The organism is Halorubrum tropicale (assembly GCF_001280455.1).
Classification (GTDB): Archaea; Halobacteriota; Halobacteria; order Halobacteriales; family Haloferacaceae; genus Halorubrum; species Halorubrum tropicale.
Genome location: NZ_LIST01000001.1, coordinates 834,353 through 888,977 on the forward strand (window position 1 = coordinate 834,353; position 54,625 = coordinate 888,977).

Here is a 54,625-nt window from a genome sequence, read left to right on the forward strand (position 1 = left end):
GTCATCGCCGTCGCGGTCGGTAGCGTCGGCCTCCGAACCGTCGAGACGTCGTTCACGAGCGTCGCGCTCACCGGGTGGGCGATGGGGTTCGGCGCGCTCGCCATCCACGCGCTCAGCCTCGGCATCGGGGAGAGCCAGCGGCTCCCGGCCGCCGCCCCGCCCGCGCTCCTCTCGCTGGGGTTCCTCGGGCTGCTCTCCTCCGCGGTGGCGTACACCATCTACTTCACGCTGCTCGACCGGCTCGGCCCCTTCGAGATCAACCTCGTCTCGTACGTCGTTCCGATCGTGGCCACCGTCGCGGGCGCCCTGCTGCTCGCCGAGCCGGTAACGCCGTACACGGTCGCGGGCTTCGTCGTCATCGTCCTCGGGTTCGGCCTGCTGAAGCGCCGCGAGATAGCCGACGCGGCCGCCGGGATCCGGTTCCCGGGTTGAGAGAAGGGCGTTACCACCGCAGTCCGTCGCACCGCGCCGCACCGCGCTCCGCCGGACCGGTGGCGCCGCTCTCGCGGCCGGGATTCCGGCGGTCGACGGGGTCGCTCACGCGTCGACCACCGCTATCGGGTCGCCGACGGTCCCCCCGAACAGCGAGGCGTGGGCGGCGAAGAGGTCGCGCTCGGCCGCGGCGTCGACGATCACGGTTCGCCCGTGTCGCGTGACTTCCGCGTCGGAAAGGGCGGTCTCTCCTTCGCGAGCGGCCTGCGCGACCGCCTCGGCGGTCTCCCGGTCGAGGCGTCGGGGGTCCGCCACCGCGCCGTACCGCAGCGCGACGGCCGGGTCTCCGGTCTCGTCGCCGCCCGCGTCGCCGTTCGCGTCGCTCCTCTCCGCCGGCGCTCCGCCGTCGGTCACGCGGAGCGACGCCCCGACCGCGCCGGAGGCGTCGACCGCGGTGCGGAGCGCGTCCGGCGCGTCGGCGAGCAGGTCGCGGAGGCGGCCGCGGGCGTCCGGTCCGAGGTCGACGCACACCGTCGCGTCGCCCCCGAGCAGCGAGGGGAGCGGGCCGTAGTTCGCGGTCGCTCCCGCCCGTCGTCCGGCGCCGCCGCCGACGCTCCCGCCGATTCCGGCGTCGCGGTGCGCCGCCGCGACGGCGGCGGTCGGGCCGTAGGCGGCCACGACCTCACCGGGGGTCACGGCGACGGCCGACCCGAGGTCTCCCGCCCGGAACCGGGCGAACCCGGAGCCGACGTCCGGCTCGCGGGTCACCGCTGGGTCGGCGTCGAGCTCGGCGGCGAGCGCGGTCGCGTCGACGTCGCCGACCGCCGCGGCGCACCCCTCCGGGCCGTCCGCGGTGAGGGCGGCGCCGCCGGTCGCCTGCCGCACGTCGGCGAGCGACGCGCTCTCGTACCGGCCGAGGAGCCGCCGGAGTCGACTCCCCACCCCGCTCGGGAGGCCGGTCGCCGTCAGGACCGCGGGGTCGACCCGGCCGGTCACGACGGTGTCGACGGCGCCCGACGCGGCCGCGGCCGGCTCGTAGGCGCCGGCGGCGACCGCCGATCGGGGGCCGGAGGAGCCGGCGCGGTCGCGGGCGCTCGTCGCCACGTCGTCCGCCGGATCGCCGTCGGGCGCGCCGGCTCCGGTCGCGGCCGATTCGATCGCGAGGGCCGCGTCGGCTGGGGGTTCGGTCAGGGCGTCGATCGGTCCGCCGACTCCCAGCCCGGTCGCCGCGAGCGCCGCTATGCGCTTCGCGAACGTTCGCTTGGAGGGCATCGTTTCACCTGACTCCTGACAGGCAATAATACTACCGAGTGGCGGTCGTCGGTGGATTCGTGCCGTGCCGGCCGGCGCTCAGCCGTCGAGCCCGCGGACGTCGTCGATGATCTCGACCGCGTGGTCCTCCGGGGAGACCCCCTCGTACGCGAGGACCACTGTTCCCTCGTCGTCGAGGACGTACGTGTTCCGGAACACGCCGTCGAAGGTGTTCCCGAACATCTGCTTCTCGCCGTAGGAGCCGTACGCGCTCGACACCGCGCCGTCGGGGTCAGAGAGGAGCGTGAAGGGGAGGTCGTACTTCGCGGCGAACGGTTCGAGGTCCTCGACGGGGTCGTCGCTGATCCCGACGACGGCGACGTCTTCCGCTTCGAACGCGTCCCACTCGTCGCGGAAGCCACACGCCTCGTCGGTGCAACCGGGCGTGTCGGCCCGCGGGTAGAAGTACACCACCGTGTGATCGGCCGCGGTCGGGTCGACGGTGACGGTCTCGCCGCGGTGGTCGGTGAGCGTGATCTCGGGTGCGGAGTCGCCCGGTTCGAGCATACGTATCTGCCCGTCTCGAAGGGGTTAGGCGATTCGGTCCCTTTTTACCGGATACTCGCATCCTACCGGTATCGATGGCGTGGCAACCGACGCCGTACACGGCCCCGCTGCTCCTCGCGGCCGTCGCGTCGTTCGGGTTCGCCGCCTACGGGGCCGCCAACCGGTCGCGCGGCGGGCACGCCCTCCTGTGGAGCTTCGTCGCCGTCGCGGTCGCCGCCGGCGTCTGGTCGCTGGCGTACGCGGCCCAGCTGTCGGCGACGGCGCTCGGGCCCACGCTGTTTTTCAACCGCTTCGTCTGGCTCGGCTCCGCCGGCCTGGCGGTCGCGTGGCCGGCGTTCGTCCTCTCGTACGTCGACCGGACCGCGTGGCTCGGTCGTCGCCGGTTCGCGCTCCTCTGGATCGTCCCCGTCGCGGTCGCGGTCGCCGTCTGGACGGCCGGCGTCGACCCGCTCTTCTACGCCGATCCCTCCCTCGTCGACGCCGGCGGGTACCGCGTCCTCAGCTACACGCCGACGCCGGCGCTGCTCGGGTTCGTCGGCTACACCTACGCGGTCAACCTGTTCACGTTCGCGGTCCTCGGCTACGCGACGGTCTCCCGCGACGGCGTGTTCCGCCGGCAGGCGGCCGTCCTCTTCGTCGCCGCCGTCGCGCCGATGGCGCTCAGCGCGGCCGGCATCGCGGGCGTCGTCGGTCCGGACGCCGGGTTCGTCGACTTCACCCCCATCGCCTTCAGCGGCACCTCGGCGCTCTTGGCGTGGGTCGTGTTCCGGTACCGGCTCCTCGACGTCTCGCCGATCGCCCGCGACGCGGTGTTCGCGAACCTCTCGGACGGCGTCGTCGTCTGCGACGCCGACGGCCGCGTGGTCGACACCAACGACCCGGCGGAGGCGCTGTTCCCGGACGCAGCGCTCGGCGCCCGGGCCGACGAGGCGTTCGACGATGTCCCCGCGGTCGCCGACGCGGTGACGGACTCGGCGGCCGACGACGAGTTCCGCGTGACGCTCGACGGCGACAGTGCGCCGCGGTTCCTGACGGTCGACGTCCACGACATCACCGGGCCGGGGACGACTCGCGGGGGGACCGTCCTGCTGTTCCGCGACGTCACCGAGCGGGAGACGCTCCAGCGTCGCTACCGCGCGCTCATCGAGAAGTCGCCCAACGTGATCGCGGTCTGCGGCGATGACGGCCTGCTCCGCTACGTGAGCCCGTCGATAGAGCGGCTGCTCGGCCACCGGCCGACGGAGATCGAGGGCCGACCGATCATCGACCTGGTCCACCCCGAGGACCGTCGCGAGGCGCAACAGGCCTTCGATCGCGCCTTCGACAGCGCCGAGCCGCAGTCGCTCACGCACCGGATCGCGCGCGCCGACGGGAGCTGGCGGCGGTTCGAGACCGTGATCGAGCGGCTGTTCGCCGACGCGGGCGAGGTGGTCATCACCGCGACCGACGTGACGGACGCCCGGCGGTACGAACAGCGGCTTCAGGTGTTGAACCGCGTGCTGCGACACGACCTGAAGAACGACACCAACGTCATCGGCGGCTACGCGGACCTGCTCCGCGACCACGTCGACGAGGAGGGCGACCCGTACCTCGACATCATCGACCGGAAGGTGCGGACGCTGACGCACCTCAGCGACCAGGCCCGGGAGATCGACGTCGCGCTCCACAGCGACGCGGGGCGGGCCGAGATCGACCTCTCGGAGCTGGTCGAGCGGCTCTGCGTGTCGCTGTCGTCGTCGTTCCCCGAGGCGACGGTGACGGTGTCCGTCCCCGAGTCGGCCCTCGTCTCCGCCGACGAGCTCTTGGAGTCGGCGGTGCGGAACGTGCTGGAGAACGCCGTCGTCCACAACGACGGCGACGACCCCCGCGTCGAGGCGACCGTCGTCGCCGACGGCGACCGGTTCCGGCTCGACGTGGCCGACGACGGCCCGGGGATCCCGCCGGTCGAGCGGACGGTGTTCTCCGAGGCGCGGGAGACGGCGCTCGAACACGCGAGCGGGCTCGGCCTCTGGCTCGTCCACTGGATCGTCACGGAGTCCGGCGGCGACATGGAGATCGACACGCGCGAGCCGACCGGCACGGTGGTCCGGATGTGGCTCCCCCGGGCGGCCGAGGCGAGGGAGTAGGCCCGCCCGCCACCGCGGCGTTCCCGCTCAGACGTGGCCGCGGACGACGTGGCCGCGGCAGCCGCACTGCTCGACGTACCCTATGTCGACGGCGTCGCCGAACGCCGACTCCAGCGCCCCGGAGAGGTACTTCTCCGGGTGGCCGTGGTCGCCGTGGGCGACGAGGTTGACGCGGTTGCCCGCGGCCGTGTGCTCGACCGCGTCGATCGTCTGTCGCACGAGCAGGTCGCGGTCCGCGGCGTGTTCCGGGCCTTCGAGGTTCGCGGACCAGGAGTTCTCGTGGACGCGGTCGGTCACCGGGTCGGCGCCGTGGTCGTGTTCGTCGTCGGGGTCGGACGGTGTGCTCGACATGTCTCGTCTCAAGCGCTCGAGCACCGTCCGTCTTCGAGCGAACATGTTCGAGCGGCGTCCCGGCGCTCGACGGTCCCTCCCGAACGATTTCGGGAGGAGTTACATCGCCGCGGGACCCGACGACCCAGCCGTGAGCCCCGACCCGTTCGACGACGCGGACGAGCGGCTGGACGCCCGCGAGATAGACGGCGAGCCGTTCGGCGACGTCGTGGCCGCGCTCGACGGCCTCGACGAGGGGGAGTCGCTCTGTCTGGTGAACGGCTTCGAGCCGGTGCCGCCGTACGACGTGCTGGCGGAGCGCGGGTCCGAACACGAGACGGCGAACCTCGCCGACGACGAGTGGCACGTCGAGATCACGCGCCCCTGAGCCCCGGCCGGCTGGCCGGTTCGGCTCCCGCGGCGTCGACCGCTCTCCGCAACCTCTTTGCGCGCGGTCGCCGAACCCGCGTCCATGAGTCACGGACCTCTGGACGAGGACGCGGTCGAGAGCTACCGCGAGGCCGGTGCGGTGCTGGTCGAGGCGATGAACGAGGCCCGCGAGATGGTCGAACCGGGCCGGACCCACCTCGAAGTCGCCGAGTGGACGGAGGACTTCGTCCGCGAGCAGGGGGCCGGTCTCGCCTTCCCGGTGAACATCAGCGTCGACCCCGAGGCGTCCCACGCCACTCCGAGCCGCGACGACGAGGCGGCGTTCGGCGAGGAGATGGTGTGTCTCGACGTCGGCGTCCACGTCGACGGCTACATCGCCGACGCCGCGGTGACGGTCGACCACACCGGCACTCCGGAGCTCGTCGAGGCCGCCGAGATGGCCCTGGAGGCCGCGCTCGACGAGGCCGGCCCGGGCGTCGAGGTCGGCGTCGTGGGACAGGCGATCGAGGACGTGATCCGCGGGTACGGCTACACGCCGGTCCTCAACCTCTCCGGCCACGGCGTCGAGCGGTACGACGCCCACACCGGCCCCACGGTGCCGAACCGCGGCGTCGACCGCTCGGTCGAACTGGAGCCCGGGCAGGCGGTCGCGATCGAGCCGTTCGCCACCGACGGCCGCGGGAAGGTCGGCGAGGGGACCGACGAGGAGATCTTCGAGCAGCAGGGCTCCGCGAGCGTGCGAGACCGCCGCGCCCGACAGGCCCTCCAAGAGATCGAGGGGTTCGACGACCTCCCGTTCGCGGCGCGGTGGCTGGAGACCGACCGCGCCGAGATGGCGCTGCGCCGCCTCAAGCAGGCGAACGCGATCAAGGGGTACCCCGTCCTGAAGGAGGACGACGACGCACTCGTGAGCCAGGCGGAACACACTCTCTTGATCACCGAGGACGGCGTCGAGGTGACGACCGCGGGGATCCACGGCTTCGACGACTGATGGACCGGATCTTCGCGCCGTGGCGGATCGAGTGGGTCGAGCGCGACGCTGACCCGATCGACGGCTGCCCGTTCTGCGTCCTGCCCGAGCGCGAGGACGCCCGCGAGGCGCGGATCGTCGCCCGGAGCGAGCGCAACTACGTCATCCTGAACAACGCGCCGTACAACCCCGGCCACGCGATGGTGATTCCCGACGCACACGTCGAGGACCCGACCGACCTCGACGACGCGGCCCTCCTCGATCACGCGCGGCTGAAGGCGGCGACGCTCGCCGCGCTGCGACGTGACATGGACCCCGACGGCGTCAACACCGGGCAGAACCTCGGCGGCGACGCCGCGGGCGGCTCGATCGACCACCTCCACACCCACGTCGTCCCGCGCTGGAGCGGCGACACGAACTTCATGCCCGTCACCGGCGACACGAAGGTGATCGTGGAGGCGATAGAGCGCACCTACGACCACCTCCACGACGGGTTCGCGGCCGGCGAGCACGTCGTCGATTCGGGAGACGCCGACGCGGGCGACGCGGTCGAACTCGACTTCGACATCTGAGCCGGCGGCGTCGATTACTCATAATCACCGGCGCGGTGGCGCGTGCCGATGAGCGCCCAGCGGGCGCGAATCGCACGCGCGAGGGAGTCGGACCGGCGCAGCCGCGCCGGTCCGACGAGGCTGGGGAGGCGTGAGGTGCTGTGCGGAGCGGTGCGAGGCGGGACTTTGGAATGTTGACCGCAGCGTCGTCGTTCATCTATCTCAGATCGCCGGCTTCGACTCGGGTCCCGCCTTCACTCGGGATTCATTAGTACACCAACTCGCCCGAGATGAACTTCCGGGTGCGCTCCTTCTCGGGGTCCTCGAAGATGGCTTCGGTCGGCCCCACCTCCGTGATACCGTCGTCGAGCAGCACCGCGACGCGGTCCGCGACGCGCTCGGCCTGGTGCATGTCGTGGGTCGCGAGCGCGACCCCGATCCCCCGCGACTTCGCCTCGCCGATCGCCTCCTCGATGACCGCCGTGTTCCGCGGGTCCAGGTCCGAGGTCGGCTCGTCGAGCAGCAGGACGTCGGGGTCGTACGCCAGCGCCCGGGCGAACGACACGCGCTGGGCCTCGCCGCCCGACAGCGCGTCGGCCGGCTGGTCGATCTCGTCTTCGAGCCCCACGACCGCCAAGGACTCCTCGACCGCGTCGGTGGCGTCGTTCAGGCGGAGGGCCGAAGTGAGCCGGTCGGCCCACGAGCGTCGGACGCGGAGCCCGTACTCGACGTTGCGCGCGACCGACCCGCTGAAGAGGCTCGCCTCCTGAAACACCATCCCGACGCGGCGCCGCAGCGCGAGGCGCTCCGAATCGTCGACCGCCCACGCGTCGGTCCCGTCGAGCGCGACGGTCCCCTCGTCCGGCTCCAGCGAGAACGCGAGCGTCCGGAGCAGCGTGGTCTTGCCGACGCCGGAGGGGCCGATCACCGCGACGACTTCGCCCGCGTCGACGTCGATCGTGAGGTCGCGGAACACGGGCTCGTCACCGTACGCGTGCGACACGTCGTTCGCGCGGAGCATCAGTCCGTCACCTCCCGGGGCATCAGCCCGCCACCCCCCGGTCGCCGAAGCGGACGACGATCGCGTTGACCGTCAACACGAGCGCGACGAGGACGGCGCCGAGCACCATGGCGGTCTCGTACTGCCCCTGCCGCGCCTCGAGCTGGATCGCCGTCGTCAGGGTGCGCGTCTTCGAGATGCCGTCCGCGCTCGTGATGTTCCCGCCGACGATGAGCACCGAGCCGACCTCGCTGATCGCGCGGCCGAAGCCGGCCAGCACCGCGGTCGCGATCCCGTACCGCGCCTCCTTGATCACGACGAGCGCCACGTCGACGCGCGTCCCGCCGAGGACGCGGGCCGCGTCGCGGACCCCGTCGTCGACGCCGCTCACGGCGGCGAGGCTGATCGCCGTGATCGGCGGCGTCGCGAGGACGAACTGCGACATGATCATCGCCTCGCGGGTGAAGATCAGCTCCAGCGAGCCGAGCGGCCCCTGGTTCGAGACCGCGAACAGCACGACGAGCCCCACGACCACGCTGGGGAACCCCATCCCGGTGTTGACCACCGACTTCACGAACCCCTTGCCGGGGAACTCCGTGAGCCCGATGGCGACGGCGGCCGGCACGCTGACGAGCGTGCTCAGCGCCACCGCGGTCAGGCTCACGTACAGCGAGACGGCGATGACGCTCCCGACGTACCCGTCCCTGAACGAGACGCCGAGGAGCGACGCCGCGGGCCGCGCGGCGTCGAGCAGCGCTGGGACCGACTGGACGGTCGCTTCGAACGGCACGACTACGAGTCGTCGCTCTCGCTACTCCAACCCTCCGGAACGTACTGCTGGAAGTTCGGGTCCTCGGAGACGGCCTCCGGGAAGAACAGCTGCTCGCCGTTCACCTGGTACTCCGAGATGGCCTCCTGGACGCCCGGGCTGGTGATCCAGCCGATGTACGCCATCGCGAGGTCGTAGTTGGCGTTCTCGTGGACCCCGGGGTTGACCGCCATCACCCCGTACGGGTTCGAGAGGATATCCGGCCCGCCCTCGATCGGTCCTTGTACCAGGATCGTCAGGTCGATCTCCGAGCGCTGCGAGATGAAGGTCCCGCGGTCGGAGAGCGTGTACGCGCCCTGCTGGTTGGCGATGTTCAGCGCCTCGCCCATTCCGGTGCCGGTCTCCTGGTACCAGTCGCCGCCGGGCTCCGTGCCGGCCGCCTCCCAGAGGTTCAGCTCCTTCGTGTGCGTGCCGGAGTTGTCGCCCCGCGAGACGAACTGCGCCTCCGCCTCGGCGATGGCGGTGAGCGCCGCCGTCGCCGAGTCCATCCCCTCGATCCCGGCGGGGTCGGCCTCGGGGCCGACGATCACGAAGTCGTTGAACATCAGGTCCCGCCGGTTGACCCCGTACCCGTTCCGCATGAACTCGTCTTCGAGCCCGCGGGCGTGGACCATCACGATGTCCGAGTCGCCGTTGCGGGCGGTCTCCAACGCCGCGCCGGTCCCCTGCGCGACGGCGTCGACGGTGACGCCGTACATCTCCTCGAAGTCCGTGTGGATCGCGTCGAGGAGGCCGGTGTCGTACGTGCTCGTCGTCGTCGTGAGCGTCAGCGTCTCGCCGGCGACGCCGACCGACTCGGTCGTGCTTCCGCTCCCGTCGGTCCCGTTCCCGCCGTTCCCGCCGTCGCCGCTGTCGCCGCTCGTCGACGAACAGCCCGCCGTGCTCGCGATCGCTCCGGCGACCAGCGCGGTCACGAACCGCCTCCGTTGTATCGACATAGATACAACGGTGGGTCGACGCTACATATAACTTCCGCGCCGCGGCGGGCGACGGGGCGAAAACGCCATGACGGCCCGGGGGCATCCTCCGGGCATGGGAGAGCCGACCGAAGCCGGTCCGGACGCGGCGGCGGGACGCGGGCGGGCCGCGCTCATCGAGGACGGCGTCGAGTTCGACGGCCGCGACGCGGCGCTGCTGCGCGCGGTCGACGCGGCGGGGTCCGTCGCGGGCGCGGCCGCCGACCTGGGCCGCTCGCGCGCCCGCGCACTCTCGCGGATCGAGGCCTTAGAGGAGGCCTACGGGACGCTCGTCGAGCGGCGCCGCGGCGGCGAGGGCGGCGGCGGGAGCCGGCTCGCCGCGTCCGGCCGCGCGCTCCTCGACCGCTACGACCGGCTCCAGGCCGTCCTCGCGGCGGCCGCGGCGGTCCCAGAGACGGTGCTCGAGGGAACCGTGACGGCCGTCGACGGCGAACTCGCGGTCGTCGACACCCCGGTCGGGGAACTGTCCGGGCTTCACGGGGGAACGGGAGACGACGCGGACGGCGGGAACGAGAACGGTGGCGTCGGGGACGGCGCGAGCGGAGTGAACGTCGGCGACGCGGTTCAGGTCCGGATCGGCGCCGACGCCGTCACGGTCAACGACGCGGCCGACGCGGTGGACCCCGACGCGACGAGCGCCCGGAACCGCCTCGCCGGCCGCGTCTCGCGCGTCGACTCCGGCGAGACGGTGTCGACGGTCCGGATCGCGGTCGGGGCGGCCGAGGGCTCGGCCGACGCGACCGACGTCGAGGTGGCCGCGCTGATCACCGCCGAGAGCATCGAGCGGCTGGGCCTCGCTCCCAGCGACTCGGTCTCGATCCGCTGGAAGGCGACCGCGACGCGACTGGTGGCGCACGCGGCGTGACGCTGTCCGGTGGGCTCGCCCGTCGGTGGGGTCGTCCGTTTCGGTGAGGTCGATCGCCCGCCGGGGCGTGGGAACCGCTCTCGCGCAAGCGAACGGTTTTTGCGTCGACCGACGGGAGAGGTGGTATGGACGAGGACACCCCCGAGGGGGCGACGCCGGACGGCGACGGGCGCGGGTCCGACCCCGCCCCCGGGCCGTCGGCGCCCCCTCGGACCGACGGCGGGACCGAGCGCGCGGACGAGCCGACCGAGGACGTCGCGCTCGACCCGTGGGGGTCGGCGTCGGTCGGCGACTACGCGGACCTGTTCGAGGAGTTCGGCATTGAGGCGTTCGACGAGGTCGCCGACGAGGTCCCGGACCCGCACTACCTGATGCGCCGCGGTGTCATCTTCGGCCACCGCGAGTACGACGCGGTCGCCGAGGCGATGGCGAACGACGAGCCGTTCGCGGCGCTGTCCGGGTTCATGCCCACCGGCGACCCGCACATCGGCCACAAGCTCGTGTTCGACGAGATCATCTGGCACCAGGAGATGGGCGGCGACGCGTTCGGACTGATCGCCGACCTCGAAGCCCACTCGGCGCGCGGCATGTCGTGGTCCGAGATCGACGAGCACGCGCGCAACTACCTCCTCTCGCTGCTCGCGCTCGGCTTCGACGCCGAAGAGGGCGAGATCTACCGCCAGTCGGACAACCGCGAGGTCCAGGACCTCGGCTTCGAGCTCGGCTCGAAGGCGAACTTCTCGGAGTTCGAGGCGATCTACGGCTTCGACGGCGAAACGAATATCTCGCACATGCAGAGCGTGATCACCCAGACGGCGGACATCCTCTACCCGCAGCTCGTCGACGAGCCGAAGCCCACGGTGATCCCGGTCGGCCCCGACCAGGACCCGCACGTCCGGCTCACCCGCGACCTGGCGACCCGCGTGCGCTACTTCAAGGTGACCGAGGCGTTCGCCTCCTTCGAGCTGGACGACGACGAGCGGCAGCTGGTCCGGGCCGCTTACGACGCGCTCGCGGCGGAGCGCGCCGCCGGCGACGACCCCGACGTGCGCTGTGAGGACGCCGCCGAGTGGCTCGCCGACTACGAGCCGCCGGAGTCGGACCGCGAGAGCGTTGACCTCGCGGCCGCGAAGGCGAGCGCGCTCGACAAGCTCGAAGCCGGCGGGAAGGAGCCGCTCCGCCCCCGGGTGCGCTTCTTCGACCGCAACGCGACCGACGAGGCGTTCGAGGCGCTGATCGAGTCGGTCGACGGCGAGAAGCGCGTGTTCGAAGGCCACGTCGACGCCTTCGACCTCACGCGGGAAGAGGCCGAGTCGGTCGCCCGGGAGGTCGAGATCGACCACGACGGGTTCGGCTTCCGGCAGCCCTCCTCGATCTACCACCGGTTCATGACCGGGCTCACCGGCGGGAAGATGTCCTCGTCGATCCCGGCGAGCCACATCTCGCTGCTCGACGACCCCGAGGACGGGTACGACAAGGTGAAGGCGGCGACGACCGGTGGCCGCGACACCGCCGAGGAGCAGCGCGAGCTCGGCGGCGAGGCCGACGAGTGTCCGGTGTACGAGCTGTATGCCTACCTGCTCGCGGGCGACGACGACGAGCTGACGAAGGAGGTGTACTCGGAGTGCGTCAACGGCGACCGCCTCTGTGGCGGCTGTAAGGAGCAGGCAGCCGAGCTGATGCGCGAGTTCCTCGAAGACCACCAGGAGAAGCGCGAGGAGGCCGAGGAGCTGCTTGAGAACCTCGACATCGACCTCGACTCCGACCGGCGCGGCACCGGCGGCGAGCATTGAGGCGTCTTCGCTGAGTCGCGAGCCGATTCTCACGCCGTCTCTTTATACATAGACAGTGCGGTGGTGCGTGCCGACGAGCGCCCGCAGGGTGCGAGTCGCACGCGCGAGGTCGCCGGCGCTACGCGCCGGCTGCCAGAGGGACCTCCGGTCCCTCGCTGGAGTCAAGTCGCCGGAGCGAAGCGACGGCGACTGACGAGGCTGGGGAGGCGTGAGGTGCGGTCGCTGTGCGGGGGCGGGACTCGAAGTGGCAGCCGGGAGGACAGCGCAGGCGACGCACGCACCGCAAAGAGGGAGCGAACAGAGTGAGCGACCGAGTGAGGAGCGTGGTTCGAGAGAGCGAAGCTCTCTCGTCATCTCGAAAATCTTCGATTTTCGGGCGACAGCGAGCGTGCGCTGTCCTCCCGGCTGGGGCTTCGGCGGTGTTCGTGGCCGGTCTGCCAGCAACTATTTATAAACAAACGACTGGGACTACGGTAGTGTTTATCGCCGGTCCAGATTCAACTATTTATAAATAACAGCGATCGACCTACAGCTCGTCTTTCACGTACACGCCCAGCAGTCCGCCGAGCGCGCTCAACACCACGCTGTAAGCGACGCCGCCCAACACGATGAGGGCGGCGACCAGGAAGACCCCGCCGGCCGCGAGACCCGCTTCGAGCGGGAACCCGAAGAATCCCAGAAACGGAAGGACCACCAGCGCGAGCAGCAGCAGTCCGACGATCGGGATCGACGCGATCGCGCCGGAGAGCGCGCCGACCCGAAGCCCGTCGTCGCCGTTCAGGTACCCGGCGACCGCGCCGCCGAGGAGCGGTGAGATGCCGGTGAACGAGAGGAGGGCCGACGCGATCGCGCCGACCACCGCGTTGAGGAGGGTGTTCTCGGTGTCCATGTGCGGTCGAACTCTTGGGGACGATATACGTCTTGCGGACGCCCGAAGGCGGCCCGGTCGCCGTCGGTCGGCGACGCGACCGCCGGCAGAGCGGCCCGCCCGGGCGACGAGGCGATAGTTTATGAGGCGGGCGCCACCTCTCACGGGTATGAGCGAGGAGGAGACGATCCACGTCGCGGACGTCAGCGAGGGGATCGGCGGCGACGCGACGGCGGACCCCGGCTCCCCGGTGGAGCTCCCGGTCGTCGACGTGCTCACCGGCCGGTCCTTCATCACGGGCAAATCCGGCTCCGGGAAGAGCAACACCGCGAGCGTCGTCATCGAGAACCTGCTCGACAGCGGCTTCCCGGTTCTCATCGTGGATACAGACGGTGAATATTACGGACTTAAGGAGGAATACGAGATCCTCCACGCCGGCGCCGACGAGGAGTGCGACATCGTCGTCTCCCCGGAACACGCCGAGAAGCTCGCGAACCTCGCCTTAGAGCAGAACGTCCCGATCATCTTAGACGTCTCCGGTTACCTCGAAGAGGACACCGCCAACGAGCTGCTCTTGGAGGTCGTCAAGCAGCTGTTCGCGAAGGAGAAGCGCTTGAAGAAGCCCTTCCTGCTCGTCGTCGAGGAGTGCCACGAGTACATCCCCGAGGGCGGCGGGATGGACGAGACGGGGAAGATGCTGATCAAGGTGGGCAAGCGCGGCCGGAAACACGGCCTCGGCATCGTCGGGATCAGCCAGCGCCCCGCGGACGTGAAAAAGGACTTCATCACCCAGTGCGACTGGCTCTGCTGGCACCGGCTCACGTGGGACAACGACACGAAGGTCGTCGGGCGCATCCTCGGGTCGAAGTACGCGAGCGCGGTGGAGGACTTAGGCGACGGCGAGGCCTTCCTGATGACCGACTGGGACGAGTCGATCCGCCGGATCCAGTTCCATCGTAAGGAGACGTTCGACGCGGGCGCGACCCCCGGGCTCGACGACTTCGAGCGCCCCGAGCTGAAGTCCGTCTCCAGCGACCTCGTCGGCGAGCTCCAGTCGATCTCCGACGAGAAGGAGCGCCGCGACTCCGAGATAGCCGACCTCAAACAGGAGCTAGAGAAGAAGGACCGCCGGATAGCCGACCTCGAACGCGAACTGGAGGAGGCCCGCGACCTGAGCGACATGGCCGACCAGTTCGCGCAGGCGCTCCTCGGCAAGGCCGAGGCGCCGTACCGGAGCGGCGGCGGCCGGGCCCGGGTCGGCGCCAGCCCCCCCGACGGCGACGCCGTCGCCGACGGCGCCGACGGGCAGTCCGTGCTCAAGTCGTACGACGAGGCGGTCGCCGCCACGAGGGGCGACGACGACCCCGCGAGCGAGGCGGCGCCCTCCGCCGACGGCGGCACCGAGGGGGACGCGGAGCCGGCCGCGTCCGCCGACGGCGCTTCGTCGGACCCGGACGCCGAACCCGCCGACGCTGAACCCGCGGACGCCGAACCCGCGGCCGAGTCCGACCCTGCCCCGCCGGACGACGTCGACCCGGTCACCCGCGACGACGTGGCCGAGAGCGCGCTCCGGTTCGACGACGCGATCGAGCTCGGCACCCGGGAGGCGGTGATCGAGGAGCTGCGCTCGCGGATCGAGGCGCTCCCGGAGCTCTCGCGCGGCATGCTCCGCCACTACCGCCGCGAGGGCGCCAGCGACCCCGTCGCGGCCCACATCGACGCCGGCGGCGACGGCGACTCCGGGCACGCCTACAGCCGCCACCGGCCGATCCGGCGCGCGGGGCTCATCCGCCACGCCGGTCGCGGCCACTACGCGTACGCGGTCCCGGACCTCGTCCGCGAGGCGTACGCGGACCGCCTCGACGAGGCGCAGGTCCGCGAGATCGTCCGCGCGGTCGAGACCGCCTTCGTCCCCCCCGCCGAACTGAGCTATCCGCCGGACGCCGACCCGGCCGAGGTCGGGGAGGGGGCGGCCGCCGTCCCCGACGACGGTGCGGCCGCCCGAGACGGCGCCGACGCGGCACCAGAGGAGACCGAGGGGGTCGTCACCGAAGCCGACGCGACGGACGCCGACGCAGAGGCGGCGGCCGAGGCCGGCGAGGTCGCCGAGTCGGAGCGGGCCGAGCCGCCGACCGACGGGGGCCTGAGCGACGCCGCGCGGCGGTTCGCCGAGCGGTCCGAGCGCTGAGGCCGGCCGGTCGACGCGACGGGCACGACTCAGGAGGCCGCGGTGTAGGGGCTCAGAACGGCAGCGAGAGGTACTCGCTCGGCACCGCGTTCCGCGCCGTCACCTGCGGGTCGACCACCTGACTGACCTCCAGGCCGCCGACGAGGCTGGAGAAGAGGTACGCCTCGGTGCGCGAGAACCCGTGGTGGTGCGAAAGCAGGTCCAGCATGTCGGCGTTCGCCAGCTCGACGGCCGCCTCCATCGTCTCGGCGCTCGCGACCGTCTTCACGGCGTCGCCGGTGTCGAGGAGGGGGCGGGCGGGCGAGACCGCGGGGTCCTCGATCACCGACAGCGTCGCGTCGACCTCGACCGCTATCTCGGCGCCCGTCCCGCACATCTCGCCGTCCGCCATCGCGGCCTTCGCGTCGCCCAGCGCCAGCATCGCCCCCTCCTGAAAGACGGGGAAGTAGACGGTCGTCCCGCCGGTCACGTCGGTCGTGTCGAGGTTCCCGCCGTGGTCGTCGGGCGTGAGCGTCGAGACCGTCTCGCCGTCCGTGGCGACGCCGATCGTCCCGATCACGGGCTCGATCGGCACGTCGATCCCCTCGAAGTCGACCGCCTCCGCGTCGGCGTCGACCTCGGTGATCCGCGTCGCCGGGTGGTCGATATCGGGGTCGTCCCGGAGGAGTCCGAACCCGGGGGCGGTGAGCACGCGGCCGCGGTCCTCCGCGACGCGCACGGCCTCGATCTCGACCGCGAGCACGTCGCCGGGGCTCGCGCCGGCGACCGCGATCGGTCCCGTCGCGGCGTTGACCTCCTCCGGGATCGCGCCGAGCAGGTCGTCAGCTTCCTGGATCGCGCCGTTCAGGCTGTCGACCGTCTCGATCGTCAGCGACTCGCCGTCCGCGGCCTCGTACACCGGGTCCATCTCCGGACCGAACTCGTACACGTGGCCGTCGCGGTGTGTGACCGTCTCTCGCGCCATCAGGCTCTCCTGGGCGCTCCGGGACTAAAAACTCCGGCCGCGTCAGCGCGGCGCGGCCGCCTCGGGGGGGACGAGCAAGACGTTGTTTGTCCCGCGCGCGACGATCGACTCCGCGGTGCTCCCGAGGAGGAGCCGCCGGAGTCGGCTCGTCCCGCGCGCGCCGATGAGCGTCGTCGTCGCGCCCACGCGCTCCTCTTCGGCCGTGATCTCGTCGACGGGGTTCCCGGACCTGACGTTGGTCTCGACATCGAACCCGGTCCGGTCACGGAGATCCGTCGCCAGTTCGTCCAGTCGCTCCTCGGCGGTCGCCGTCGACTCCGCGTCCCCATCGCCCACGTGGAGCAGGTACGCCCGCTCTGTCGCGCCCGTCAGCGACGGGAAGTAGTCGTAGGCGCGCGCCGCGTTCTCCGAGAAGTCGGTCGCGTACAGCACGTCCTGGAACAGGTGTTCCTTCCTGACCGCGTGCCCGCTCGCCGTCTCCTCGATCCGCTCGACGAGCAACGGCCTGACCGCCGTCCGCGCGACGTTGCGAACGGTGCCGCCGATGAGCCGATTCCGGAGCGGAGACTGTCCGCGCGACCCGACGACGATCATGTCCGCGTCGAGCCGCTCGGCCAATCCGTTTATCCGCCGGTGCGGTGTCCCGCGGGCGACGTGCGTCTCCACCTCGAATCCAGCGCGCTCGAACACGTTCCGCTGTGGGGCGAGCGCCTCCCTGGCGTCGCTGGCGGCGTCCATCCCCGGCAGCCCGCTGGACACGTTGTCCGGGACGACGGTCAACAGGTGAACCTCCCTGACGCCGATGTTGTCGAGACACTCCAGACAGGTCCGCGACTCGATCGCCGCTTCGTTCGCGTCCGAGAGGTCCGTCGCGAATACGATCTTCATACGCGACCGTTCGTGCCCCCGAGTAATATTGCTTTTGTTGTACAATATGGGGTATTCGGAGAGACGACACGGCGACCGACCGGCGTCGGCGCACCCCCGGCGGGAAGTCGCCGCCGCCGGGGCGACTCGCCTCAGACGTCCCGGTCGGGCGCGGAGGCCGGTCCGTGATCGAGGAGCGGCGAGTTCGCGTTCGCGCACCCATCTCGACCGCAGACGCCGGCGTCGTCGCCCGCCCGCTCAACGCCGGCCGAGAGCCCACCGATCTCCCAGTCGACGGCGTGGCTCGTCGCGCGCTCGTGGTCGTCGAGCGCGGTCCGCGCCCGCCGGAGCGAGTCGAACGTCTCGTCGTACGCACAGTCGGTACAGCGGACGCGAACTGTCGTCGGCATGGGTCCACGTTCGGTCTCGACCGTGGTAAGTGCCGCTATCGGCTCTTGCGCCGAGTGGTCCGGGGACAGACCGCCGCGCCTCCCGCATCCGTATTGGACTAAACACACAAGATTAAAACCGACGCGCGCAGTATTGTCTGGTGCGTACAAACAATCGATCATGAGCACCGAAATCGATATCGCGGAGACGCTGGACGTGAAAGGACTGAGCTGCCCGATGCCCATCGTGAAGACGAAGGGCGCGATCGACGACCTCGCCCCCGGTGAGGTGCTGGAGGTCGTCGCGACCGATCCCGGAAGTGTAAGCGACATCGACGGGTGGGCGACGGGCACCGACGGCGTCATGCTCCTCGAGCAGGAGGAGGGCGACGACGTGTACACCCACTACGTCCGCAAGGAGGCATGAGTATGGACGAGATCGGCATCATCGTCTCCAGCGACGACCCGAAGAACCTCGCGATGGCGACCAACCTCGGGCACGTCGCGCTGACGATGGACACGGACGTGTTCCTCTACTTCACCTTCGACGGACTGACGCACCTGTTGGAGGGCGAGAAAGACCTCTCGTCGGTCCAGCCGCTGCTCGACGAAGGGATGCCGAACCCCTACGACATGCTCGACCAGCTGATCGCCGACGGCGGAGAGGCGGTCACCTCGGTCGCGTGTACGACCACGCTGGACATGCTCCAGTGGGAGCAGGACGCCATCGACGACGACTTGACGACGCAGTTCGCCGGTGCGGTCACCTTCCTCGAGGCCGCTGAGGAGGCCGACCACGTGTTCACGTTCTGAACGCCGGCGTCGCGTCGGTCCGCTCCATTCCACCTCCCCTTTAATGCGCGTGCGCCCCGTAGCCGCATCGCCGTCCGAAACGCTCTCGGTCCTCGATCGCCGTCCGAAACGCCCTCGATCCTCGAACCCCTTCCCCTGCCGTTCGAGACTGCTCTTCATCACCGGTACGTCCGAATCGGTGTACGAGCGGGCTTAGCTCTGATCGGAGACGTACGGATCACAACCACCTTACGAAGTGCTCGAAACGCACACCTGTGCCCGCCGAAGAGGCCGTCCGGACTGCGGAGAGCCGCCAGAGGCGGTGGAGCTACAGGGGACTGACGCGCTCGGGACGCTCTCGATCGTCTTCGACGGACCGAACGACGGGCTCCTCGGCGGCCTCTGCGCCGGCGAGATCATCACGCCGGTCCCGTGCGTGCGTCCCGAGTGCCGACGGGCCCTCGTCTACGCAGTGTAGCGACCCGAGGCCTCCCGCGAAACTCCGCGGCGCCGACTCTCCCCGCGTCGAGACCATCTCGTGAGCGGCCTCTGACGAGCGACGCTCGGCTCAGCCCTCGACGACGGCGCGCTCTGGCTCGTCGTACTTCTCCTCGAACTCGCCGATGAGCTGGCCCATCTTCGCGTACCAGTCGTTGAGCATCCGCTGCATGTCGTCGGCGATCTGAGACGGGTCCGTCGGGCTGTACACGTGGTAGTAGCCGCCGTGGTCGTAGTTGATCTGCTCCTTCTGGATGAAGCCGGCCTTGAGGAGCCGCTGAACCGCGCGGTAGGCGGTGGAGCGCTCCCGGTCGACGCGTTCGGCCACCTCGTCGATCGTGAGTGCCTCGTCCGCCGAGACGAGCGCCTGGTAACAGTCCTTGTCCAACTGCTTCAGGCCGTGGAAACACTCGAGTAACCCCTCGCACTCCATGTCTCGCTGGAGCTGTTCTGACATCGAATCGGGCATTTTATGTCGTACATGAGGCGCTCCGCCGCTAAAAGTGTTGTGTGTGGGATGTACAATTCCACGCACTCCGTCGCCGAGCGCCGAACGTGAGCCGATCGGCGTGGTCGCTACTCGTCGCTTCCGGAGGCGTCGCCGCCCGCCTCGCCGTCAGCGTCCGTCTCGTCGTCGGTGTCGAGGCCGGCCGCCTCGAACGCGGTCTCGACCTCCTCGGCCGGCACCGTCCGGAAGCCGTCGGCCTCGGTCACGGTCGCGACCGCGAGGTCGGCGGGCTCGAACTCGTCGTCGTGAGCGGCCAGCGCCGCGACCGCGAGTTCGATGCCCGCCGCGAGCGAGAGGTCGTCGCGCCACTCCGACTCGAGGTGGCCCTGGATCTCCTGGCGGCCGCCGCCGATGACCGTCGCCTTCCACTCGTTGGGGGTGCCCGAGGGGTCGGCCGCGAACAGGCGCGGCTCGCCGTCGTCGATGCCGCCGATGAGGAGGGCGGCGCCGTAGGGGCGCGTGCCGCCGCGCTGGGTGTTCTCCTGGATGTGGTCGGTGACGAACTTCGTCAGCGTCTCGACGCCGACGGGCTCGCCGTAGCGCAGGCGGTTCCCCTGCGACTGGCGGCGCGCGAGGTCGATCAGCTGGCGGGCGTCGGCGACGTGGCCGGCGCTCGCGGTGCCGACGTGGTCGTCGAGCTTGTGGAGCTTCTCGATGCTCTCGGCCTCCATCAGCGACGAGGAGGGGCGGGACATCGCGACGAACACGACGCCGTCGGTCGTCCGGACGCCGACGCTCGGCGCGCCGCGCGAGACCGCCTCGCGGGCGTACTCGACCTGGTAGATGCGCCCGTCCGGCGAGAACAGCGACGTGCCGCGGTCGTACGCCTGCTGGTCGTTGTTCCCCATCATCGTCCATCACCCGCTCGCGCGGTGTCGCGTTCGCTCATTACCGCTACTTACGTCGGCCCGTTGAAAAAGCATCCGTAACCGGTACGTCTCGGAGACTGCCGAAACCCCGAGCCCGGCGGCCCCCTGCCCCCGAACGACCGCCGATGGAGTTTCCGTCGCGCCCGTCGCTGCGAGGCGGCGCGCGCGTCGCTTCCGTCGCCGACGGATATATCCACGGGTATCGCGTAAAACGTATGACCTTGACTCGTACACCATCCGCGGCCGCGCTACTGGCCGCCGTGACCATTCTCGCGACGATCGGCGGGGCCTTCGCGGCGGGCGGCGCGGCGGCGGTCCCGGACGCGCGGATCACCGTCGGCGAGGTGGGGGCCTCCCCGAGCGACCCGACCGTCGGGGAGCGGACGGCGCTGAACGTCACCGTCTCGAACTCCGGCGGCAGCGACGCGGCGGCGAACGTCACGACGGTCCGCGTCCGGAACGCCGACGGCGACGTGCTCGACAGCGTCACGGGCGTCGGCGCGCTCTCGGCGGGCGACTCGCTCGACGCGACGCTGTGGACGTCGTTCGACGAGCCGGGCGCGAAGCGGCTCACCGTCGAGGCGGTCGCGAACCAGTCGACGACCGGCGAGTTCGTGACCGTCAGCCGGGACACCGTGATCGAGGTCCGGCCGACCCAGGTCGCGCTCGACCTGCGGACCCGCGCGCTCGACCCAGAGGACCTCCAGAGCGACGAGGGAAGTGAGAGTTCGGCCGGCGACCTCAGCGTCGGCGGCATCCAGGGCATCTTCGGCGGTGGCGGCGGCCTCGACACCGGCGACGCGGACGGCCAGGGCGACGCGCCCCCGGTCGCCGACTCGCCCGTCGAGGTGACGGTGGTCAACACCGGCACGACGACCGCCGACCGGGTGAGCCTCCACGCGGTCGGGACCGCGGTCGACGGCGACGAGCGGACCGTCTCGGTCGGCCCGTTCGTCGTCGAGGACGTCGCGCCCGGCGAGGAGCGGCGGGTGATCGTCGACCTCGGCCCGCTCGACCGGCGGTCGGAGGTGACGGTCACCGCCGCCTTCCGCGCCGACACGGACCGGTTCGACGACCGGGGCGCGGACCGCAGCGCGCAGTCGACGGTGACGTACCCAGTCCGCGAGGCGGCCCCGACCGTCACCGACGCGACCGTGCGCGAGACCGCCGACGGCGTCGTCGTCGACGCGAACCTCGGCAACGCCGGCGGCGGCGAGATGACCGGCGCGGTCGTCTCTGTCGGCGACGCGCCGGGCGTCGAGCCGACCGCCGCGGGCGGCGAGTACTTCGTCGGCACCCTCGGCGCGAGCGACTTCGTCGGGTTCGACCTGACGACCGCGGTGAACGCCTCCGTCGCCGACGAGATACCGATCCGCGTCACCTACACCGAGCGGGGCGTCCGGTACACGGAGACGCTGACGGTGGCGGCGCCCGAGGCCGACGACGACGGGGAGAGCGGCGGCACGCTCGGTCGGATCGGCGTCGGCGGCGTGGGCGCCGCTGGCGCGGTCGCGAGCGGCCTCGCGCTCGTCGGCCTGGCCGGCGCGGTCGGCCTCGCGGTCAGGACCGGACGGATCGGCGGGTCGACGGGGCGGCGACGCGGCGGGTCGGCGCCGTGAGCGGGGACGCCGCGGCCGACGCGACGGGCGACGCGGTGAACGGCGACTCCGAGGTTGACGCGGTGAACGACGACTCCGGGAGCGACGCGAGGGACGACGCCGTGACCGCCGAGGGTGCGGTCGACCGAACGACGGACTCCGCAGGCGACGCCGAGTTCGGCGTCGCGCTGCGGGACGTGGTGAAGCGCTACCCGAGCGGCGGCGGCGATCCGGTCGTCGCGCTCGATCACGTCGACTTCGCGGTCCGGCCCGGCGAGTTCGTCGCGGTCGTCGGCCCCAGCGGTTCCGGGAAGTCGACGCTGCTGAACGTGCTCGGGCTGCTCGACGACCCCACCGCGGGCCGGCGCCTGCTGAACGGGACCGACGTGACGAACCTCTCCGTCGCCGAGCGGACCCGGGCGCGGAAGGAGTCGATCGGGTTCGTCTTCCAGGACTTTCACCTGCTGCCGACGCTGACGGCCGTCGAGAACGTCGCGATGCCGACCGCGTTCGACCCCGGCGACGCGAGCGGCCGGGCGGCCGACCTGCTCGCGCGGTTCGGGCTCGGCGACCGCCTCGACCACGACCCGAGCGAGCTCTCCGGCGGGCAGAAGCAGCGCGTCGCCATCGCCCGCGCGCTGATCAACGAGCCCGCCGTGCTGCTCGCTGACGAGCCGACGGGGAACCTCGACACCGAGACGGGGGAGTCGATCCTCGGCGAGTTCGAGCGCGTCAAGGCCGAGGGGGTCGCCGTCGTCGCGGTCACGCACGACCCGCTCGTTGAGGAGTACGCCGACCGCGTCGTCGACCTCACCGACGGCGTGCTGACCGGCGGGCTGCCGGACGCGGGGGACGACCGATGAGCGACGGCGACCGGACGGGCGCCGGATCCGCCGGCTGGCTCCGCGGCTGGCGGCCCGCGGTGTCGATGGCGTCGCGGAACCTGCGGCGGAACCGCGTGCGGACGGTGCTGGCGGTGCTGGGCGTCTGTATCGGCGTGCTCGCGGTCGCCGCGCTCGGCATCTTCGGGAACGTGCTGGCGCTCGGCGCCGACGACGCCATCGGCGACATCGGCACGCAGGTCGTCGTCTCGCCGAACGCCGACGCCGGCGTGGAGTCGCTGTCGGACGCGGACGTGGCCTCGATCCGGCGCGCGGTGGGCGAGCCCGCGGTCGTCCCGCTGTACTCGGACAGCGCCACGGTCGCGCGGCAGGGCGACCAGACGTTCGCGACCGTGTACGGGATCGAGGAGCCGGCGCTGGCGTACGAGGCCGCCGAGGGCCGGCTCCCCGAGCGACACCGGCAGGGGGCGATTCTCGGCGCGGGCATCGCCGCGGACCTCGACGCCGGCGCGGGCGACACCGTCGAGATCGCGGGCTCGCAGGTCCGGGTGATCGCGGTGTTAGTCGAGAGCCAGACGTTCAGCCCGGTGGCGCCCGACGACGCCGTCTTCCTCCCCGAGTCGGCCTTCTCGGCGGACGGCTACGCGCAGGCGCTCGTCATCTCCGACACCGGCGCCGAGGCGCGCGCGGCCGCAAACGCCATCCGCGAGGAGGTGAACGCCCGCGAGGAGCGCGTCGACCTGTTCGAGCTGGCCGCCCTCGTCGACGAGATCAACGAGTTCTTCGACCTGCTCTCGACGTTCCTGCTCGGGCTCGGCGCCATCTCCCTCGTGGTCGCCGGCGTCTCAATCCTCAACGTGATGTTGATGAGCACCGTCGAGCGGAGACAGGAGATCGGGGTGATGCGCGCGGTCGGCGTCGCCCGCCGCGACGTGCTCCGCGTCCTGCTCGCGGAGGCCGGCCTGATCGGCGCGGCCGGCGCCGCGGCCGGCACGCTGCTCACCGTCCTGCTCGTCGCCGGGCTCGTCCTCGCGACGCCCGCCGTCGACGCCGCGCTCGTGATCGACCCGACGAACGGGTACTACCTCCTCCTCGCGCTCGTGTTCGGCGTCGGCGTCGGGCTCGTCAGCGGCGCGTACCCCGCGTGGAAGGCGGCCAACCAGCGCCCGGTCGAGGCGCTGCGGAACTGATTCTGTGGGGTGCCCGATAATCCGAATCGTCTCGACCATTTAAACTCCGAACGGCGCGCCGGCGAGCGCCCGGAGGGCGCGAGCCGCCCGCGAGGGAGGCGGCGGCCCGGCGCGGCTCTGCCCGCGCCGGGCCGTCCGCCGAGGCTGGGGAGGCGTGAGGCTGCGGTCGCCGTGCGGGGTGGGACTCAAAGGGGCAGCCGCGAGGGGGTCGCAGACGACGTAAGCACCGCAGCGAGCGAAGCGAGCGAGGAGCGCAGCGAGTGTGCGACCCCCTCGCGGCTGGGGCTTTGGAGGAGTTCACCGCAGAGTGAGCGATCACGTATAGCCGAGCGGCTGGGGCTTTGGCGGTGTTCCCCGTCGATTCACTATCAGCTATTTATAAGAGTCGATGACTCAGGCAAAACGCCCATGTATCGCCGCGTCCCGGCCCGAGCCATGTCCCCCAAGCGACGAGCGGTCCTCCTCCTCGGCGCGGGCGCGGTCGGATTCGGTGCCATCGGGTATCGCGAACTGACGGACTGCGAGGAGCTCGCCTGTTTCGCGTTCGAGCATCAGAGGGCAGACGACGTGGCGAGCAGACTGGTGATCGAACACACCGGCGGGACCGAACGGCTCCGCGCCGGGGACGTGTTCGTCACGAATGTCAGCGTGGACTACGAGGCGGGCGAGAACGACACCGTCGCGTGGGCCGAACTGGACGACGACCTCGGACCCGACGACGCGATCAACGGGGAGACGCTGCGGATACGGATCCGGTTCCCGGACCTCGTGACGGTCCGTTGGCGTCGCGACGGCGACGAGGAGGTCTTGGGGGCGTGGGTGTACGACGACGACGTGCGGTGAGCGGCGTCCCCGGCGACTTCGTCGACCGCCCTCCCCGTGGTCCGACCGACTTCCGGCCCAAACGGCTTTTGCGCGCGGCGGGACAATCAGCGATTATGGCCCTCCGAGACGTCCGCTTGTCTCCGCATCTCATCGGCGGTTCTCCGGCGAGGACGGCGCTCCCGCTGGCGGTGGTCGGGCTCCTCCTGCTCGCCTCCGTCGGGTTCGCCGTCGGACTGAACACCGGGATCTCCCTCTGGTGGATCGCGCTTGCGCTCGGAATCGCCGTCGCGGCGGGGATCGCGGGTGCGGGCCTCGTTCCGACCGTCGGATCGCTGTGGCTCGTCGGGTTCTGGTGGTTCGCCTTCCCCCCGCTCGTCGGCTATCTCACGGGTAACTGGACGGGCGCGGGCCGGTACTCGTACCCGCGAATGGTGGGATACGGGTACCAATCCGCGCGTGCGGAACTGCTCGGCGGGATCGAAATCGGTGTCAGACTCGGGCTACAGTTCGCGGTCGTCGTCGGCCTCGTCGGGTACGCGGTCGGAGTGATCGTTAGTCGGCTGTCGACGCGAACGAGCGGGTCCAAATAAACTCGGTCGGTCGCTTATAGTTCGTTGATTGCGGATCGGTATCGAACACCTCCAAAGCCCCAGCCGCGAGGGCGGCGCACGCTCGCTGCGGTCCTCAGTCACTCGCTCCGCTCGTTCCTTGCGGTCCTTGCGTCGCCTCCGCCGCCCTCGCGACTGCCCCTTTGAGTCCCGCCCCGCACCGCTCCGCGCCGCAGCCTCACGCCTCCCCAGCCTCGTCGCCGGCGGCTGCGCCGCCGGCTGCCAGAGACGCGTCGCGCCTCGCTGCCGCTCGCTCCCTCCGGTCGCTCGCGGCGTCCCTCGCGCGTGCGGTTCACGGCCGCCGATGGCGGCCGCTCACCGGCACGCGCCACAGCAGTTGGTATATGAAAGCCGCCACCCCAATCGGAATCGGCTATTTAAACGCCGCGGCTCTGGAGCTTCTCCTCTTCTTTCATGTCCTCATTGGACTGACCCTTCATCCCCTTCCCAGTGCCGCTCGCGATCCGGGCGAGCTCGTCGGGGTCGTCCCAGTTGTTGACGGCCTCGACGACGGCGGTACCCATCGCCTCGGGGTCCTCCGCGCCGAAGATGCCGGAGCCGACGAAGATGCCGTCGCAGCCGTGGTACATCATCAGCGCGGCGTCGGCGGGCGTCGCGATACCGCCGGCCGCGAAGTTGACGACCGGGAGCCGCTCGGCCTCGGCGGTCTCGTGGACCAGGTCGCGCGGGGCGCCGTGTTCGCGGGCCCACTTCTCGCGCTCCTCGTAGTTGAGGCCGGTGAGTGTGCGGATCTGGTTCTTGATGGTGCGCTGGTGTTTGACGGCCTGGTTCACGTCGCCGGTGCCGGCCTCGCCCTTCGTCCGGATCATCGCCGCGCCCTCGCGGATGCGGCGGAGCGCCTCCGGAAGGTTCCGGGCCCCGCAGACGAACGGCGACGTGAAGTCGCGCTTGTCGGTGTGGTACTCGTCGTCGGCGGGCGTCAGCACCTCCGACTCGTCGATCATGTCGACGCCGAGGGACTCCAGGATCTCCGCCTCCTTTCGGTGGCCGATCCGGGACTTGCCCATCACCGGGATCGACACCTCGTCGATGATCTCCGGGACGCGCTCGGGGTCGGGCATCCGCGCGACGCCGCCGCGCTTGCGGATGTCCGCCGGGACGTGTTCGAGGACCATCACGGCGACCGCGCCGGCGTCCTCCGCGATGCGGGCCTGCTCGCGGTTGACGACGTCCATGATCACGCCGCCCTTCTGCATCTGCGCGAAGCCGCGCTTGACCAGCTCGGTCCCCCGCTTCAGCTCCTCCAGATCCGTTGCCTCTGGCATGGATATCGGTTGGGGCGCCGACCACTTAACGGGTCGCTTTCGGGCGGATGGAGCGTCGAGCGCGGCGTTCCCGGCCCGAACGAATTCGGGACGCTCCCGCCGGCCCGGGCGCTGCCTTCCGCCCCGCCACCGCCCCGTCCCCCGACCACCGCAACCGCGAAGTCCCCCGCCGTCCAAGCCGCGGCCGTGACCACGGGAGCCATCCTCGCCGGCGGCCGCTCGACGCGCTTCGGCGACGCCGACAAGGCCGTCGCGCCGATCGCCGGCGTGCCGATGATCCGCCGCGTCGCGGACCGGCTCGCGGGGGCCGACGACCCGGTGCCCCCCGGCGCCGACCGCGCCAGCGGCGGCGACCCGGTCGTCGACGAGTTCGTCGTCAACTGCCGCCCCGACCAGCGCGAGGCGCTCGCCGAGGCGCTGTCGGGAGTCCCGCTCCCCGTTCGCTGGGCGCTCGACGAGGAGCCCGACTTGGGCCCGCTGGCGGGGATCCGGAACGCCTGCCGCGCGGCGACCGACCCGTACGCCGCCGTCGTCGCCTGCGACATGCCGTTCGTCGACCCGTCGTTCCTCGCGGCGCTGCGCGAACTGGCCGGAGAGCCCGGCGTCGAAGCGGTACTGCCGCGGCTCGACGACCGCTGGTTCCAGACGACGCAGGCCGTCTACGCGACCGAACCGGCCGCGGAGGCCTGCGACCGCGCGCTCGACCAAGGCGAGCGGAAGGTGCTCGCGATGGTGGATCGAGTGCGTGAGGCCGTCGTCGACGACGAGGCGATCCGGTCGCTGACGACCGACCGCACCTTCGCGAACGTCAACACGCGGGCCGACCTCGACGAGGCGGAGCGGGCGGTCGCCGCCGCGAGCGACGAGGCGTGAGCCGCGGCGTCTCCGTCAGGCTCCCGGACCGTCGCGCTCTCGGGCCGCCGCGGGGCGCGCTCCGCGTCACCCCTTCAGGACTTCGTACGCCTCGTTGAGCTCCTTGAAGTCCTCCTCGTCGCCGTCCTCGCCGTCCGGATGGAGCCGCTTCGCCCGCTCGCGGTACCGCCGCCGGACCGCCTCGCTGTCGGCCGTGCGGTCGAGCCCGAGCGTCTCGTACGCCTCGCGCTCGGTCATTCGGTCGGCCGTCGGCGCGCGGTCGCGGGGGTCGCGGGCCCCGCCCGGTCCGCGAGCGCCCGCTCGCCGCCCGGTCGCGCCGCGACCGCCGTCGGTGCCGGCGGCGCGGTACGCGCGCTCCCGGTTGGCCTCGGCGCGGGCGCGCTGCCTGGCGCGCTGGCGCTCCGTCGGGCCCGCCGCCTCGGCCGACCGCCGGGCCTGGTCGTGGAGGCGCCCGGTGGCGTGGTACCAGAGGAAGTAGGAGACGGCGCCGAACGGCAGCGCCAGCGCCAGCGCGATCGGGTGGAGGACGATCCCGCCGATCACGAGCAGCGCCGTCATGCCGACGAACGCCCCGGCGAGCCCCACGACGATCGTTCGATTCGTCACGGCCGTACTCGGGGGCGGAGGACTGTAAGGCTCTCGCCGGCGGCGGGGGCTCGACCGGAGCGGTCCGCGCCGCTCCGCACCGTTTATGCCCGCGGCCGCCCGGACTCGGGGTATGGAACCGGCGGACCGAGAGACGGCCACGGGGCTGCCGCCCGGGATCGCGGCTGCCCGCGAGGAGCTCACGCCGATGCTCTCGCAGTACGCCGACCTCTGTGCCGCCCACGAGGACGCCCTGGTGCTGTTCCAGGTCGGCGACTTCTACGAGGCGTTCTGCGAGGCGGCCGAGACCGTCGCGCGCGTCTGCGAGGTGACGCTGACGGAGCGGTCCGACTCGACCGGCGACTACCCGATGGCCGGGATCCCCATCGACAACGCCGCGCCGTACCTCGAATCCCTCCTCGACGCGGGCTACCGCGTCGCGCTCGGCGACCAGGTCGAGGACGCCGAGCAGGCGTCCGGCCTCGTCGACCGCGCGGTCACCGAGGTCATCACGCCCGGCACGGTCGTCGAGGACGACCTGCTCGAATCCGGGACGACGAACTACGTCGCGGCGGTGGCGGCCGACGGGGGCGGCGGGGCCGGCGGTGGGGCCGACCCCTCCTCCGAGACCGTCGGCCTCGCTGCCGTCGACGTCTCGACCGGCGAATGCCTCGTCACCTCGGGCGACCGCGACGCGGTCGCGGGCGAGCTCGACCGGATCGCGCCGGCAGAGCTCATCGCCGGCCCGGACGCCCCCGACTTCGACCCCGCGGACGCGGAGCGCGGCTGGACGACCCACGAGTACGACGACCGCGCGTTCGACCGCCGGCGGGCGACCGAGCGCCTGGAGCCGTACCTCCCCGCGCCCGACCGTCGCTTCGACGCGGACGCGGAGCTTCGGGCGGCCGGCGCGGTGCTGGCGTACGCCGAGTACACGCAGGGCGACGACGGGCCGCTCGGGTACGTCACCCGGGTCCGGCGGTACGACCCCCGCGACCGGCTCCGGCTCGACGCGGCGGCTCAGCGAAGTCTGGAGCTGTTCGAGAACCGCGGGCTGGGCGCGAGCGACACGCTGTTCGACGCGCTCGACGAGACGAACTGCGCGCTCGGCCGGCGGTGCTTGGAGCGCTGGCTCCGGCGCCCGCTCGTCGACGCCGACGCGATCCGGAGCCGCCACGACGCGGTCGGCGAGCTCGCGGACCGGAGCCTCGCCCGCGAGGGGGTCGCCGACGCGCTCGCGACCGCCTACGACCTCGAACGACTGGCGAGCCGCGTCTCGCGGGGCCGGGCCGACGCCCGCGACCTGCGCTCGCTCCATCGGACGCTCGCGGTCGTGCTCGAGCTGAAGGCGACGCTCGCGGGGGCGGAGGGGGAGCGCGAGACGAGCGGCGAGGCGCGCGCGTCGGGCGGCGCCGACGGGGACGGCTCGACACTCCCCCGCACCGACCACCTCGGCGACCTCCGCGACCGGCTCGACGAGCTGACCGAGGTCCGCGACCTGATCGACGCGGCGATCGCGGCCGACCCGCCCCAGGAGATCACCGAGGGCGGCGTGATCCGCGAGGGGTTCGACGGCGACCTCGACGACCTGCGCGCCACCGAGCGCGAGGGCCGCGAGTGGGTCGCCGACCTGGAGGCGAGCGAGCGCGAGCGCACCGGGATCGACTCGCTGTCGGTCGGCCACAACCAGGTCCACGGCTACTACATCGAGGTGACCGACGCGAACCTCGACCGCGTCCCCGACGACTACCGGCGCCGGCAGACGCTGAAGAACAGCGAGCGCTACGTCACCCCGGAGCTGAAGGAGCGGGAAGAGGAGATCGTCGGCGCCGCGGAGCGGGCGGACGCCTTGGAGTACGAGCTGTTCGTCGACGTCCGCGAGCGCGTCGCGGCGGAGACCGAGCGGATCCAGGGGCTCGCGGACGCGCTCGCCGAGCTCGACGCCCTGACCTCGCTCGCGACGGTCGCGGTCGAGGGCGACTACGTCCGGCCCGAGCTGCGCGCGAACCCGGACGGCGGCGTCGCGATCGAGGGCGGCAGACACCCCGTCGTCGAGCGGACCGAGGACTCCTTCGTCCCCAACGACGCCGACCTCCCGCGCGGCTCGGTCGCCGTGATCACGGGGCCGAACATGAGCGGGAAGTCGACGTACATGCGGTCGGTCGCGCTCGCGATCGTGCTCGCGCAGACGGGGTCGTTCGTCCCCGCGCAGGCGGCGTCGCTCCCGGTGTTCGACCGGCTGTTCACCCGCGTCGGCGCCTCCGACGACATCGCGGGCGGCCAGTCGACGTTCATGCGCGAGATGAGCGAGCTGACGGAGATCCTCCACGACGCCGACGCCGACTCGCTCGTCCTCTTGGACGAAGTCGGCCGCGGCACCGCCACCACCGACGGGCGGGCCATCGCCCGCGCGGCCGCGGAGTTCCTCCACGACGAGCTCGGCGCGACCGCCCTCTTCGCCACTCACTACCACGGCCTCACGGACCTGGCCGAGGAGCGCGAGCGCGTCTTCAACCTCCACTTCACCGCCACCCGCGAGGACGGCGACGTGACGTTCCTCCACCGGGTCGTCCCCGGCGCCTCCTCGTCGTCGTACGGCGTCGAGGTCGCGGAGCTGGCGGGGGTCCCGGGGCCGGTCGTCGACCGCGCCCGCGACCTGGTCGCCGCGGAGGAGGCGGAGCGGGGCCGTGACCCGAGCGGACCCGAGCCCGAGGGTCCGACCGACGAAGCGGCGGCGGCCGACGAGGGCGGGCCCGACGACGGGGACCGCGACGGCGACGCGTCGCTGCGGGAGTTCCTCGCGGAGGAGGCGTCGGAGCAGCGCGACGGCGGCGGTCCAGCGGCGGGCGACTCCGCCGCCGAGACCCCCACCGAGGGCGACCGCGCACAGTCGTCGAACGAGGCCGACGGCGAGGCTGCGCCCGGCTCGTCCCCCGACCTCGCCGCGGCGCTCCGCGACCTCGACCTCGCGCGGATGACGCCGATCGAGGCGCTGAACGCCCTCCACGACCTCCAGTCGCGCGCCGACGATGACGGGTGAGCGCGACGCCGCTCGAGGCGCCGCGGGCGGCGACGGCGCCTCGGGCGCCGGCGACCCGGGCGACGAGGAGGGTCGCGTCCGCCGGCTCGACCGGGCGACCGTCGACCGGATCGCGGCCGGCGAGGTCGTCACCCGACCGGCGAGGGTCGTCGGCGAGCTCGTCGACAACGCGCTCGACGCCGGCGCCTCTCGGATCGAAATCGCGGTCGACGGCGACGGCACCGACCGGATCCGCGTCGCGGACGACGGCCGCGGGATGGCCCGCGCGGACGCGGCCCGCGCCGTCGAGCGCCACGCGACGAGCAAGCTGGCGCCCGACGGCGACCCGGTCGGGGTCGACTCGCTCGGCTTCCGCGGCGAGGCGCTCGCGGCCATCGCCGAGGCCGCCCGGCTCGAACTCGTGACGAGCCCCGGCGACGGGGTCGGCACGCGGGTCGCCGTCGACGGGACCGTCCCGGCCCCGGGCGGCGCGGAGGGGCCGGACGTGACGCCGAGCGTCGAGGTCGAACCCGCGGGCCGCGCTCGCGGGACGACGGTCGTCGTCGAGGACCTCTTCGCGACGCGGCCCGCCCGGCGGGAGTCGCTCGGGGGCGCGAGCGCGGAGTTCGCGCGGATCTCCTCGCTCGTCGCCGACTACGCGCTGGCGAACCCCCCGGTCGCCTTCTCGCTCGACCACGACGGGGCGGCGACGCTGTCGACGCCCGGTACCGACCGCACCGACGCGCTCCTCGGCGTGTACGACCGCGAGGCCGCGAGCCGGTCGACGACCGTCGACGCGAGCGCCGACGCGGAGGGGACTTCGGTCGGGGTCTCGGGCGCGCTGGCGTACCCCTCCGTCACCCGGGCGACGCGAGACCACGTCCGCGTCTCGGTGAACGGCCGCCCGGTCCGGAACGACCGGATCGCGGCCGCGGTCCGCGAGGGCTACGGCCGCCTCCTCCCGGACGGCCGCGAGCCGGTCGCCGCGGTCGACGTGTCGCTCCCGCCCGAGCGCGTCGACCCGAACGTCCACCCGGCGAAGCGGGAAGTGGGGCTGCGCGACGCCGACGCGGTCGCGGACGCGGTGGCGTCGGTCGTCGCGGACGCGCTCACCGGCGCCGACCTCCGCCGCGCCGCGGACGTCGCCACCGACCTCGACAGCGCCCTCGAACCGGTCGGCGAGGGGGACGGCTCGCGGGCCGGCGCCTTCGCCGACGCCGAGCCGATCGGCGTCTTCCGCGACCTCTACGTCCTCGTCGAGTCCGGCGACGAACTCCTCGTGATCGACGGCCACGCCGCCCACGAGCGCGTGAACTACGAGCGCCTCGCCCGCGCCTTCGACGGCGATCCGGTGCCGACCGCGACGCTCGACCCGCCCGCGACCGTCTCGCTGTCGACCGACGAGGCGGCGGCCGCGCGGGCGCACGCAGACGACCTCGCCGCGCTCGGCTTCGAGACCGAGCCGTTCGGGGGCGGCACGCGACGGCTTCGGAGCGTCCCCGCGCCGTTCGGCCGGACAGCGGACGCGGACGCCTTCCGAGACGCGCTCGCGGCGCTCTCGGCGGCCGACTCCGGGACGGCGCGGGACGCGCGCGACGACCTCCTCGCCGACCTCGCGTGTCACCCGTCGCTGAAGCGGGGCGACTTCGCCGCCCTCGGCGACGGCGACCTCCGGAATCTGCTCGACCGCCTCGGCGAGTGCGACCGGCCGTACGCCTGCCCGCACGGCCGACCGACCGTCCTCTCCGTCGACGCGGCGACGTTCGCGGCCGGGTTCGGGCGGGACCAGTAAGCCGGGAACGACGCCGCGATCGGCGACCACGAACGTACTCAGTACTTCTGTTACGAACGGATCCGGCCCGTTATTGAGCGGTATTGTCCGCTCATAGCAGCGTTCATTTAATTGCCATCTGATTCGAATCCTGTGGGGACTTCCCACGGAGCGGGCGGTCCGGAACCGCGCGGGTTCCGTGCCGAGCGCCAACGATACACCCAGACCAAAACGATGGACTTCGAACACGCGCGATCGACGGCGGCGGCGCCGCTCGGCGCGACTAGCCGACGCTCGTTCGTCGGCGGCGTCGGCGCGGCGACCGGACTGGGATCGGTCTTCGAACGAGTGGCGTCGCACCGCGGCGACTCGGGCGGCGACGGCCCGAGGAACGGCGGCCCGAACCCGTCAGGCGCCACCTACCACGTGTATCGGTCGAACGGCAAGTACCGGGTTGCGAGCGGCGGGAAGGGCGGCGTCGAGTTCACCGTCGTGGCCGACGGGAACGCCGAGCAGGCGTTCCAGTACGCCTTCGATCAGGTGCCGGCCGACGGCGGCACCGTCGTCGCCGACGCCGACGAGTTCCGGTTTGGCGGCCCGGCGGTGCTGGGGGACGGAACGCTGCTGACCGGGAGCGGCGGCACCCGCTTCGTCGCGTCCGCGACGGGATCGCGCGTCGGATTCACCGAGCGCGAACTCGACGTGGGGCACGACCTGATCCGGGTCCGCGGCGACGACGCGGCGGTGACCGGCATCGAGTTCGACGCGGACGACACCCGCCTCGACAACCACGCGGTACAGGCCGAGGACTGCGACGGACTCCTGATCGCGGACAACCGGACCGTGAACGGGTTCCAGATGGCGCTGTCGTTCGCCGGCTGCGAGAACGTCGTCGTCCGCGGCAACGAGGTGATAGATCCCAACTGGTACGGGATCACCAGCCGCGGGGCCCGCGACGACCTCGATCTTCAGCGTTCGACGGACGTGCTGGTTCAGGGGGACCGCGTCGCCGACGTCACGTTCAACAACATCGCCCCGTACAACGTCTCTAACTTCGGCGTCGTTGGGAACCTCTGCTACCGGGGCGGACACAGCCTCATCGCCTGCTCGCCGTCACAGCAGGGAACGATCGTCGGGAACGTCTGCCGCGACCTGGAGCTCGAACCGATCGCCGCCGACCCGGGCGGCGAGGCCGGACTGGAGATCGAGTACAAGGAAACGCACCTCAGCGACGCCGTGGCAGGCACGGACGACGAGACTTCCCTCGACGTCACGGTCGCGAACAACCACGTCGAGAACTGCGGCGTCGGCTTCATCTCCCGAACGGTCCCGGTCGACGAGGCCGACGAGCCGGAGTACCGACAGACGAAGCGCCCGTACAGTTTCACAGTCACCGGGAACGCGATCAACGGCTGCGACACGGGGATCCTGATCCGCTCCGGCGCCGACGGCGTCGTCGCGACGAACGCGCTCCGGGCTAACGACGCGCAGATCGACATCAGGGACTCGCCGTTCGCGGAGAACGTACAGACGGAACTGAACGTCACGCGCGACGCGTGAACCGCCCCTACTCCCGGCGAGACGGGTGAGGCCCCCGATCGATACCTATTAACACGATGGGACCGGGGGTACTCGCATGGGAGAGCGGACCGACGTGACGCGGGGGTCGCTGCCGGCGGAGCGGTCGGCGGGCCGGTTCTCGGGCCCCGGCGGCCTCCGCGACGTCGTGGAACGGATCCTCGCGTGGCTTCGGGAGCGGCGCGGATCCGGCCTGGAGCGCGTCTCGACGGCGACGACGATGCGGAACGTCGTCGACACGGACGCGCTCGCGGAGGAGACGCCACAGAAGTGGAGCGTCCGCCACGACGTGGTCACCTACGGCGCGGACTCGCTCACGGACGTACTCGTCTTCAGGCACGATCCGAGCAGACAGGACCTCGTGGTGATGCCGGAGCGGAACACCGAGCCGGAAGGCGAGGTCAGCTTCTACCACGCCGACCGCACGAAGGGCGCGCGCCACCTCCTGTCGATCGGCGCCGACTCGCTCACGGCGGCGCTGAGCTACGTCCTAGAGCGCATCGAGCGGTTCGAGCGCCTCTTCACCGGCCGCGGCTCGGAGCTGCCGAGCGGCTACACGGGGCCGTCGGAAGACCTGTAAGCGCGGCCGCGGGCCGACGCACGCCGACCGTTCTCACACCGACCCGTCCCGCGAACGGCCGTCGCCGTCCTCGTCGATCCGCTCGACGCGCTCGACCGTCTCCTCCGCCTCCGCCGTCTCGGGCGGGTACGAGACGGTCCGCTGCGGGTAGGGGATCGAGATGCCGGCGTCGGCGAAGCGCTCCTGGATCCGCTCGACCGCGATCGCCTTCGAGCGCCACCGGGCCTGCGGGGTCGGCGGGTCGATCCAGAACCGGAGGTCGAGGAGGATCGCCGAGTCGCCGAACCCGGACGGGATCGCGTACGGCTGCGGGTTGTTCGCGATCGTGTCGATCCCGTCGAGCACGTCCTCGGCGATCTCGGCCGCCTCGTCGGGGTCGTCGTCGTACCCGATCCCGACCTCCATGTGGATCCGGAGGCGCCCCTCGCGGCTCCGGTTCGTGATCGCCTGGTTGGCGACGAGGTCGTTGGGCACCACGACGTACTCCCCGTCGAAGTTCCGCATGTGGGTGTTTATGATCGTGATGTCGGTGACGAACCCCTCCTCGCTGCCGATCTCGACCCAGTCGCCGATCTCGAACGGGCGGGCGAACATCAGCACGAAGCCGGCGATGAGCGACCCCAGCGTCTGCCGGGCCGCCATCCCGAGCACGATCCCGAGGAACCCGGCGCCGACGAGGAGGCCGTCGAGGTTCACGCCCCAGATGCCGAGGACCGTGATCCCGGCGAGCACCAGCAGTCCGACCTGCGCGAGCCGGGTGAGCAGCTGTTCCTGGTGGGCCGTGATCCGGTCGCTGTCCGCCGACAGCTCCCCGACGTACGTCTCCACCACGTCGCTGACGACGTAGGCGCCGCCGAGCAGCACCGCCGTGACGACGACCTGCGCGCCGACCCTGGCGGCGTTCTCAGCGACGGGCAACACCGCGACCACGAGTTCGAAACGCCCCCACAGCGTCAACACGGCGACGCCCGCGAGCGCGAACAGCGCGAGCTGTAAGAGCCCGACCGACAGCCGCAGGATGAACGAGGTCGGGACCCCCTCGCGGAACGTCTCGATCGCGCCCTCGGTCGATTCCGCCGTCCGCTCGTCGAGGAGCCGCTCGATCCAGCTCGCGGCGGTCCGCTCGCCGGCGCGGACGGCCTTCGGCAGCAACAGCCACCCGACCGCGAGCGTCCCGAGGGCGATGGCGGCGGTGACCGCCAGCCGTCCCTCAGTGGTCGAGATGTCGCTCAGCACCGCTCCGACCCGAACGCCGAGTCCGCCGATCACGGTCGCCCGTTCGCCGCCGGTCGGATAACGGCTCCGACGCGAGTCTCAGTCGGGAGAATCGGCGTGTCCGCTCCGGGGACCCGGGCCGCGGGAGCGGGGCGGTCCCTCACCGCCCTCGGCGGAGCTCCTCTATCAGCTGTTCGATGAGCGCCGACTGCCGGTCGAGGCGCTCGGACTGCGCCTCAACGGTGCGGCGCAGCGCCGCGACCTCGCTCGCGAGGTCGGCGTCCTCGACCCCGGCGCTCTCGAACGGCGACCCGTCGAAGGCGTCTCCTCCGCGGATCGGGCCCTCCGCGTCGGCCTCGGTCGCGACGGCGTCGGCGTCGCCGACGGGGTCCCCGGCCGCCGACTCGGTGCCGGCCGCGTCCGCCGAGCGCCCCTCGGCGCCGACCGCCGACGCGGCCTCGCCGGCGCCCTCCGAGTCGATCCCCTCGGCGGCCGACGCCGGCTCCGTCGCGTCCGCGTCCAGCGGGTCGCTCGCGGCGTCGTCGACGCTCGCGTCCGCGGCGAGGGGGTCCGCGTCCAGCGGATCGTCGCCCGACGCCGACCCCGCCGCCGTCGAGGCCGCGGTCTCGGCCGAGTCGGCGCCGTCGTCTCCGGAGGCGGAGTCCGTCTCGGTCGACCGGCCGGCGCCGGCCGCGTCTCCCGCCTCGGGGCCCTCCGCGTCGGCCTCGGCGTCGGCGGCGGGCGACGCCGAGAGCGGGTCGGGCCCCTCGCCGAAGTCGGTCGTGCCGCTCGGCTCGGCGTCCGCGGCCGGCTCCTCGGCCTCGGCGGCGGCGACGCGGAACTCTTCGAGGCTGTCGACGCCGTGGAACGAACACACCGCGTCGGCGAGCGTCTCCCGGACCGCCCGGGCGGACTCGTTGGGGGCCTTGAACCGCTCCGAGCGGCCGCCGTGGACGAGGACGACCGCGGTGGCCACGGTCCCCTCCTCGAAGTCGAGGCCGGTGATGTCCTCGTAGTGGAACTCCTCGAAGTCGGCGTCCCAAACGGCCGAGCCGACGTGTTTGACAAGCCGCTCGCTGGTGACGATGAGGGTGAGTTCCGAGAAGCGGAAGGTGCGGACGACCGTCTCGCCGGGGCCGGTGACGCCGCTCGCCGAGAGGACGCCGGCGAGGACCGGGTGGAGGACGTCGTCGACGCGCTTGGCGGGGACCGAGAGCGTCTCGTCGCCGTCGAGGCCGTACCCGAGGGTGATCTTCGCCTTGCGGCGGCCCGTCGAGACGTCGATCCGCTCGACGTCGTGGCCGTACTCGTCGACGGACTCGTCGGACAGGAGCCCGTCGCCGCGGAAGACGAGGGTCCGGGTGGGCGTGACCGCGAGTCGATCGTCGCCGCCCAGCGGCACCTCGGCGACGACGTCCTCGTCGCCGACGGTCGCCGCGAGCAGTTCGGGGAGGCTCATACGCCCGGGATACGCCGCGCCCGGCATAAATCCGCTGGGTCGGCCGCGAGCGGGCGGCGGCTCTGTCCGTCGCGGCCGCGTCCGCGAGCGCGCTCTGACCGCCGATCACCGCCCGACCCGCGCGCGAAATCGCCGTCGGCCCCCGCGCGAACGGCGTGGAAGCGGCCGCCCGCGGCGATCTGCGATCGGTTCACAACCCTCCGACGGATGGGAAGGTTAAAGAGTCTCATCGCGGTACGAAATGGTGAGGCCGGGTGGCTTAGCTGGACATAGCGCCGCACTCATAGGGTTCGGAGATTCGGTGCGGTGACGCCTTGGAAGCGTCCGCGTCCTTCCCGTGGCTCCGCCGAGCCTCGGACCTGGGACATGCGGAGATCGTGGGTTCGGAGCCCACCCCGGCCACTTCTCGTCTTGTCGACACTACTCCCGCTGCCCCCGTAGCGCGGGCGCCGTCCGACGACGACCGGCCGAGACGCCATCAGGCCCGCCGCTGCTCGGACTCTCCCGCGTCGACCGTCCCGGCCTCGGCGCGAGCGCCGCACCGCGCTCCGGGAGCCGGGTTCACGGGAACGTTCCCACGGCGTGTGTCCGATTTGTACAGGTGTTTAGGCGACCGGTCGAAGCTCGACAGATGTGGATCGCATTCGAGTGGTCGTGCAACAGCGATGGACGCGACAGCGACGGACGGCGAGGGGGCGCCGTCAGACGGAGATTCCGTTACGCCGGAACCGCCTCGCCCGCGACGAGTGCGGCCGCGGCGACGGCAACGCCGAGCCCCAGCAGCGCGTAGTTCGCGAGCGGGTTCGCCGCGGTGACCAGGTCGAGCGTGTATTTCGTGTCTCGCAGGGGCGCGAACGGTCGGACCCCCATCGGCGTGAGCGCGTCCGCGAGGAGGTGCGAACCGATCGTCACGACGCCGAAGAGGAAGCCTGCGCCGCCGAACAGCATCGCCTCGACGAGTCCGCTCCGGAGACCGACCGCCAGCCCGGCGGCCCCGAAGGCGATCCCGACGAGCAGCGCGAACCAGACGGTGTGGGTGATCCCCCGGTGTTTGACGAAGGGAACTCGCGTGTCGAGGTCGGGGACCATCGCCAGCGAGGCGACGCCGACGGCGCCGGCGGCGCCGACCTCTATCGAGGCGAGGGCGGTGACGAGGAACCCAAGCGGGGCGTAGACGACGAGCGCGGCCCCGACGTGACCCGTCCGGTACACGCCCCTGAGTGCGGGTCCGTCCCCTAAGTCCGTTGCGTCGGCCGCCGCGCCCGGCGCCCGCGCCCCGGTCCCAGGGGCGAAACGCCTACGGCCTCCCGCGGTGACCGTCCGGTATGTCCCTGACTGCCCGCGACCTGATGGAGCCGGACGTGAAGACCGTCTCGCCGGACGACGACGTCGCCGAGGTGTTCAAGCGGTTCGCCCGCTACGCGTTCGGCGGCTTCCCGGTCGTCGACGACGACGAGCGGGTGGTCGGGATCGTCACCGAGTCAGACCTCGTCGACCTCTTCGAGCCCGACGACGAGACGCTGTGGATCCCCATCGGGCTCCCGCCGTTCGTGGACACGCTCTCGTATCAGGTGAAGCGCCCGTGGGCCGACCTCGACCTCGGCGTGGACCTGATCCGCAACGCTGACCGTCCCATCTCCGAGGTGATGAGCCCCGACGTGGCGACGGTGACGCCGGATGCGAGCGTCGACGACGTGCTCGACCTGCTCGTCGGCGACGATCCGGATATTAATCGCGTGCCCGTCGTCGACGACGACGGCCGGATCGTCGGGATCATCGCGCGGCAGGACGTGATCCGTGCGTTCCGCGACAAGCGACTGGAATAGGTCGGATCACGAGTTTTAACGGTCGATTTCGGAGACACTCCCGCGAGTGGTCCCTTACCGATCGATAGCAGACCGACGGCGAACACCTCCAAAGCCCCAGTAGCGAGGGCGGCGCACGCTCGCTGCGGTCCTCAGTCGGTCGCTATCGCTCCCTCCTTGCGGTCCTTACGTCGTCATCAGAACGCTTTGCGTTCTGATTGGCTCACGAGAGCGGAGCTCTCGTGAACGCCTGCGCCGCCCTCGCGACTGCCCCTTCGAGTCCCACCCGCCCCGCACAGCACCGCAGCCTCACGCCTCCCCAACCTCGCCGCTCACGCTTCGCGGCTGCGCCGCTCGCGTTCGCGGCGTCCCTCGCGTGTGCTCCTCGCGGCCGCCGAGGGCGGCCGCTCGCAGGCACGCGCCGGCCGCATCCGCCGGCTAAACGGCCTCGTTCGGTCGCGTCGACGGGACGCGATCGCCCGAGGCGCCGAGGGACAGCCTCTTACCGGTCGACCGTCAGGAACGGACGGACATGCTGATCGCCGGAACCGTCGTCGCCGACTCCGAGACCGTCATCCCCGACGGCGCCGTCGTCGTCGAGGGGAACACGATCGCCGCGGTCGGCGAGGAGCCCGACCTCCGCGACCGCTACCCCGACCACGAGCGGCGGACGTTCGACCTCGTCGCGCCCGGCCTCGTGGGCGGCCACATCCACTCGGTCCAGTCGCTGGGTCGGGGGATCGCCGACGACGCCGCCCTCCTCGACTGGCTCTTCGACGCCGTCCTCCCGATGGAGGCCGCGATGGACGCCGAGGCGACTCGGGCGGCCGCCGAGCTGGGGTACCTGGAGTGTCTCGAATCGGGGACGACGACCGTCGTCGACCACCTCTCGGTGAACCACGCCGACGAGGCGTTCGAGGCCGCGATCGAGACCGGGATCCGCGCGCGGCTCGGGAAGGTGCTGATGGACCGGGACTCTCCCGACGGGCTGCTGGAGGAGACCGACGCCGCGCTCGCCGAGAGCGAGGCCCTCATCCGCGAGTACCACGGCGCCGCCGCCGGCCGCGTCCGCTACGCGGTGACGCCGCGGTTCGCCGTCACCTGTACCGAGACCTGCCTGCGCGGCTGCCGCGAGCTGGCCGACCGCTACGACGGCGTGACGATCCACACCCACGCCAGCGAGAACGAGGACGAGATAGCGACCGTCGAGGCCGACACCGGGAAGCGGAACGTCCTGTGGCTCGACGAGGTCGGGCTGACGGGCCCGGACGTGACGCTCGCGCACTGCGTCCACACCGACGAGCGCGAGCGCGAGGTGCTCGCCGACACCGGGACGGTCGTCACGCACTGCCCCTCCTCGAACATGAAGCTCGCCTCGGGAATCGCGCCGGTCCAGGACTACCTCGACCGCGGGATCCCCGTCGCGCTCGGCAACGACGGCCCGCCGTGTAACAACACGCTCGACCCGTTCACGGAGATGCGGCAGGCGAGCCTCCTCGGCAAGGTCGACGCCCGCGATCCGACGCGCCTCCCGGCCGCGACCGTGCTGGAGATGGCGACGGAACACGGCGCCCGCGCCGCCGGCTTCGACCGCCTCGGCGCGCTCCGCGAGGGGTACCGCGCCGACGTGATCGGGATCGCGACCGACCTGACCCGGGCGACCCCGATCCACGACCCGCTCTCGCATCTGGTGTACGCCGCGCACGGCGACGACGTGACCTTCGCGATGGTCGACGGCGAGGTCCGCTACGCCGACGGCGAACACGTCGGGACCGACGCCGCCGCGGTCCGCGAGCGCGCGACGCGCCACGCGGAGCGCGTGGCCGAGACGGCCGGCATCGACGTCGCCGAACCGTAGCCTCGTCGCCGTCGCTCTCGCGTCGTGAGAAGCGCGGGGAGGCCGGCGACCTACGAGGGGCGCTCCGCCGACGAGGCGACCGCGGAGGGGGACTGCGCCCACCGCATCGCGGCGTCGTCGTCGTTGAACGCCTCGGTGTCGACCCCCTCGACGTCGATGGTCCGCTTGAGGAAACGCCGCTTCGAGCGCTGCCCGACCACGGCGAAGCGGTCGACGCCGCGCGCGACCGCGATCTGCGCGGACTCGCGGAGGGCCCGCCGGCCGGCGTCGGAGCACGGCCGGCTGGTCCGGACGACGATCACGACGGCGTCGATCGCGTCGGGATCGGTCGCGGTCCGCCAGCGATCGAGGAGCGCCTCGCCGTCCGCGGGGCTCAGCCCAGTCCCGTGAGGGAACTCGACTACGAGGACCTCGTCCTCGACCCGCAGCAGCCAGCGCTCGCTCGGTTCCATGACACGACCTCCCACGTGCTTGGGTATAAACCACACTCTCCGATTATCGTATCAGATACTTGAATCCGTACGACGGAGCGGTCCCGGCGGCGCCGGTCGCCCGCCCGAGAGGATCAGTTCCGCCGGCCGGTCCCCTCGTCGAGCGCGTCGACGACCGCGGCCGCGAGCGCCTCGAACGACGCCTCGTCGGGGACGACGTCGACGCCGAGGCCCCGGTCGCGAGCGGTCTCCGCGGTCGGCGGGCCGATGACGCCGACGACCGCGTCCGTCAGCCCGGCGCGGGCCGCCTCGTCGACGCCGCGGTCGGCGGCCGCCGCGAGGAAGTTGTCGACCGTGAGCGAGGAGGTGAACGCGACCGCGTCGAGGTCGCCGGTCGCGGCCAGCTCGGCCGAGTCACCGGCGTCGTCCGGACGCGCGAGCCGGTAGAGCACGGTCTCGGTCACGTCGGCGCCGGCCTCGCGCAGGCCGTCGAGGAGCACGTCGCTCCCGTGGTCCGAGCGAGCGACGACGACGCGCTCGCCCGCCACGCGCGCCTCCAGCGCGGCGACGAGCCCGGCTGAGGTGTACTCCTCCGGGACGACGTCCACCGTCCAACCGACCTCGCGGGCGGCCGCGGCAGTCGCCGGCCCGATCGCGGCGACGTCCGCGTCGCCGGGCTCCCAGCCGGCCTCGGCGGCGAGCTCGACACCGGTCTTGCTCGTGAGCACGACGAGCGGCGCGTCGGCCGGGACCGCGCCCGTCGGCTCGACTTCGAGCATGGGGTCCGGGACCGGCTCCGCGCCGAGTTCGCGGAGCAGTTTGACGGCCGACTCGATCCGCTCGTCGGCCGGGCGGAAGACGGCCACGCGCGGGCGGTCGGCGCCCCCGATCACGCCCCGTCACCACCGGTCGCGTCGCCGCCGCGCCCCTCGCCCGGCGACCGAACTGGGGCCGAGTCGGCGTTTTCGAGGAAGGTCACGACGCGGTCGCGGGTCGCGGCCACGTCGCCGATCACGGTGATCGCGGGCGGTTCGATCCCCGCCTCGTCGCGGACGTCGACGATGGTGTCGAGCGTGCCCGTCGCGACGCGGCTGTCGGGCCAGGTGGCGCGCTCGACGAGGGCGACGGGCGTGTCTCCGCCGAGGCCGGCGTCGCGGAGCTCCGCGGTGTACGCCGGCAGCTTCCCGACGCCCATCAGCACGACGATGGTCCCGCCGGTCGCGGCGAGCGCCGCCCAGTCGACCGCCGACTCCTCCTTCGTCGGGTCCTCGTGACCGGTGACGAACGATACGGAGGAGGCGTGGTCGCGGTGGGTCACCGGGATCCCGGCGACCGCGGGACCGGCGATGGCCGAGGTGACACCGGGGACGACCTCGAAGGGGACCCCCTCGGCCGCGAGGTGCTCGGCCTCCTCGCCGCCGCGCCCGAAGACGAACGGATCGCCGCCCTTCAGCCGAACGACGCGGTTCCCCTCGCGGGCCAGCTCGACCATGCGCCGGTTGGTGTACTCCTGGGGCGTCCACTCGCCGCCGGCGCGTTTCCCCACGTCCTCCCGCTTCTCCTCGGGGATCTCGCCGAGGATCTCGGGGCCGGGGAGCTTGTCGTGGAGGACCACGTCCGCCGACTCGATCAGGCGCTTCGCCTTGACGGTGAGCAGGTCCGGGTCGCCCGGCCCGGAGCCGACGAGGAAGACGGTGCCGACGCCGTCGTCGCGTCGCCGCGTCGGCGGCTCCTCGGCGTCCTCCCTTGGGGTCGCGCCGCCGTCAGTCATCGGTCTCCGCCTCCTCGCGCGCCTCGGCGATCAGGTCGTCGGCGCCGCGGTCGGCGAGGTCCGCGGCGAACTCGGCCGCCGCGGTCGCGTGCGACCGGATCGGCAGGTCGCGGGTCCCGGCCACCTCCTCGGTGCCGTCCGTCGAGAGCACCCGCGCCCGGACGTGGACGTGCTCGCCCTGGACCATCGCGGCGACCCCGATCGGCGCGACGCAGCCGCCGTTGAGCTCGCCGAGGACCGTCCGCTCGACGGTGACCGCCACGCGGGTCCGCTGGTGGTCGACCGCGTCGCGGACCGCCTCGACCACGTCCGGGTCGCTCGCGGTGACCGCGATGGCGCCCTGGCCGGCCGCGGGGACGAACTCCTCGCGCGGGAGCCGCGTCGTCTCCACCTCGTAGAAGAGGTTCGAGCGGCGCAGCCCCGCCTCCGCGAGGACGACCGCGTCGTACTCCGTCTCGACCTTACGCTCCATCGCCGAGCGTTCGAGGTCGGACAGCGAGTCGAACCACTCCTCGACGCTGCGCTCGAACTCCTCGTCGACCTCGTCGTCCGCGTCCTCCCCGTCGGCGCTCTCGCCGTCCGCGTCGCCCTCGCCGTCCCCCTCGGCGGTCAGCGCGCTCTCCTCGCCCGACGCGATCAGGCGGCGCTCGTGTTCCGCCTGGAGGCCGGGGGCGAGCAACTTTTCCAGCCGCGTGTCGACGTTGCCGCGGATCGGCTCGACGGTGAGGTCCGGGCGGGCCGCGCGGATCTGCGCGCCCCGGCGGAGCGAGCCGGTCCCGACGACGGCGCCCGACGGGAGGTCTTCGATGCCCAGCCCCTCCGGGTGGACGAGCACGTCGCCGGAGGGGGCGCGCTCGGGAACGCCCGCGACGACGAGGTCCGCCACCTCCTCGGTCGGGAGGTCCTTCAGCGAGTGGACCGCGAGGTCGGCGTCGCCGGCGAGCACCTCCTCGTCGAGGGCGCGCACGAACGCGCCCGTCTTTCCGAGCCGGTGGATCAGTTCGTCGGGGATCTGGTCGCCGCGCGTCTCCACCTGCCGGAGTTCCACGTCGCGGCGCCGGCTCGACAGCGCCTCGCGGACGGTCTCGGCCTGCCGGAGGGCCAGGTCCGACCCGCGGGTCGCGAGCCTGAGCGTTTCGGTCATACGCGGACCGAGGTCCCCCGCGTTCAAAAGCGCACCAGTTCGGCCGCCTCGGCGACCGCGGCGCCGTGGTCGCCGAGGCGCCGACGCGCGCTCCGGCTCGCTCGCGCCCGTCCTCGCGTACCGAGGCAACTCCGGCCACGGTCACGGGCCATTTATCCGTCCGCCCCGAAGGGTGGCCGAGATGGCACGCGCGAGCGTCGGGGCCCGACTCCACTTCGGCTTCTGTAACCTCAGCCTCTCCCACGAGCGGCTGTACGGCGCCCTCGGCGTCGGGCTCGCGGCGCCCCGCGCGGTCGTCGACGCGGAGCCGGCCTCGGCGGTCCGCGTGACGGTCGACGAGGCCGCGGGGACCCCCGCCGAGTCGACCGGATCCGCCGCGGCGGTGCGCGACGACGTCCGCGGGTACGCGACCGCGGCCGCCGACCTGCTCGGCGTCGACGGCGCCCGGGTCGCGGTCCGCGAGTCGCTCCCGCGGCACGCCGGCCTCGGCAGCGGGACGCGGCTGGCGGCGGCGACGCTCGCCGCGGTCGCGACCGCCCACGGCGAGCCGCCCCGGGTCCGCGAGCGCGCCCCGGCCCTCGGCCGCGGCGGGCGCTCCGGCGTGGGCGTCGCGACGTTCGAGGACGGGGGGTTCGTCCTCGACGCCGGGCACCCGACGGCGCGGTTCACCACCGACCGCCCCGCCGACGGCGAGTGGACCGTGCCGCCGGTGGCCGCCCGCCACCAAGTCCCCGACGACTGGCGGTTCCTGCTCGTCGAGCCCGGCGCGGACGCCGGCCGGAGCGGACCGGCCGAGGACGACGCGATGCGCGCCGCGGTCGAGCGCGCGGACCCGGCCCTCGCCGACCGGATCGGCGGGACCGTCACCCGGCGCGTCCTCCCCGCGGTCGCGACGGGCGACGCGGAGGCGTTCGGGGCCGCGGTCGCGGAGATCGGGCGGCTCAACGGCGCGTGGTACGCCGACGAGCAGGGCGGCGTGTACCGGCCGCCCGTCGGCGCGGTCGTCGACTCGCTGTCGGGCGCCGCGTCGGTGTTCGGCGCCGGCCAGTCCTCGTGGGGGCCGACCGTCTACGGTGTCACCGACGCGGCCCGCGCGGACGCGGCGCTGGCGGCCGGCGAGCGCGCGCTCGATCGGGCCGGCGTCGACGGCGAGGTGTCGGTCGTCCGGGCGTCGAACGACGGGGCGCGGATCGACGCGGCGGGCGGGGCGGACCCGCCGTCTGCCGACCCGGAGAGGGGTAACACTAAGCCCCGCGGCGACGGGGCGTAAGGCATGTCCAGTGTTCCGTTCGGGGTCGCGCGCCTCGACTCCATCCTCGGCGGCGGGGCGCCGTCCGGCAGCGTCGTGCTGCTCGCCGGCGAGGCGGGCGCCGGCGCGCGGGAGTTCGCGTACACCAGCGCGGCGATGAACTCGCTGGCGCACGCCGACGAGGAGCTGTTCGACCTCTACTACGGCGACGTCGACGACGACGCGACCCTGCCCGAGTCGGTCCACTACCTCTCCTTTACCGCCGACACCGAGGCGATCACCCGGGAGATGGGGTACACGATGGCCGACGAGATCGTCGACGCGGCGGTCGACGGGATCTCCTTCCGGGACCTCTCGGCGGAGTACTTCCAGCTGTCGCCGGTGCCGCGCGACTGGTACGAGACGGCGACGACCTCGATCACCGAGCTCGGCGAGCGCGGGGAGTACGAGGACGTGCTCACCGCCTTCGGCGACTACCTCTCGGAGCACGGCGAGCGGAGCCTCGTCTGTATCGACTCCGTCACCGACCTCGTCTCGATGGTCTCCGACGACACCGACTGGAGCGACGTCGCCATGGTGATGAAGGGGCTGAAGAAGGCGGCCTACGAGTGGGACGCCTTAGTCCTCGTGTTGGTGAACTCCGAGGCGCTCCGCGACCGCGAGTTCGGCACCCTGATGGACGCCGCGGGCGGGACCCTCCAGTTCACGTGGGAGAGCGGCGGCTCCCAGCGCGCCCGGACGATGTTCGTCCGCGAGTTCCGCGGCGTGCTCTCCCGGCTGGAGGCAGAGAACATCGTCCGCTTCGAGACCGAGATCCACGAGGGCGGGTTCGACATCAGCGACGTGCGGAAGATCCGGTAACGGCTCGGGGACGTGGCGAGCGCCCAGTATCGATCCGGAGAACGGCGCGACAGGTTACTTAAGCCTCGCCGCTCAACGGCAGGTAGATGACGGAGGATCCGCGATGAGCGACCACGACCCGGCGACGGCCGCCCTCGACGCCGCGGCCGAGGACGCCGGCGTGAGCCGCGAAGAGGTCCTCAGGCGCGCGCTCGTCTCGCTCGCGGAGTCCGAGGGGATCGACGTCCCTGACGCCGAGGAGGTGGCGGCGGTCGAGGCCCGCCTCGACGACCTCGACGCCGAGCTCGACGAGAAGGTCACCGACCTCCGCCAGCGGTTCGTCGACCTCTACCGCGAGGTCGAGTCGCTCGACGCCGGCGGGGACGGCGCGGGGGACGCGGCCGCGTCGCGGATCGACGACCTCGCCGACGAGCTTGCGGAGGTCGCCGCCCGGCTCGACCGCCTCGACGCGGCCGTCGCCGACGCGCCGACCGCGGACCGCGTCGACGAGCTCCGCGACCGACTGGACGCGCTCGACGACCGGATGGACGAGCTGGACGCCGTCCGCGTCCGGGTGGACGAGTTCGGCGACCGCCTCGACGAGGTGGACGGACGGGTCGACGAGATAGACGGGCAGGTCGACGACGTGGACGACCGCCTCGACGGCGTCGAGGCGGACCTCGACGCGATATCCGCGGACGACCTGTCCGATATCGACGACAAGCTCTCGCGGGTCGCGAGCGGGGTCGTCAGGGTCAAGCGCCGGCTCGACGCGGCGGAGCGCGACCGCGCCGACCGCGAGCGCCTCGACGCGCTGACGCGGACGGCGAACCGGCACGGGGTGCGGGCGGCCGACTGCGACCACTGCGGCGGGGGCGTCGAGCTGGGACTGCTGTCGGCGCCGGAGTGCCCCCACTGCGGGCGCCGGTTCGAGGACCTGGAGCCGAACACCGGCTTCCTCGGCACGTCGAAGCTCCTCGTCGGGGACCGGCCCGCCATCGACGGCGACGTCGCGGACGGCGCCAGCGGCGACGAGACGAGCCGGACGATGAACCGGACGAGCACCGCCGCGAGCGACGGCGGGGCGGAGGGTGACCGCCGATGAGCGACGACCGCTCCGACGACGACGCGGCCGAATACGACCCCTTCGACGATGACGGCTCGGAAGCCGACCCGTTCGGCGACGACGGCTCGGAGAGCGGCCCCTTCGACGGCGAGACGTTCGCCGAGGGACCGAGCGACGAGGCCGGCGACGACCTCGACGGGCCCGACGCGGGCGGGGTCGACGACCCGTTCGCGGCCCTCGGCGAGGGGGTCGGGAACGACGCCGGACCCGACCGAGGCGAGGGCCGTACCGGCGAGCGCGGCGAGACGCGGTCCGGCGCGGACCCGGAACCGGGCGCGCCCGCGGACGACCCCTTCGCGGAACTGGACGCGGACGCGGCCGACGGGCCGACCGACGGGGACCCCTTCGAGTCGATGGGGAGCGGGGACGTCGGCGAGGAGGACGTGTGGGCGGCGCTCGACGAGGGCACCGCCGTCGGCGCCGACGCGACCGATCTCGGCGACGCGGACGGCCCGACTCCCGGGACGCCGGGCGCGGCGGCGACCGGCGACGAGCGCGTGGTCGACAAGCGAAGCTACTGCCAGCGCTGCCCGCACTTCGCGGCGCCCCCGGAGACGGCGTGTACCCACGAGGGAACGGAGATAGTGGAGTCGGTCGACTTCTCGCAGTTTCGCGTCCGCGACTGTCCGATGGTCGACGCGGACGGCCCCGCCTTCGACGGCGAGTGACCGGAAGCAGTTTCGCTTCGGCCGCCGAGTACCCGCCGCCGATTTCTGAACACGTTCAAGCCTGACCGCCCGGTACGTCGTCCGTACCGTGGTAGAGTCCGGTTTAGAGGGGCGGCGGTCGGTCGAGCTCGGTCCGGGAGCGGTCACCGGCGCGATAGGGGATTCGATTACGGTGATCCCGCTCGTCGTCGCGCTGGCGCTGCTGACGGACGCCTCGCTGCCCCACGCGCTCGCCGCGTTCGGCACGTTCCAGATCGTCTGGGGGGTCCGGTACGGGCTGCCGGTGTCCGTGGAGCCGATGAAGGCGCTCGCCGCGCTCGCCATCGCCGGCGCGCTCACGTACGCCGAACTCGCGCTCGCGGGGGTGGTACTCGGCGTCGTCCTCCTCGCGATCGGACGCACCGGGACGCTCGGGTACGTCGAGCGGTGGATCGGCGAGCCGGTCGTCCGCGGCGTCCAGTTCGCGGTGGGCCTCGTCCTCCTGGAGACGGGGCTCGGCCTCGCGGTCGCGGACCCGCCCGTCGCGCTCGCCGGGGTCGCTGTCGCCGGCGCGGTCGCGCTCGCGGGCCACGGGAAGGCGAGCGCGCTGGCCGTCGCCGGCGTCGGCGTCGCGACCGCGCTCGTCGTCGCCGGCGTCCCCTCGCCCCGGCTCCCCGGTGCGCCGCCGACACCGGCGTTCGGGGCGGCGCTCACGCGGGCGGCGTTCGACGGCGCGGTCGCGCAGCTGGCGATGACCATCGGCAACGCCGCGCTGGCGACCTCCCTCCTCTTCTCGGACCTGCTCGACGCGGAGGTGGCGCCCGACGAGCTGTCGACGAGCATGGGCGTGACGAACCTGATCGCCGTGCCGCTCGGCGGGGTCCCGATGTGTCACGGCTGCGACGGGGTGGCCGGCAAGTACGCCTTCGGCGCGCGCACCGGCGGCGCGAACGTCGTCCTCGGCGCCGGCTACCTCGTCGCCGCCCTCTTCGCCACGCCCGCGCTGATCGCCGCGTTCCCGCTGGCGATGCTCGGCGCGCTGCTGGCCGTCGTCGCCGTCTCGCTGGCGCGCAACGTCACCGACTCCGACAACTGCGCGCTTTCGGTCGGAATCGGCCTCCTCGCGGTGGCGACGAACCTCGGCGTCGCGTTCCTCGTCGGCATCGTCGTCCACCTCGCGTGGGGGCGGATCGGCGGATAACGCGCCGTGAATGTGGTGATTTCCGTGCCCGGTGGCGCGTGCCGACGAGCGCCCGCAGGGCGCGAGTCGCACGCGCGAGGGAGTCGCTGGCGGCTGGCGCCGCCAGCGACGAGGTTGGGGAGGCGTGTGGTGCGGTTGCCGTGCGGTGCGGGGCGGACTCAAAGGGGCAGCAGCGGGGCGACGTAGGCGACGCAAGCACTGGAACGAGGAAGCGAACGCAGTGAGCGACCGAGTGAAGCGCGCAGCGAGCGTACGTCGCCCTCGCGGCTGGGGCTTTGGCGGTGTCCGTCGCCGATTCGCACTCGACCATCGATAAGTAAGCGGCCGGGGCTCTCGGAGAGGCGACGACGATGGCAGTTCCTGATACGTCGACTCCGAATTCGGTGCCGAGGGTCACTGACAAGATCTCTTCGGTCCACTCGTCCTCGTCTCGGCCGCACCCACCGGACCTATACCGCTCGATCCCCTGTCTCTCGCGTATATGCAGTTCTGTGACGACTGCGGTTCGATGATGGTCTCTCGCGACGGGGAGATGGTGTGTCAGAACGACGACTGCGGCGCCACGACCGAGCGCGACGAGGCGCTCGCCGCCGAGTTCGAGTCGACGACCGAACAGACCGGCGACGAGGTGATCGAGACGGAGGAGGGCGCGAACTTCGAGGGGAAGCCGACCGCGAACGACGTCGTCTGCGACGAGTGCGGCCACGGCGAGGCGTGGTACACGATCAAACAGACCGGCGCCGCCGACGAGCCGCCGACGCGCTTCTTCAAATGTAAGGAGTGCGGCCACCGCTGGCGCGGGTACAGCTGACCGCGATGGACGCGGCCCCGTCGCGGCGACGGCCCTTCCGCGCGTCCGCCGTCCGCGCGTTCGCGGCGCTCGCGGTCGTCGCCCCCGCGGCGTTCCTCCTCGGCCGCGCGGTCGGATTCTGGCGCGTGCGGCTCGTCGTCGGCAGGTTGCTTGCGCTGCTGCCGGACGAGGGGGCTCCGGACCACGTTCGGGTGCTGCCGCCGCCCGCGGACGAGTACGCCGGGACGGTCCCGACGAGCCCCGCGGAGACCCGCGCGATGCTCCCCAACCGGGGCTTCTCGGAGCTGATCCGGGCGTACTTCCACGCCTACGAGCGCGACGGGGAGACGGTCCACGAGGTGGGAAGCTTCGTCCACCGCCCGGAGGGGATCACCGGCGACTGGCAGGTCCACGTCCGGCTGTTCCCCGCGCCCGACGGCTCGACGGAGGTGTGGGCCCACTGGGAGCGGAACCCCTACGTCGCGCCGCTGGCGCACCTGCGGATGGAGGGGTACGACCCCGCCCGCGGCGAGCGGATCGCGGCCGAGTTGATCGACGACCTACGTTAGCCGACTGACCCGCCCCTGCCGCCCGCTCACGGCTCGTCGCGAAGCCGCTCCCCGAGGAACGCCGCGGCCGCCTCGCCCACCGTTCCGCTCCGCCCGACGAAGAAGTGGTCCGACTCGAACGCGACCGTCTCGATCCCCAGTTCTCCCGCGCGCTCGACCACGGGCGCCCAGTCGGCCGTCGAGTCCCGGGTCGCGTACAGCACGCGCGTCGGCACGCCGCGCTCGGCGAGGTCATCGAGCGCCGCGACCGCGTCGACGTCGGGGTTCAGACGGGCCGTCGGCGCGAGCGCGCAGACGCCCGCGAGGCCGGGTCGCGAGGCGGCCGCGACGAGCGCGACCGTGCCGCCGAACGAGAAGCCGAAGAGGCCGACGCGGTCGTAGCGCTCGCGCGCCCAGCCGACCGCCGCGTCCGCGTCGGTGGTCTCGCCGTACCCCTCGTCCCAGTCGCCGTAGTCGAACCGGAGGCAGTCGACCCCGCGGTCGGTCAGGGCGTCGCTCACGGCGCGCAGCCGCTCGTCGCCGCGGTGGCCGCGCTGCTGCGGGTGCGGCGGACAGGCGACGACGACCGCGTCGGCGCGCGTCGCGTCGTCGGGCCCGTCCCGGGCGCCGTCGTCCGCGGCGGCGTCGAGCGTGGCGCGCACGTCGCGGCTGCCGGGGATCAGGACGGTGTCGCTCACCGGGTCCGGACTCCGCGGTCGCTTCCGGTCACGGGACCTGCGTCACGCGGTCGACGTGCTCCATGTCGGCGAGGTCGGCTGCGAGCGCCTCCTGGTCGACGCCCGCCTCGTAGTAGAACACGATGTCGAAGGCGCCGCCGCGGAGGAGCTGCTGGCACTCCCAGACGAACTCCTCGCCGTCGAGCGTCAGCCCCTGGAACTGGTTCGACGAGAAGCTCGTGTCGTCGTTGCCCGCCTCGATGTACGTCTCGCCTTTCCCCGCGTGGTCGGCGATGACGTCGTTGGCGGCGACCGTCAGCTCGTGCATCTCTAAGTCCTCCTGGCCGTCGAGGTCCGTGTGGACGATACAGCCCACCAGCTCGATGTCGCCGGGCTCTAAGAGCGCCTTCGTACGGGTGTATAGGTCGGCGTCGACGGTTTCGCTCATGCGCGATCCTTCCGGCTCCCGTAATAAACGGGTGACGGTTCACCGGGCGGAGGGCGCCGGACGCCGACGCGGCTCAGCGTCGGAGCGACACGACGACCCCGTCCCCGCTCGCGTCGGACTCGACCAGGCCGTCGTCCGCGAGGTCGTCGACGAGCCCGCGGAGCCACTCTCGACCGTGGTCGCCCTCGGGCGCGTAGTCGACGCGGATCCGGTGGCCGAGCGCGTCTAGGTCCATCTCGTCGTGCTCGCCGAGCAGGCGGACGATCCGGCCGCGGAACTGCCTCCTGCTCCCCTCGAAGCTCGGCTGCTCCGGCACGTCCGGCGCGGTGAAGTCGCCCGTCTGGTAGGCGTGACACCACTCGCGCCACGGGCAGCCCGCCTCGTCGCAGCGCGGCCTCTTTCCGCAGGCGACGCCGCCGAGCTCCATGACCGCGTTGTTCCACACTCGGGACTCGCCCGCGGGCATGAGCGCCGAGGCGATCCGCCCGAAGGCGTCGTCGTCGTCAGGGGCGTCGAACGCGCGGTACAGCACCCGCTTGACGTTGGTGTCGACGACGGCGTCGCCGTTGTCGAACGCGAACGAGGCCACCGCGTTGGCCGTGTACGGGCCGACGCCCATCAGCTCGCGCAGCCCCTCCGGGTCCTCCGGGAACGACCCGTCGTAGTCGTCCTCGACCTGCCCGGCCGCCTCGTGGAGGTACTTCGCGCGGTTGTTGTACCCCAGCGAGTGGTCCGACCAGAAGGCGACCACGTCGGCGCGGTCGGCCGCGGCGAGGGCGGCGGTCGTCGGCCACTCGTCGAGGAAGTCCTCCCACGCCGGCACGACCCGGTCGAGCTGGGTCTGCTGGCTCATCACCTCGCTGACGAGGACCTCGTAGGGGTCCTCCGTGCGGCGCCACGGGAAGTCCCGGTGGTCCGCCTCGTACCAGTCGACGAGCGCCCCGCGGACCGCGTCGAGGTCGGCCGGGAGCTCGGGGACGCCCTCCGCGTCGGTCATGCGGATCCCTCCGGCCGGCGGCGGTTTATCGGTGCTGGTCCCCGTCGGCGACGACGGGCCCCATCGTCCGCGGGTCCCGGTCGGGACCCGGGTACTCTCCCCCGACGGCGTCGGGGTACAGCCTCGCGGGGTCGAACACCGTCGCGAACGCCCGCGGCTCCCGGACGCTCACGGGGAGGCGGTCGCGGAGCCCGGCGGCGGCCCCGGGCCCGGTCAGCGACGGGTCGAGTGTCACGACCTGCATCGCGCCGCCCCGGTACGCGGACGCCAGCGCGGGGTGGTCGCCCGGGGGCTGCGTCGCCGGCTCGCGCCACTCCTCGGCCGCCGCGCGCCAGTCCGCCGCCAGGTCGGGGTCCGACAGCGACGCGATCACCGCCTCGGCGTCGTCGAGGAGCGGGTCGCTGGCGACGAGCGTCGTCCACGCGTGCGACCGCAGCGCGTCGAGCGCCTCGCGCGCGGCCCCGCCGAGGAGGAGGTCGGCCGCGAGCGCGTCGGCGTCGGCGACGACGCGCGCCGGGCTGGGCTCGGGAGGCTCGGGGACCGCGTCGTCGCCGGAGGAGTCCCCGGCCTCCCGCGCCCCTCGCGCGTCGTCGAGGGCGCTCCGCACGTCCGCTTCGTCGCGGTCGCCGTCGAGCGCGGCCGCGCGCTCGAACAGGTCGCCGAAGGTCATGTACCACGGTCGGCGCCGCGGGCGTATCGTCCTTGCGGCCGCGGTCGGGTGCCGGGAGCGAACGCGCGGTCTCGGTCCGCGAGCCCGGACTTATTGGTCGCCCGGACCGAACCCGGCCCCGTGAGCGACCGATCCGCTATCGACCCGACAGTCGCCGTCCCGCAGGTCCCGGTCGAGGACCTCCGCGTCGACGCGAACGCCGACCGGCTCCGGCGCCGAGCGGCCGACCTGCTGAGCGGGGTCGACCTCGCCGTCTTCCCCGAGTACGCGCTCACGGGGTTCGCGGCCGACGAGCGACTCCGCGGGGCCGCGCTCTCCCGCGGCGCCGCGCGCGAACGGCTCGAGTCCGTCGCGCGGGCGGCGGAGGCGGCGGTGATCGCGGGCTACGCCGAGCGCGACGGGGGGAGCGTCTACAACGCGACCGCGTACGTTCCCCCGCCGGACCGCGGCGCGGGCGGCGGGCCGACGGGCGAGACCCGCGACGGCCCGGGCCGGTTCGCCGTCTACCGCAAGCGACACCTGTGGGACGACGAGGCCGCGCGGGTCGAGCCCGGCGAGGAGCGCGTCGTCGTCGAGACGGCCGCCGGACCGACCGGCCTGCTGACCTGCTACGACCTCAACTTCGTCGCGGAGAGCGCGTGGTTCGCGGAGCGCGCGGTCGACGCGCTCGTCGTCGTCGGCGCGTGGCCCGCCGACCACGTCGCCAACTGGCGGCTCCTCTGCCGCGCCCGCGCGCTCGACGGCGTCAGGTGGGTCGTCGGGGCGGGCCGAACCGGGAGTTCCGGGGGCGGGCGCGCGCCCGACGAGGCGGCGTACGCCGGCAACTCCCTCGTCGCGCGCCCGGACGGCGCGGTCGCGACCGAGCTCGACCGAGCGCCGACGACGCTGACCGCGACGCTCGACCGCGACACGCTCGCCGCGCAGCGAGACCTCGTCGGCGCTATCGGCAAATACTAAATATAATTTTCTA

The 54,625-nt window shown here is 72.5% G+C and carries 56 protein-coding genes and 1 tRNA gene (1 of these 57 only partly in view); 32 read left to right on the plus strand and 25 right to left on the minus strand.

What is annotated here, in order from left to right; translation table 11 throughout:
- Positions 1 to 432 carry the 3' end of a DMT family transporter gene (locus tag AMR74_RS04045; RefSeq protein WP_053770763.1) on the plus strand. The gene continues 483 nt to the left of window position 1, outside the view, so the window shows 432 of its 915 coding nt (coding positions 484-915); the start codon falls outside the window, past its left edge; it ends in the stop codon at positions 430 to 432.
- Between the two features lie 105 nt (positions 433 to 537).
- On the opposite strand, the gene AMR74_RS04050 is transcribed toward AMR74_RS04045, so the two are convergent.
- Together AMR74_RS04050 and bcp are read right to left on the minus strand one after the other, a co-directional pair.
- On the minus strand, positions 538 to 1,704 hold the full coding sequence (locus tag AMR74_RS04050; protein WP_053770764.1) for a hypothetical protein: 1,167 nt from the start codon (positions 1,702 to 1,704) through the stop codon (positions 538 to 540).
- 78 nt (positions 1,705 to 1,782) lie between these two features.
- Entirely contained in the window at positions 1,783 to 2,250 is a 468-nt protein-coding gene (gene bcp / locus AMR74_RS04055; RefSeq protein ID WP_053770765.1) for a thioredoxin-dependent thiol peroxidase, read from the minus strand.
- Positions 2,251 to 2,324: 74 nt separating this feature from the next.
- Between bcp and AMR74_RS04060 the strand changes: the two genes are divergently transcribed.
- Complete coding sequence (locus AMR74_RS04060) at positions 2,325 to 4,376, plus strand: histidine kinase N-terminal 7TM domain-containing protein (RefSeq protein ID WP_053770766.1); 2,052 nt, start codon at positions 2,325 to 2,327, stop codon at positions 4,374 to 4,376.
- A 27-nt stretch (positions 4,377 to 4,403) separates the two neighbouring features.
- On the opposite strand, the gene AMR74_RS04065 is transcribed toward AMR74_RS04060, so the two are convergent.
- Positions 4,404 to 4,727, minus strand: a complete 324-nt coding sequence (locus tag AMR74_RS04065) for a CGCGG family putative rSAM-modified RiPP protein (protein ID WP_053770767.1) — start codon at positions 4,725 to 4,727, stop codon at positions 4,404 to 4,406.
- 130 nt (positions 4,728 to 4,857) lie between these two features.
- Between AMR74_RS04065 and AMR74_RS04070 the strand changes: the two genes are divergently transcribed.
- The 3 genes from AMR74_RS04070 (at position 4,858) to AMR74_RS04080 (ending at position 6,638) form a co-directional block, all read left to right on the plus strand.
- On the plus strand, positions 4,858 to 5,094 hold the full coding sequence (locus AMR74_RS04070; protein WP_053770768.1) for a DUF2249 domain-containing protein: 237 nt from the start codon (positions 4,858 to 4,860) through the stop codon (positions 5,092 to 5,094).
- Positions 5,095 to 5,178: 84 nt separating this feature from the next.
- Entirely contained in the window at positions 5,179 to 6,087 is a 909-nt protein-coding gene (map, locus tag AMR74_RS04075; RefSeq protein ID WP_053770769.1) for a type II methionyl aminopeptidase, read from the plus strand.
- On the plus strand, positions 6,087 to 6,638 hold the full coding sequence (locus tag AMR74_RS04080; protein WP_053770770.1) for an HIT family protein: 552 nt from the start codon (positions 6,087 to 6,089) through the stop codon (positions 6,636 to 6,638). Before map ends, AMR74_RS04080 begins: the two co-directional genes overlap by 1 nt.
- 247 nt (positions 6,639 to 6,885) lie before the next feature.
- Here the strand turns inward: AMR74_RS04080 and AMR74_RS04085 are convergent, their stop codons facing one another.
- From AMR74_RS04085 to AMR74_RS04095, 3 genes are read right to left on the minus strand one after another with little or no spacing between them, the layout of a single operon-like run.
- Positions 6,886 to 7,638 (minus strand): ABC transporter ATP-binding protein, encoded by a 753-nt coding sequence (locus AMR74_RS04085; RefSeq protein WP_053770771.1) that lies wholly within the window; start codon positions 7,636 to 7,638, stop codon positions 6,886 to 6,888.
- Positions 7,639 to 7,660: 22 nt separating this feature from the next.
- The gene (locus tag AMR74_RS04090) at positions 7,661 to 8,407 is read right to left on the minus strand and encodes an ABC transporter permease (RefSeq protein WP_053770772.1); all 747 of its coding nucleotides are present in this window, start codon (positions 8,405 to 8,407) and stop codon (positions 7,661 to 7,663) included.
- 2 nt (positions 8,408 to 8,409) lie between these two features.
- Entirely contained in the window at positions 8,410 to 9,384 is a 975-nt protein-coding gene (locus AMR74_RS04095) for a substrate-binding domain-containing protein (protein ID WP_053770773.1), read from the minus strand.
- A gap of 94 nt (positions 9,385 to 9,478) precedes the next feature.
- Between AMR74_RS04095 and AMR74_RS04100 the strand changes: the two genes are divergently transcribed.
- Complete coding sequence (locus AMR74_RS04100; protein ID WP_053770774.1) at positions 9,479 to 10,288, plus strand: TOBE domain-containing protein; 810 nt, start codon at positions 9,479 to 9,481, stop codon at positions 10,286 to 10,288.
- Between the two features lie 125 nt (positions 10,289 to 10,413).
- Complete coding sequence (locus AMR74_RS04105; RefSeq protein WP_053770775.1) at positions 10,414 to 12,081, plus strand: tryptophan--tRNA ligase; 1,668 nt, start codon at positions 10,414 to 10,416, stop codon at positions 12,079 to 12,081.
- 526 nt (positions 12,082 to 12,607) lie between these two features.
- Here AMR74_RS04105 and AMR74_RS04110 read toward each other — a convergent pair.
- Positions 12,608 to 12,970: a DUF5518 domain-containing protein gene (locus AMR74_RS04110; protein ID WP_053770776.1), complete on the minus strand. Its 363-nt coding sequence runs from the start codon at positions 12,968 to 12,970 to the stop codon at positions 12,608 to 12,610.
- 148 nt (positions 12,971 to 13,118) lie between these two features.
- Between AMR74_RS04110 and AMR74_RS04115 the strand changes: the two genes are divergently transcribed.
- Entirely contained in the window at positions 13,119 to 15,137 is a 2,019-nt protein-coding gene (locus tag AMR74_RS04115; protein ID WP_053770777.1) for an ATP-binding protein, read from the plus strand.
- A 52-nt stretch (positions 15,138 to 15,189) separates the two neighbouring features.
- On the opposite strand, the gene AMR74_RS04120 is transcribed toward AMR74_RS04115, so the two are convergent.
- From AMR74_RS04120 to AMR74_RS04130, 3 genes are all read right to left on the minus strand, one after another.
- Entirely contained in the window at positions 15,190 to 16,101 is a 912-nt protein-coding gene (locus tag AMR74_RS04120) for an acetamidase/formamidase family protein (protein WP_053770778.1), read from the minus strand.
- A 42-nt stretch (positions 16,102 to 16,143) separates the two neighbouring features.
- Positions 16,144 to 16,989, minus strand: coding sequence for a universal stress protein (locus tag AMR74_RS04125; RefSeq protein WP_053770779.1), 846 nt, complete (start codon positions 16,987 to 16,989; stop codon positions 16,144 to 16,146).
- Between the two features lie 131 nt (positions 16,990 to 17,120).
- Positions 17,121 to 17,378: a DUF7542 family protein gene (locus tag AMR74_RS04130; protein WP_199236410.1), complete on the minus strand. Its 258-nt coding sequence runs from the start codon at positions 17,376 to 17,378 to the stop codon at positions 17,121 to 17,123.
- A 160-nt stretch (positions 17,379 to 17,538) separates the two neighbouring features.
- Between AMR74_RS04130 and AMR74_RS04135 the strand changes: the two genes are divergently transcribed.
- The 3 genes from AMR74_RS04135 (at position 17,539) to AMR74_RS04145 (ending at position 18,627) form a co-directional block, all read left to right on the plus strand.
- Complete coding sequence (locus AMR74_RS04135) at positions 17,539 to 17,784, plus strand: sulfurtransferase TusA family protein (protein WP_053770780.1); 246 nt, start codon at positions 17,539 to 17,541, stop codon at positions 17,782 to 17,784.
- Positions 17,785 to 17,786: 2 nt separating this feature from the next.
- Positions 17,787 to 18,170 carry a DsrE family protein gene (locus tag AMR74_RS04140; RefSeq protein ID WP_053770781.1) on the plus strand — a complete coding sequence of 128 codons (384 nt, stop codon included), beginning with the start codon at positions 17,787 to 17,789 and terminating at the stop codon, positions 18,168 to 18,170.
- 301 nt (positions 18,171 to 18,471) lie between these two features.
- Positions 18,472 to 18,627, plus strand: a complete 156-nt coding sequence (locus tag AMR74_RS04145; RefSeq protein WP_240471125.1) for a hypothetical protein — start codon at positions 18,472 to 18,474, stop codon at positions 18,625 to 18,627.
- Positions 18,628 to 18,717: 90 nt separating this feature from the next.
- On the opposite strand, the gene AMR74_RS04150 is transcribed toward AMR74_RS04145, so the two are convergent.
- Both AMR74_RS04150 and psmA read right to left on the minus strand, forming a co-directional pair.
- Positions 18,718 to 19,116 carry a helix-turn-helix domain-containing protein gene (locus tag AMR74_RS04150; RefSeq protein ID WP_053770783.1) on the minus strand — a complete coding sequence of 133 codons (399 nt, stop codon included), beginning with the start codon at positions 19,114 to 19,116 and terminating at the stop codon, positions 18,718 to 18,720.
- A gap of 107 nt (positions 19,117 to 19,223) precedes the next feature.
- Positions 19,224 to 20,006 carry an archaeal proteasome endopeptidase complex subunit alpha gene (gene psmA / locus AMR74_RS04155; protein WP_199236409.1) on the minus strand — a complete coding sequence of 261 codons (783 nt, stop codon included), beginning with the start codon at positions 20,004 to 20,006 and terminating at the stop codon, positions 19,224 to 19,226.
- A 233-nt stretch (positions 20,007 to 20,239) separates the two neighbouring features.
- Between psmA and AMR74_RS04160 the strand changes: the two genes are divergently transcribed.
- The 5 genes from AMR74_RS04160 to AMR74_RS04180 all read left to right on the plus strand — a co-directional run bounded on the left by AMR74_RS04160 (position 20,240) and on the right by AMR74_RS04180 (position 25,069).
- Positions 20,240 to 21,643 carry a hypothetical protein gene (locus AMR74_RS04160; protein ID WP_205625943.1) on the plus strand — a complete coding sequence of 468 codons (1,404 nt, stop codon included), beginning with the start codon at positions 20,240 to 20,242 and terminating at the stop codon, positions 21,641 to 21,643.
- A 101-nt stretch (positions 21,644 to 21,744) separates the two neighbouring features.
- Positions 21,745 to 22,485 carry an ABC transporter ATP-binding protein gene (locus tag AMR74_RS04165; RefSeq protein WP_053770993.1) on the plus strand — a complete coding sequence of 247 codons (741 nt, stop codon included), beginning with the start codon at positions 21,745 to 21,747 and terminating at the stop codon, positions 22,483 to 22,485.
- Complete coding sequence (locus AMR74_RS04170; RefSeq protein WP_053770785.1) at positions 22,482 to 23,654, plus strand: ABC transporter permease; 1,173 nt, start codon at positions 22,482 to 22,484, stop codon at positions 23,652 to 23,654. Before AMR74_RS04165 ends, AMR74_RS04170 begins: the two co-directional genes overlap by 4 nt.
- A gap of 435 nt (positions 23,655 to 24,089) precedes the next feature.
- Positions 24,090 to 24,497 (plus strand): hypothetical protein, encoded by a 408-nt coding sequence (locus AMR74_RS04175; protein WP_053770994.1) that lies wholly within the window; start codon positions 24,090 to 24,092, stop codon positions 24,495 to 24,497.
- A 95-nt stretch (positions 24,498 to 24,592) separates the two neighbouring features.
- Positions 24,593 to 25,069 carry a hypothetical protein gene (locus tag AMR74_RS04180; protein ID WP_053770786.1) on the plus strand — a complete coding sequence of 159 codons (477 nt, stop codon included), beginning with the start codon at positions 24,593 to 24,595 and terminating at the stop codon, positions 25,067 to 25,069.
- Between the two features lie 395 nt (positions 25,070 to 25,464).
- On the opposite strand, the gene pdxS is transcribed toward AMR74_RS04180, so the two are convergent.
- Positions 25,465 to 26,373, minus strand: coding sequence for a pyridoxal 5'-phosphate synthase lyase subunit PdxS (gene pdxS / locus AMR74_RS04185; RefSeq protein WP_053770787.1), 909 nt, complete (start codon positions 26,371 to 26,373; stop codon positions 25,465 to 25,467).
- A gap of 186 nt (positions 26,374 to 26,559) precedes the next feature.
- Between pdxS and mobA the strand changes: the two genes are divergently transcribed.
- Positions 26,560 to 27,246: a molybdenum cofactor guanylyltransferase gene (gene mobA, locus AMR74_RS04190; protein WP_053770788.1), complete on the plus strand. Its 687-nt coding sequence runs from the start codon at positions 26,560 to 26,562 to the stop codon at positions 27,244 to 27,246.
- A gap of 66 nt (positions 27,247 to 27,312) precedes the next feature.
- On the opposite strand, the gene AMR74_RS04195 is transcribed toward mobA, so the two are convergent.
- Positions 27,313 to 27,852, minus strand: coding sequence for a DnaJ domain-containing protein (locus tag AMR74_RS04195; RefSeq protein WP_053770789.1), 540 nt, complete (start codon positions 27,850 to 27,852; stop codon positions 27,313 to 27,315).
- A 112-nt stretch (positions 27,853 to 27,964) separates the two neighbouring features.
- On the opposite strand from AMR74_RS04195, the gene mutS reads away from it, so the two are divergent.
- The 4 genes from mutS (at position 27,965) to AMR74_RS04215 (ending at position 34,779) form a co-directional block, all read left to right on the plus strand.
- Complete coding sequence (mutS, locus tag AMR74_RS04200) at positions 27,965 to 30,871, plus strand: DNA mismatch repair protein MutS (RefSeq protein ID WP_053770790.1); 2,907 nt, start codon at positions 27,965 to 27,967, stop codon at positions 30,869 to 30,871.
- Complete coding sequence (gene mutL, locus AMR74_RS04205; RefSeq protein WP_053770791.1) at positions 30,861 to 32,642, plus strand: DNA mismatch repair endonuclease MutL; 1,782 nt, start codon at positions 30,861 to 30,863, stop codon at positions 32,640 to 32,642. Before mutS ends, mutL begins: the two co-directional genes overlap by 11 nt.
- 213 nt (positions 32,643 to 32,855) lie before the next feature.
- Positions 32,856 to 34,181: a right-handed parallel beta-helix repeat-containing protein gene (locus AMR74_RS04210; protein WP_053770792.1), complete on the plus strand. Its 1,326-nt coding sequence runs from the start codon at positions 32,856 to 32,858 to the stop codon at positions 34,179 to 34,181.
- Positions 34,182 to 34,257: 76 nt separating this feature from the next.
- Positions 34,258 to 34,779 carry a hypothetical protein gene (locus tag AMR74_RS04215; protein WP_053770793.1) on the plus strand — a complete coding sequence of 174 codons (522 nt, stop codon included), beginning with the start codon at positions 34,258 to 34,260 and terminating at the stop codon, positions 34,777 to 34,779.
- Between the two features lie 33 nt (positions 34,780 to 34,812).
- Here AMR74_RS04215 and AMR74_RS04220 read toward each other — a convergent pair whose 3' ends face one another.
- Both AMR74_RS04220 and AMR74_RS04225 read right to left on the minus strand, forming a co-directional pair.
- The gene (locus tag AMR74_RS04220; protein WP_205625944.1) at positions 34,813 to 36,048 is read right to left on the minus strand and encodes a mechanosensitive ion channel family protein; all 1,236 of its coding nucleotides are present in this window, start codon (positions 36,046 to 36,048) and stop codon (positions 34,813 to 34,815) included.
- A gap of 106 nt (positions 36,049 to 36,154) precedes the next feature.
- Positions 36,155 to 37,453: a DUF7115 domain-containing protein gene (locus AMR74_RS04225; RefSeq protein WP_053770794.1), complete on the minus strand. Its 1,299-nt coding sequence runs from the start codon at positions 37,451 to 37,453 to the stop codon at positions 36,155 to 36,157.
- A 248-nt stretch (positions 37,454 to 37,701) separates the two neighbouring features.
- On the opposite strand from AMR74_RS04225, the gene AMR74_RS18990 reads away from it, so the two are divergent.
- A tRNA-Met gene (locus AMR74_RS18990) sits at positions 37,702 to 37,855 on the plus strand.
- 315 nt (positions 37,856 to 38,170) lie between these two features.
- Here the strand turns inward: AMR74_RS18990 and AMR74_RS04235 are convergent.
- Positions 38,171 to 38,665 carry a metal-dependent hydrolase gene (locus AMR74_RS04235; RefSeq protein WP_053770795.1) on the minus strand — a complete coding sequence of 165 codons (495 nt, stop codon included), beginning with the start codon at positions 38,663 to 38,665 and terminating at the stop codon, positions 38,171 to 38,173.
- A 113-nt stretch (positions 38,666 to 38,778) separates the two neighbouring features.
- On the opposite strand from AMR74_RS04235, the gene AMR74_RS04240 reads away from it, so the two are divergent.
- A complete protein-coding gene (locus tag AMR74_RS04240) occupies positions 38,779 to 39,279 on the plus strand; it encodes a CBS domain-containing protein (RefSeq protein ID WP_053770796.1) in 501 nt (166 codons plus the stop codon).
- Between the two features lie 511 nt (positions 39,280 to 39,790).
- Positions 39,791 to 41,116 carry a 5'-deoxyadenosine deaminase gene (locus tag AMR74_RS04245; RefSeq protein WP_053770797.1) on the plus strand — a complete coding sequence of 442 codons (1,326 nt, stop codon included), beginning with the start codon at positions 39,791 to 39,793 and terminating at the stop codon, positions 41,114 to 41,116.
- Positions 41,117 to 41,166: 50 nt separating this feature from the next.
- Here the strand turns inward: AMR74_RS04245 and AMR74_RS04250 are convergent, their stop codons facing one another.
- The 4 genes from AMR74_RS04250 to hemC form a co-directional block, all read right to left on the minus strand.
- Positions 41,167 to 41,568, minus strand: coding sequence for a hypothetical protein (locus tag AMR74_RS04250; RefSeq protein WP_053770798.1), 402 nt, complete (start codon positions 41,566 to 41,568; stop codon positions 41,167 to 41,169).
- 113 nt (positions 41,569 to 41,681) lie between these two features.
- Positions 41,682 to 42,437, minus strand: coding sequence for a uroporphyrinogen-III synthase (locus AMR74_RS04255; RefSeq protein WP_394324733.1), 756 nt, complete (start codon positions 42,435 to 42,437; stop codon positions 41,682 to 41,684).
- Entirely contained in the window at positions 42,437 to 43,318 is an 882-nt protein-coding gene (gene cobA / locus AMR74_RS04260) for a uroporphyrinogen-III C-methyltransferase (RefSeq protein WP_053770800.1), read from the minus strand. Before cobA ends, AMR74_RS04255 begins: the two co-directional genes overlap by 1 nt.
- The gene (gene hemC, locus AMR74_RS04265; RefSeq protein WP_053770801.1) at positions 43,311 to 44,462 is read right to left on the minus strand and encodes a hydroxymethylbilane synthase; all 1,152 of its coding nucleotides are present in this window, start codon (positions 44,460 to 44,462) and stop codon (positions 43,311 to 43,313) included. The genes cobA and hemC overlap by 8 nt, the downstream gene beginning before the upstream one ends.
- Before the next feature lie 181 nt (positions 44,463 to 44,643).
- Here hemC and AMR74_RS04270 point away from each other — a divergent pair, with 181 nt between their 5' ends.
- From AMR74_RS04270 to AMR74_RS04300, 7 genes are all read left to right on the plus strand, one after another.
- Positions 44,644 to 45,732, plus strand: a complete 1,089-nt coding sequence (locus AMR74_RS04270) for a beta-ribofuranosylaminobenzene 5'-phosphate synthase family protein (protein ID WP_053770802.1) — start codon at positions 44,644 to 44,646, stop codon at positions 45,730 to 45,732.
- Between the two features lie 3 nt (positions 45,733 to 45,735).
- Positions 45,736 to 46,572: an RAD55 family ATPase gene (locus AMR74_RS04275; protein ID WP_053770803.1), complete on the plus strand. Its 837-nt coding sequence runs from the start codon at positions 45,736 to 45,738 to the stop codon at positions 46,570 to 46,572.
- Positions 46,573 to 46,675: 103 nt separating this feature from the next.
- Complete coding sequence (locus AMR74_RS04280; RefSeq protein ID WP_053770804.1) at positions 46,676 to 47,656, plus strand: hypothetical protein; 981 nt, start codon at positions 46,676 to 46,678, stop codon at positions 47,654 to 47,656.
- Positions 47,653 to 48,345 (plus strand): hypothetical protein, encoded by a 693-nt coding sequence (locus AMR74_RS04285; protein ID WP_053770805.1) that lies wholly within the window; start codon positions 47,653 to 47,655, stop codon positions 48,343 to 48,345. The genes AMR74_RS04280 and AMR74_RS04285 overlap by 4 nt, the downstream gene beginning before the upstream one ends.
- An 88-nt stretch (positions 48,346 to 48,433) precedes the next feature.
- Entirely contained in the window at positions 48,434 to 49,525 is a 1,092-nt protein-coding gene (locus tag AMR74_RS04290) for a putative sulfate/molybdate transporter (RefSeq protein ID WP_053770806.1), read from the plus strand.
- Positions 49,526 to 50,006: 481 nt separating this feature from the next.
- Complete coding sequence (locus AMR74_RS04295) at positions 50,007 to 50,336, plus strand: transcription factor S (RefSeq protein ID WP_053770807.1); 330 nt, start codon at positions 50,007 to 50,009, stop codon at positions 50,334 to 50,336.
- 5 nt (positions 50,337 to 50,341) lie between these two features.
- Positions 50,342 to 50,884, plus strand: a complete 543-nt coding sequence (locus tag AMR74_RS04300; protein WP_053770996.1) for a hypothetical protein — start codon at positions 50,342 to 50,344, stop codon at positions 50,882 to 50,884.
- Between the two features lie 26 nt (positions 50,885 to 50,910).
- Here AMR74_RS04300 and AMR74_RS04305 read toward each other — a convergent pair whose 3' ends face one another.
- The 4 genes from AMR74_RS04305 to AMR74_RS04320 form a co-directional block, all read right to left on the minus strand.
- On the minus strand, positions 50,911 to 51,561 hold the full coding sequence (locus AMR74_RS04305; RefSeq protein ID WP_053770808.1) for an alpha/beta hydrolase: 651 nt from the start codon (positions 51,559 to 51,561) through the stop codon (positions 50,911 to 50,913).
- A 28-nt stretch (positions 51,562 to 51,589) separates the two neighbouring features.
- Positions 51,590 to 51,988 carry a DUF5778 family protein gene (locus tag AMR74_RS04310; protein WP_053770809.1) on the minus strand — a complete coding sequence of 133 codons (399 nt, stop codon included), beginning with the start codon at positions 51,986 to 51,988 and terminating at the stop codon, positions 51,590 to 51,592.
- 73 nt (positions 51,989 to 52,061) lie between these two features.
- A complete protein-coding gene (locus AMR74_RS04315; protein WP_053770810.1) occupies positions 52,062 to 52,985 on the minus strand; it encodes an A/G-specific adenine glycosylase in 924 nt (307 codons plus the stop codon).
- A gap of 25 nt (positions 52,986 to 53,010) precedes the next feature.
- Complete coding sequence (locus AMR74_RS04320) at positions 53,011 to 53,655, minus strand: DUF7384 family protein (RefSeq protein ID WP_053770811.1); 645 nt, start codon at positions 53,653 to 53,655, stop codon at positions 53,011 to 53,013.
- A gap of 120 nt (positions 53,656 to 53,775) precedes the next feature.
- Here AMR74_RS04320 and AMR74_RS04325 point away from each other — a divergent pair, with 120 nt between their 5' ends.
- A complete protein-coding gene (locus tag AMR74_RS04325; protein WP_053770812.1) occupies positions 53,776 to 54,612 on the plus strand; it encodes a carbon-nitrogen hydrolase family protein in 837 nt (278 codons plus the stop codon).
- The last annotated feature ends 13 nt before the right edge of the window (positions 54,613 to 54,625 follow it).

Bases quoted from the DNA above. Each gene is read 5' to 3' on its own strand.
- AMR74_RS04110 (WP_053770776.1), bottom strand. From the start codon at position 12,970: ATGGACACCGAGAACACCCTCCTCAACGCGGTGGTCGGCGCGATCGCG.
- AMR74_RS04175 (WP_053770994.1), top strand. From the start codon at position 24,090: ATGTCCCCCAAGCGACGAGCGGTCCTCCTCCTCGGCGCGGGCGCGGTC.
- AMR74_RS04130 (WP_199236410.1), bottom strand. From the start codon at position 17,378: ATGCCGACGACAGTTCGCGTCCGCTGTACCGACTGTGCGTACGACGAG.
- AMR74_RS04125 (WP_053770779.1), bottom strand. From the start codon at position 16,989: ATGAAGATCGTATTCGCGACGGACCTCTCGGACGCGAACGAAGCGGCG.
- AMR74_RS04295 (WP_053770807.1), top strand. From the start codon at position 50,007: ATGCAGTTCTGTGACGACTGCGGTTCGATGATGGTCTCTCGCGACGGG.
- cobA (WP_053770800.1), bottom strand. From the start codon at position 43,318: ATGACTGACGGCGGCGCGACCCCAAGGGAGGACGCCGAGGAGCCGCCG.
- AMR74_RS04315 (WP_053770810.1), bottom strand. From the start codon at position 52,985: ATGACCGACGCGGAGGGCGTCCCCGAGCTCCCGGCCGACCTCGACGCG.
- AMR74_RS04065 (WP_053770767.1), bottom strand. From the start codon at position 4,727: ATGTCGAGCACACCGTCCGACCCCGACGACGAACACGACCACGGCGCC.
- AMR74_RS04250 (WP_053770798.1), bottom strand. From the start codon at position 41,568: ATGGAACCGAGCGAGCGCTGGCTGCTGCGGGTCGAGGACGAGGTCCTC.
- mutS (WP_053770790.1), top strand. From the start codon at position 27,965: ATGGAACCGGCGGACCGAGAGACGGCCACGGGGCTGCCGCCCGGGATC.
- AMR74_RS04080 (WP_053770770.1), top strand. From the start codon at position 6,087: ATGGACCGGATCTTCGCGCCGTGGCGGATCGAGTGGGTCGAGCGCGAC.
- AMR74_RS04100 (WP_053770774.1), top strand. From the start codon at position 9,479: ATGGGAGAGCCGACCGAAGCCGGTCCGGACGCGGCGGCGGGACGCGGG.
- AMR74_RS04300 (WP_053770996.1), top strand. From the start codon at position 50,342: ATGGACGCGGCCCCGTCGCGGCGACGGCCCTTCCGCGCGTCCGCCGTC.
- AMR74_RS04245 (WP_053770797.1), top strand. From the start codon at position 39,791: ATGCTGATCGCCGGAACCGTCGTCGCCGACTCCGAGACCGTCATCCCC.
- AMR74_RS04215 (WP_053770793.1), top strand. From the start codon at position 34,258: ATGGGAGAGCGGACCGACGTGACGCGGGGGTCGCTGCCGGCGGAGCGG.
- psmA (WP_199236409.1), bottom strand. From the start codon at position 20,006: ATGATGGGGAACAACGACCAGCAGGCGTACGACCGCGGCACGTCGCTG.
- AMR74_RS04210 (WP_053770792.1), top strand. From the start codon at position 32,856: ATGGACTTCGAACACGCGCGATCGACGGCGGCGGCGCCGCTCGGCGCG.
- AMR74_RS04225 (WP_053770794.1), bottom strand. From the start codon at position 37,453: ATGAGCCTCCCCGAACTGCTCGCGGCGACCGTCGGCGACGAGGACGTC.
- AMR74_RS04160 (WP_205625943.1), top strand. From the start codon at position 20,240: ATGACCTTGACTCGTACACCATCCGCGGCCGCGCTACTGGCCGCCGTG.
- AMR74_RS04170 (WP_053770785.1), top strand. From the start codon at position 22,482: ATGAGCGACGGCGACCGGACGGGCGCCGGATCCGCCGGCTGGCTCCGC.
- AMR74_RS04240 (WP_053770796.1), top strand. From the start codon at position 38,779: ATGTCCCTGACTGCCCGCGACCTGATGGAGCCGGACGTGAAGACCGTC.
- bcp (WP_053770765.1), bottom strand. From the start codon at position 2,250: ATGCTCGAACCGGGCGACTCCGCACCCGAGATCACGCTCACCGACCAC.
- AMR74_RS04085 (WP_053770771.1), bottom strand. From the start codon at position 7,638: ATGCTCCGCGCGAACGACGTGTCGCACGCGTACGGTGACGAGCCCGTG.
- AMR74_RS04140 (WP_053770781.1), top strand. From the start codon at position 17,787: ATGGACGAGATCGGCATCATCGTCTCCAGCGACGACCCGAAGAACCTC.
- AMR74_RS04310 (WP_053770809.1), bottom strand. From the start codon at position 51,988: ATGAGCGAAACCGTCGACGCCGACCTATACACCCGTACGAAGGCGCTC.
- map (WP_053770769.1), top strand. From the start codon at position 5,179: ATGAGTCACGGACCTCTGGACGAGGACGCGGTCGAGAGCTACCGCGAG.
- AMR74_RS04275 (WP_053770803.1), top strand. From the start codon at position 45,736: ATGTCCAGTGTTCCGTTCGGGGTCGCGCGCCTCGACTCCATCCTCGGC.
- hemC (WP_053770801.1), bottom strand. From the start codon at position 44,462: ATGACCGAAACGCTCAGGCTCGCGACCCGCGGGTCGGACCTGGCCCTC.
- mutL (WP_053770791.1), top strand. From the start codon at position 30,861: ATGACGGGTGAGCGCGACGCCGCTCGAGGCGCCGCGGGCGGCGACGGC.
- AMR74_RS04135 (WP_053770780.1), top strand. From the start codon at position 17,539: ATGAGCACCGAAATCGATATCGCGGAGACGCTGGACGTGAAAGGACTG.
- AMR74_RS04180 (WP_053770786.1), top strand. From the start codon at position 24,593: ATGGCCCTCCGAGACGTCCGCTTGTCTCCGCATCTCATCGGCGGTTCT.
- AMR74_RS04060 (WP_053770766.1), top strand. From the start codon at position 2,325: ATGGCGTGGCAACCGACGCCGTACACGGCCCCGCTGCTCCTCGCGGCC.
- AMR74_RS04280 (WP_053770804.1), top strand. From the start codon at position 46,676: ATGAGCGACCACGACCCGGCGACGGCCGCCCTCGACGCCGCGGCCGAG.
- AMR74_RS04095 (WP_053770773.1), bottom strand. From the start codon at position 9,384: ATGTCGATACAACGGAGGCGGTTCGTGACCGCGCTGGTCGCCGGAGCG.
- AMR74_RS04320 (WP_053770811.1), bottom strand. From the start codon at position 53,655: ATGACCTTCGGCGACCTGTTCGAGCGCGCGGCCGCGCTCGACGGCGAC.
- AMR74_RS04285 (WP_053770805.1), top strand. From the start codon at position 47,653: ATGAGCGACGACCGCTCCGACGACGACGCGGCCGAATACGACCCCTTC.
- AMR74_RS04115 (WP_053770777.1), top strand. From the start codon at position 13,119: ATGAGCGAGGAGGAGACGATCCACGTCGCGGACGTCAGCGAGGGGATC.
- AMR74_RS04050 (WP_053770764.1), bottom strand. From the start codon at position 1,704: ATGCCCTCCAAGCGAACGTTCGCGAAGCGCATAGCGGCGCTCGCGGCG.
- AMR74_RS04150 (WP_053770783.1), bottom strand. From the start codon at position 19,116: ATGCCCGATTCGATGTCAGAACAGCTCCAGCGAGACATGGAGTGCGAG.
- pdxS (WP_053770787.1), bottom strand. From the start codon at position 26,373: ATGCCAGAGGCAACGGATCTGGAGGAGCTGAAGCGGGGGACCGAGCTG.
- AMR74_RS04105 (WP_053770775.1), top strand. From the start codon at position 10,414: ATGGACGAGGACACCCCCGAGGGGGCGACGCCGGACGGCGACGGGCGC.
- AMR74_RS04270 (WP_053770802.1), top strand. From the start codon at position 44,644: ATGGCACGCGCGAGCGTCGGGGCCCGACTCCACTTCGGCTTCTGTAAC.
- AMR74_RS04120 (WP_053770778.1), bottom strand. From the start codon at position 16,101: ATGGCGCGAGAGACGGTCACACACCGCGACGGCCACGTGTACGAGTTC.